General features: G+C 69.4%; 42 protein-coding genes, 2 tRNA genes and 1 pseudogene. 16 read left to right on the top strand and 29 right to left on the bottom strand.

Going from position 1 to position 52,468, the window contains the following annotated elements:
- The 3 genes and pseudogenes from ACFXI3_RS34980 to ACFXI3_RS34970 all read left to right on the top strand — a co-directional run.
- Positions 1-612, top strand: a pseudogene (locus ACFXI3_RS34980) (hypothetical protein); the annotation flags it as partial.
- 382 nt (positions 613-994) lie between these two features.
- Positions 995-1,264, top strand: coding sequence for an excisionase family DNA-binding protein (locus ACFXI3_RS34975; protein ID WP_378405403.1), 270 nt, complete (start codon positions 995-997; stop codon positions 1,262-1,264).
- A complete protein-coding gene (locus tag ACFXI3_RS34970) occupies positions 1,264-2,457 on the top strand; it encodes a tyrosine-type recombinase/integrase (RefSeq protein WP_378405402.1) in 1,194 nt (397 codons plus the stop codon). Before ACFXI3_RS34975 ends, ACFXI3_RS34970 begins: the two co-directional genes overlap by 1 nt.
- A 52-nt stretch (positions 2,458-2,509) precedes the next feature.
- Here ACFXI3_RS34970 and ACFXI3_RS34965 read toward each other — a convergent pair.
- The 3 genes from ACFXI3_RS34965 to ACFXI3_RS34955 form a co-directional block, all read right to left on the bottom strand.
- Positions 2,510-2,582: transfer RNA gene (locus ACFXI3_RS34965), tRNA-Ala, on the bottom strand.
- 30 nt (positions 2,583-2,612) lie between these two features.
- Positions 2,613-2,783, bottom strand: a complete 171-nt coding sequence (locus ACFXI3_RS34960) for a DLW-39 family protein (RefSeq protein ID WP_020663676.1) — start codon at positions 2,781-2,783, stop codon at positions 2,613-2,615.
- 157 nt (positions 2,784-2,940) lie between these two features.
- The gene (locus ACFXI3_RS34955; RefSeq protein WP_378405400.1) at positions 2,941-3,711 is read right to left on the bottom strand and encodes a phosphotransferase; all 771 of its coding nucleotides are present in this window, start codon (positions 3,709-3,711) and stop codon (positions 2,941-2,943) included.
- Between the two features lie 46 nt (positions 3,712-3,757).
- Here ACFXI3_RS34955 and ACFXI3_RS34950 point away from each other — a divergent pair, with 46 nt between their 5' ends.
- Positions 3,758-4,372 carry a DinB family protein gene (locus ACFXI3_RS34950; RefSeq protein ID WP_378405398.1) on the top strand — a complete coding sequence of 205 codons (615 nt, stop codon included), beginning with the start codon at positions 3,758-3,760 and terminating at the stop codon, positions 4,370-4,372.
- Here the strand turns inward: ACFXI3_RS34950 and ACFXI3_RS34945 are convergent, their stop codons facing one another.
- From ACFXI3_RS34945 to dnaA, 10 genes are all read right to left on the bottom strand, one after another.
- On the bottom strand, positions 4,373-5,767 hold the full coding sequence (locus tag ACFXI3_RS34945) for a hypothetical protein (RefSeq protein ID WP_378405396.1): 1,395 nt from the start codon (positions 5,765-5,767) through the stop codon (positions 4,373-4,375).
- A 92-nt stretch (positions 5,768-5,859) separates the two neighbouring features.
- A tRNA-Ile gene (locus ACFXI3_RS34940) sits at positions 5,860-5,933 on the bottom strand.
- 50 nt (positions 5,934-5,983) lie between these two features.
- Positions 5,984-6,637: a DUF3566 domain-containing protein gene (locus ACFXI3_RS34935; protein ID WP_378405394.1), complete on the bottom strand. Its 654-nt coding sequence runs from the start codon at positions 6,635-6,637 to the stop codon at positions 5,984-5,986.
- Positions 6,638-6,672: 35 nt separating this feature from the next.
- Positions 6,673-9,276 (bottom strand): DNA gyrase subunit A, encoded by a 2,604-nt coding sequence (gene gyrA, locus ACFXI3_RS34930; protein WP_344282396.1) that lies wholly within the window; start codon positions 9,274-9,276, stop codon positions 6,673-6,675.
- 51 nt (positions 9,277-9,327) lie between these two features.
- Positions 9,328-11,295 carry a DNA topoisomerase (ATP-hydrolyzing) subunit B gene (gene gyrB / locus ACFXI3_RS34925; RefSeq protein ID WP_378405392.1) on the bottom strand — a complete coding sequence of 656 codons (1,968 nt, stop codon included), beginning with the start codon at positions 11,293-11,295 and terminating at the stop codon, positions 9,328-9,330.
- Positions 11,296-11,492: 197 nt separating this feature from the next.
- The gene (locus ACFXI3_RS34920; protein WP_378405390.1) at positions 11,493-12,128 is read right to left on the bottom strand and encodes a DciA family protein; all 636 of its coding nucleotides are present in this window, start codon (positions 12,126-12,128) and stop codon (positions 11,493-11,495) included.
- 109 nt (positions 12,129-12,237) lie between these two features.
- On the bottom strand, positions 12,238-13,392 hold the full coding sequence (gene recF, locus ACFXI3_RS34915) for a DNA replication/repair protein RecF (protein WP_378405388.1): 1,155 nt from the start codon (positions 13,390-13,392) through the stop codon (positions 12,238-12,240).
- Positions 13,393-13,410: 18 nt separating this feature from the next.
- Positions 13,411-14,301: a phosphogluconate dehydrogenase (NAD(+)-dependent, decarboxylating) gene (gnd, locus tag ACFXI3_RS34910; RefSeq protein ID WP_354735896.1), complete on the bottom strand. Its 891-nt coding sequence runs from the start codon at positions 14,299-14,301 to the stop codon at positions 13,411-13,413.
- A 49-nt stretch (positions 14,302-14,350) separates the two neighbouring features.
- Positions 14,351-15,484, bottom strand: a complete 1,134-nt coding sequence (gene dnaN / locus ACFXI3_RS34905) for a DNA polymerase III subunit beta (protein WP_037363523.1) — start codon at positions 15,482-15,484, stop codon at positions 14,351-14,353.
- A gap of 910 nt (positions 15,485-16,394) precedes the next feature.
- Positions 16,395-18,080, bottom strand: a complete 1,686-nt coding sequence (gene dnaA, locus ACFXI3_RS34900) for a chromosomal replication initiator protein DnaA (RefSeq protein ID WP_378405385.1) — start codon at positions 18,078-18,080, stop codon at positions 16,395-16,397.
- A gap of 601 nt (positions 18,081-18,681) precedes the next feature.
- Here dnaA and rpmH point away from each other — a divergent pair.
- The 8 genes from rpmH to ACFXI3_RS34860 all read left to right on the top strand — a co-directional run bounded on the left by rpmH (position 18,682) and on the right by ACFXI3_RS34860 (position 24,698).
- Complete coding sequence (gene rpmH, locus ACFXI3_RS34895) at positions 18,682-18,825, top strand: 50S ribosomal protein L34 (protein WP_116205226.1); 144 nt, start codon at positions 18,682-18,684, stop codon at positions 18,823-18,825.
- A 22-nt stretch (positions 18,826-18,847) separates the two neighbouring features.
- Positions 18,848-19,267: a ribonuclease P protein component gene (gene rnpA / locus ACFXI3_RS34890; RefSeq protein ID WP_344282422.1), complete on the top strand. Its 420-nt coding sequence runs from the start codon at positions 18,848-18,850 to the stop codon at positions 19,265-19,267.
- A gap of 6 nt (positions 19,268-19,273) precedes the next feature.
- Positions 19,274-19,600, top strand: coding sequence for a membrane protein insertion efficiency factor YidD (gene yidD, locus ACFXI3_RS34885; protein ID WP_116205228.1), 327 nt, complete (start codon positions 19,274-19,276; stop codon positions 19,598-19,600).
- Between the two features lie 4 nt (positions 19,601-19,604).
- Entirely contained in the window at positions 19,605-20,765 is a 1,161-nt protein-coding gene (gene yidC / locus ACFXI3_RS34880; protein ID WP_378405382.1) for a membrane protein insertase YidC, read from the top strand.
- 27 nt (positions 20,766-20,792) lie between these two features.
- Positions 20,793-21,332, top strand: coding sequence for a R3H domain-containing nucleic acid-binding protein (locus tag ACFXI3_RS34875; RefSeq protein WP_037809133.1), 540 nt, complete (start codon positions 20,793-20,795; stop codon positions 21,330-21,332).
- A gap of 662 nt (positions 21,333-21,994) precedes the next feature.
- Complete coding sequence (gene rsmG / locus ACFXI3_RS34870) at positions 21,995-22,675, top strand: 16S rRNA (guanine(527)-N(7))-methyltransferase RsmG (protein WP_378405381.1); 681 nt, start codon at positions 21,995-21,997, stop codon at positions 22,673-22,675.
- Positions 22,676-22,761: 86 nt separating this feature from the next.
- Positions 22,762-23,685, top strand: a complete 924-nt coding sequence (locus ACFXI3_RS34865) for a ParA family protein (protein WP_344282434.1) — start codon at positions 22,762-22,764, stop codon at positions 23,683-23,685.
- Complete coding sequence (locus tag ACFXI3_RS34860; protein ID WP_344282437.1) at positions 23,682-24,698, top strand: ParB/RepB/Spo0J family partition protein; 1,017 nt, start codon at positions 23,682-23,684, stop codon at positions 24,696-24,698. The genes ACFXI3_RS34865 and ACFXI3_RS34860 overlap by 4 nt, the downstream gene beginning before the upstream one ends.
- A gap of 131 nt (positions 24,699-24,829) precedes the next feature.
- On the opposite strand, the gene ACFXI3_RS34855 is transcribed toward ACFXI3_RS34860, so the two are convergent.
- Both ACFXI3_RS34855 and ACFXI3_RS34850 read right to left on the bottom strand, forming a co-directional pair.
- Positions 24,830-25,780, bottom strand: coding sequence for a D-alanine--D-alanine ligase (locus ACFXI3_RS34855; protein ID WP_344282439.1), 951 nt, complete (start codon positions 25,778-25,780; stop codon positions 24,830-24,832).
- Positions 25,781-25,810: 30 nt separating this feature from the next.
- The gene (locus ACFXI3_RS34850; RefSeq protein ID WP_344282443.1) at positions 25,811-27,130 is read right to left on the bottom strand and encodes a PLP-dependent aminotransferase family protein; all 1,320 of its coding nucleotides are present in this window, start codon (positions 27,128-27,130) and stop codon (positions 25,811-25,813) included.
- Positions 27,131-27,312: 182 nt separating this feature from the next.
- Here ACFXI3_RS34850 and ACFXI3_RS34845 point away from each other — a divergent pair, with 182 nt between their 5' ends.
- Positions 27,313-27,957: a GNAT family N-acetyltransferase gene (locus ACFXI3_RS34845; RefSeq protein ID WP_344282446.1), complete on the top strand. Its 645-nt coding sequence runs from the start codon at positions 27,313-27,315 to the stop codon at positions 27,955-27,957.
- Positions 27,958-28,814: 857 nt separating this feature from the next.
- On the opposite strand, the gene ACFXI3_RS34840 is transcribed toward ACFXI3_RS34845, so the two are convergent.
- The 9 genes from ACFXI3_RS34840 to ACFXI3_RS34800 form a co-directional block, all read right to left on the bottom strand.
- Complete coding sequence (locus ACFXI3_RS34840; protein ID WP_344282451.1) at positions 28,815-29,963, bottom strand: N-acetylmuramoyl-L-alanine amidase; 1,149 nt, start codon at positions 29,961-29,963, stop codon at positions 28,815-28,817.
- Between the two features lie 270 nt (positions 29,964-30,233).
- Positions 30,234-30,557, bottom strand: a complete 324-nt coding sequence (gene trxA / locus ACFXI3_RS34835) for a thioredoxin (RefSeq protein WP_009085330.1) — start codon at positions 30,555-30,557, stop codon at positions 30,234-30,236.
- A gap of 28 nt (positions 30,558-30,585) precedes the next feature.
- A complete protein-coding gene (gene trxB / locus ACFXI3_RS34830; protein WP_344282458.1) occupies positions 30,586-31,578 on the bottom strand; it encodes a thioredoxin-disulfide reductase in 993 nt (330 codons plus the stop codon).
- A gap of 95 nt (positions 31,579-31,673) precedes the next feature.
- Entirely contained in the window at positions 31,674-32,471 is a 798-nt protein-coding gene (locus ACFXI3_RS34825) for a hypothetical protein (protein ID WP_378405380.1), read from the bottom strand.
- Entirely contained in the window at positions 32,468-33,133 is a 666-nt protein-coding gene (gene sigM, locus ACFXI3_RS34820) for an RNA polymerase sigma factor SigM (RefSeq protein WP_344282464.1), read from the bottom strand. The genes ACFXI3_RS34825 and sigM overlap by 4 nt, the downstream gene beginning before the upstream one ends.
- Before the next feature lie 43 nt (positions 33,134-33,176).
- Positions 33,177-34,775 (bottom strand): protein kinase family protein, encoded by a 1,599-nt coding sequence (locus ACFXI3_RS34815; protein ID WP_344282467.1) that lies wholly within the window; start codon positions 34,773-34,775, stop codon positions 33,177-33,179.
- 79 nt (positions 34,776-34,854) lie between these two features.
- A complete protein-coding gene (gene murJ / locus ACFXI3_RS34810; protein WP_344282470.1) occupies positions 34,855-36,633 on the bottom strand; it encodes a murein biosynthesis integral membrane protein MurJ in 1,779 nt (592 codons plus the stop codon).
- 696 nt (positions 36,634-37,329) lie between these two features.
- Positions 37,330-39,489, bottom strand: a complete 2,160-nt coding sequence (locus tag ACFXI3_RS34805; protein ID WP_378405378.1) for a DUF6049 family protein — start codon at positions 39,487-39,489, stop codon at positions 37,330-37,332.
- A 14-nt stretch (positions 39,490-39,503) separates the two neighbouring features.
- Entirely contained in the window at positions 39,504-40,010 is a 507-nt protein-coding gene (locus ACFXI3_RS34800) for an NUDIX hydrolase (protein WP_009085315.1), read from the bottom strand.
- Between the two features lie 101 nt (positions 40,011-40,111).
- Between ACFXI3_RS34800 and ACFXI3_RS34795 the strand changes: the two genes are divergently transcribed.
- From ACFXI3_RS34795 to ACFXI3_RS34785, 3 genes are all read left to right on the top strand, one after another.
- Positions 40,112-41,557 carry a CCA tRNA nucleotidyltransferase gene (locus ACFXI3_RS34795; protein WP_344282476.1) on the top strand — a complete coding sequence of 482 codons (1,446 nt, stop codon included), beginning with the start codon at positions 40,112-40,114 and terminating at the stop codon, positions 41,555-41,557.
- Positions 41,558-41,667: 110 nt separating this feature from the next.
- The gene (locus ACFXI3_RS34790; RefSeq protein WP_378405375.1) at positions 41,668-42,993 is read left to right on the top strand and encodes a sensor histidine kinase; all 1,326 of its coding nucleotides are present in this window, start codon (positions 41,668-41,670) and stop codon (positions 42,991-42,993) included.
- The gene (locus tag ACFXI3_RS34785) at positions 42,978-43,811 is read left to right on the top strand and encodes a class I SAM-dependent methyltransferase (RefSeq protein WP_378405373.1); all 834 of its coding nucleotides are present in this window, start codon (positions 42,978-42,980) and stop codon (positions 43,809-43,811) included. Before ACFXI3_RS34790 ends, ACFXI3_RS34785 begins: the two co-directional genes overlap by 16 nt.
- Here the strand turns inward: ACFXI3_RS34785 and ACFXI3_RS34780 are convergent.
- The 5 genes from ACFXI3_RS34780 to ACFXI3_RS34760 form a co-directional block, all read right to left on the bottom strand.
- Positions 43,797-45,689: a TNT domain-containing protein gene (locus tag ACFXI3_RS34780; RefSeq protein ID WP_344282484.1), complete on the bottom strand. Its 1,893-nt coding sequence runs from the start codon at positions 45,687-45,689 to the stop codon at positions 43,797-43,799. The genes ACFXI3_RS34785 and ACFXI3_RS34780 overlap by 15 nt on opposite strands.
- Before the next feature lie 124 nt (positions 45,690-45,813).
- Positions 45,814-48,042: an ADP-ribosylglycohydrolase family protein gene (locus ACFXI3_RS34775; protein WP_378405371.1), complete on the bottom strand. Its 2,229-nt coding sequence runs from the start codon at positions 48,040-48,042 to the stop codon at positions 45,814-45,816.
- The gene (locus ACFXI3_RS34770) at positions 48,043-49,413 is read right to left on the bottom strand and encodes a glycohydrolase toxin TNT-related protein (RefSeq protein ID WP_378405369.1); all 1,371 of its coding nucleotides are present in this window, start codon (positions 49,411-49,413) and stop codon (positions 48,043-48,045) included.
- A gap of 20 nt (positions 49,414-49,433) precedes the next feature.
- On the bottom strand, positions 49,434-49,736 hold the full coding sequence (locus ACFXI3_RS34765; RefSeq protein ID WP_344282493.1) for a hypothetical protein: 303 nt from the start codon (positions 49,734-49,736) through the stop codon (positions 49,434-49,436).
- An 80-nt stretch (positions 49,737-49,816) separates the two neighbouring features.
- Entirely contained in the window at positions 49,817-51,127 is a 1,311-nt protein-coding gene (locus ACFXI3_RS34760; RefSeq protein ID WP_344282496.1) for an MFS transporter, read from the bottom strand.
- Positions 51,128-52,468 lie beyond the last annotated feature (1,341 nt).

The raw sequence follows: 52,468 nt of genomic DNA, 5'->3' as shown, positions 1-52,468 counted from the left end.
CTGCGCACCGGCGGCGACATGGCCTCGCGGACGGTGTGGGTGCGGCTCAATCCCGACTGCCCACGCCCGGAAGCCCGGACCGGGTTCACCATCCCACACCTGGACAGCTGGATCCTCGACCCGCGCAACCGGGCCACCGTGCTGCGGCACGTGCTCACGCTGGTGCTGGACTGGACCGCGAAAGGAGCGCCGATCGCCACCGACGTCCCGCAGATGCGGCAGTTCACCCGCTGGGCGCAGTACCTCGGCGGGTTCCTCGCCCACCACGGCATCGACGGGTTTCTCGGCAACGCAGACGCCGGCCGCGACCTGGACGACGACCACGCCGAGTGGTACGCGTTCCTGTCCACCTGGCACCACCTGCACGGCGAGGAACTCCTGACCGCGCAACAACTCCGTGCCGGAGCCGAACCCGAGTACGGCGCACCGGACCAGTGGAAGGGAACGTTCCCGACCACGATCACCGGCAAGCCCCTCTCGGCCAAGGCACTGGGAAAGAGGCTGGCAGGGCAGGTGGACCGGTGGCGCGGCGACAAAGTGTTACACAGCGAATTCGACAGCCACACCAAAATCAGGCTCTACCGCGTCGAACACCGGACCGATTCGAGCTGATTCCCAAAACAAACCCCGCAAACCCCGCAAACCCCGCAGAGCCCCAGAGAAACAACCTCTGAACTGGGAAAACATCGCTGCGGAGTCTGCGGGGTTTGCTCAACCCACCCCCTTCACCAAACCCCGCAAACCCCGCAACCTGCGGGGTTTGCGGGGTTTCGACCCCAGTCCCACCACAGCAAACCCCGCAGACAGATCCCCAGCTCCAGACCGATTTTGCGGGGTTTGCGGGGTTGCGGGGTTTGGTTTCGCCCTCCCGCACTCACCAACCACCCCCCTCCTGCCAGCCCTGCGCGCAGCGCAATACGCACAGTGAGCATGAAGCCCTGGCTGTCCGGAGTCCACCGCGTTCCTGTTACCGCCCAGGAAGGAGAAAGCAGCCATGGCTAAGCGCGCTGTCAGTCGATCACCGCGACGTCTGGAGACCACCGTGGATGCCCCCGCGCTACAAGACGAGCGCTTTCTGAAAGTCGAGCAAGTGGCCGAACTGCTCGGCACTTCCGTCCGGTTCCCCCGCCGCCTCATTGAGGAACGGCGCATCGAGTTCGTCAAGGTCGGTCACCACGTTCGCATCGCCGAAAGCGTCGTGGCCGCCTACATCAAGTCGTGCACTGTCGAACCGCGGCAGGCATTCCGGAGGGAGGCTGCTTAATGGCCGATTCTCGACGCGACTGGGGTCGCATTCGCAAGCTGTCGTCGGGCCGTTTCCAGGCTCGCTATCCCGGGCCGGACGGCGTGCTTCGGCCCGCGCCGGACACATTCGACACGAGGCGAGCAGCTTCGGAATGGCTCGCCGCGAAACGAACCGAAATCGCTCAGGACGACTGGGTGAATCCGGACGCCGCGAAGATCGGTTTCATCGAGTACGCCACGACGTGGGTTGCCGAGCGGAAACTGGCCGACACCACCCGCGAACGCTACGAGGGGATCGTTCGGAACCACTTCGAACCGACACGGCTGGGGAAGCTGTCGCTGGCCGCGATCAAGGAGGCCACGGTTCGCAAGTGGCACAGCGAATTGCTGGCGAACGAGGTGGGCGGGCCCACCGTGGTGAAGGCGTATCGACTGCTGCGCGCGATCTACAACACCGCCGTGGAAGAGGACCGGATCGTGAAGCGGAATCCGTGCCGGATCAAGGGAGCTGGCGAGGACGATTCCCCGGAACGTCCGGTGCTCACGATCGCCCAGGCGTACGCACTCGCCGACGCGATGCCCCCGCGATACCGCATGCTCGTTCTGTTGGCCACGTTCGCGTCACCGCGGTTCGGCGAACTGGCGGCGCTGCGCCGTCGTGACGTGGACTTCCCACACGCGGAAATCCGGGTGCTGGCCGCGCAATCCGAGGCGCGCGGGACGCCGCGCAGGAAAGGGCCGAAGAGCGAAGCGGGAAAACGTCGCATCGCGATTCCCCGCGTGATCGTGCCGGACTTTCGCGAGCACATCGAGAAGTACGCCGAGCCCGGCGCGGACGGCCTGGTGTTCGTCGGCCCGCAAGGCGGCCGACTGCGTCGGCACAACTTCCGACGGCTGTGGGTGAAGGCCAAGCGCCAGGCCAAGATCCCGGACGACGTGCACTTCCACGACCTCCGCCACACCGGCAACGAACTGGCGGCCGAGGGCGGCGCGACGACCAAGGAACTGATGGCGCGCATGGGTCACTCGACCACCAAAGCAGCCATCCGGTACCAGCGTGCGCGGCGCGAACGCGACCGGGCCGTGGCCGACGCGATGAGCCGCAACATCGAGAAGGCGCGGCAGCGGCCGGCCGGGAAACGGGCACGGAAACGGGCCCGCCGCCGAGACGAGGGGCACGGAGGGGGCACGGAGGGCGGGACAGCCGCCTGATACGACGAACGCCAGGTCAGAAAAAGCGCTTCTGACCTGGCGTTCGTTGCGGTGGACCTGAGGGGAATCGAACCCCTGACCCCCGCCTTGCAAAGGCGGTGCTCTACCAATTGAGCTACAGGCCCGGTGCGGACCGAGGTCCGCGAAGCATGACGTCAGTTGCGCGAGGCGTCCGCGGCCTTGGCCGGCGCGCTGCCGTTCGCCGACGGGGCGGCAGGCGTGGTGGCCTCACGCCACAGGTCAGCCTCGGCCTTGGCGGCCTTGTTCCGCTTGACGACGAACAGGACGCCGCCCGCGACGACCGCGAGTGCCAACAGCTTCTTCACCTGAAGCCCCCTTCTGAGTGCTTGCGCTACCCCACGATGCTACCGGACCCGCCGCGCGTCCCGTCCAGCGGTTCCGTCTCTCGTTCCACGTGGAACACCGGGAATATCCGGAGTGATCGGTCCGTTGAACCCGACGGTCCTCGTGGCCGCGCATCACTCAGCCCTGCCGGTCCTTCTCTTCCCGGCAGGGCTGACTCGTCTCCACGAGCCGCGCGCGGGTGCCGGCGAGGCCCGATTCGACCAGGTCAGGGCGGTCGTTCTCCAAGCCGTACGTCACCTCGTACCACGGGCCCAGCTGGTTCCACGCCCACGCGCGCCGGCGCAGTTCGGGCGTGACCTCGTACTCCGCGGAGAACGCCGCGACGCACTCCGCCGACGTCCCGAACAGCAGCCACGCCAGGTCCTGCGCGGGGTCGCCGATCGAGACGTCGGACCAGTCGATCACGCCGCTCACCCGGCCGTCCTGCTTGAGCACGTGCTCTGGCCCGACGTCTCCGTGCACCACTGTGTCTGCTGGATAATCCTCGACCTCCGCCAGCAAAGCACGAGCGCGATCAGCCAGCGGACCGAGCAAGGGCGGGACGGCGTCGAGGGCCAGGTCTTCCGGCACAGCACCAAGTTCGCGCGCCTTGGATACGTCCGCGTTGTGCAAAGCACGAAGGAACCGGCCGAGCACGCGGCCGTCGTCAGCGGTCAGTTCGCCTGGCTCGCCTGGCACCAATTCGTGCCGCACGACCAACGGATTTTCCTGCCACACAACGGGAATCGGCACCGGCAAGGGCAGCTGCGGAGCCAGCCACGGCAACACCGTCGTCTCCCGCAGCAGCCACGCACGCACCTCGTCCCGTTTGGGTCGCCGCTCGACCCATCGCCCGTCGACAAGCGTCGCGACGCTGTCCCAACCCTCGCCCAGATCCTCGCCGGTCATGCCACACTGAACCAGTTCTTCCCGGCATCGGCCCAGGGAGTTTTCCGTGCCGCCACCCCGTTTGGCACCGCTGCTCGACCAGTTCGACTTCGCCCGCACCCGCCTCGCGAACCGCCTCACCGGCCCCTTCCTGGACAGCGGCGACGGCTCCGAAATACCGGTCAGCCCGATGACCGACGCCGAATACCACTGGCCGCCGGTCCCCGGGCACTGGTCGGTGCGCCGCCGCGCCGACGGACCCGGGCCGCGCGCGACGCACCTGGCCGGCACCGGCGAATGGGGCCGGGACGCCGCGCCGTACCCGCAACCGGTGCCGCCGCCGTTCACCACCATCGCCTGGCGGCTCAGCCACCTCAGCGAAATGCTCGCCCTCCGCGCCGACCACACCGCGGGCACGCACGCCAAAACCCGCGACGACTACCCGATCGCCGGCGATGTCATGACCGCCGTCGCGGCTTTCGACGCCGGTGCGACAGCCTGGCGCGAAGCCTTGCTGACCGTCGACGACGCCGCGCTGGACACCATCGGCTACTGCACCTACCCGCACGGCAGCGACGCCGAAAACCTGTTCCTCGACATCGTCTGGTGGGTCAACCAGGAACTCCTGCACCACGGCGCGGAAATCGCCCTGCTGCGCGACCTGTACCGGCAGACCCGCTGATCACGCCGGAATCCCCGTGGCGAACGCGATCTCCGAAACCTGGTGCCGGTCAAGGGAAAGCGTGCTGAGCAGGTCCGCGATCCGTTGCCGCTGCACGTCAGTCGGCTGGAAATACATCGGCAGCGCCAGCCTGCCCCGAATCTCCCCGAACTCCAGGTCGGCGATCACCGCCTCCCATCCGCCGCGACCGCGGTGCAGCCACCATCCCCGACGCCGCAGCGCTCTCTCCGGAGAACCCTTCAACACGGCCAAATCCGCCGGCGACCACAGCTGCGGACTGCTGCTAAGCACTTCTCCCGCCAACCGGGCCACGCGCGAGTGCTCGCCGGTCATTTCCCGCAGCAGCCACGGCACTTCCGAAGCGATCGCCTTGCCCCGGAGCAAGGACAACCCGATCTTCTTCAACGGCAAGTCCGCGCTCTGAGCGAGACCGACGATCTCCGTACGGTCCAGCTCAGTCCCGGTCTCCGCGAGCCCGGCGTACGCGCGAGCCCGCACCACCGGCGTGGCAGCGGAACGAGCGACCGCCGCGTAAACCTCGACCGGGTCCCGCCCCATTTCCTGCCAGCGCAGCCGCGCCCACAACCGCACCATCACCGACCGGTCGACCAGAAGTCGTTCCACCTCAACCGGATCGAGCTGCGCCGCGGTCAGCTTCACCAACCCCAGCACCCGGCTCTCCGCGGACCGGCCGCGAAGCAACGAGGCGATGACGTCCGGCGTCGCCAGCTCGGCGACGATCCTGATCAACTGCCGCCGGACGATCTGGTCCCGCTCCCGAGGCAGCAACCGGACCGCGTCCGGCAAGCCGAGCAATCCGGATTCGAAGCTGTGCCGGAACGCCGCCCGCCGGACCTCAAAGACCTCGGAGTTTCGCAAGCACGCCCACACTGTCGCCTCGCCGTGCACGGCGGTCAGCGCACGCAGATAGCGCGCGAAAACTTCCGAACCCCGCCAGCGCTGCGAAATCCGCTGCAGCAGCGGCATGATCCGCTCCGCCTGCGCCAACGTCGTCCGCCGCAGCACCTCTTGTTCGGCCAGTTCCCGGACCGCCTCGGCGTAGTCGGCAACCCGAACCGCCAGCGCCCGGTCGCTCAACGCACTGTCCGAGGAGCACAACAGCCGAACCGCCCGCTCCCGCAGGCGCCCGTTGCGATGCATCGAAGCCAGCACCAGCGCGACCAGCGGAGCGCGCTTCAGCTTCCGCTCCGTCACCCGCCCCATCACCGGTTCCTCGGAGCGGGACTGGCGGGAGTAGCAGTCGATCCGCAGCATCTCGCGCGCGGTCGCCGACTCGAACCACGCCGAGGTTTCGGCCAAGCCTTCGCGGTCGTCCCACTGCGCGGCGACCACGCCGAGGCTCAGCCGATAAAGGATCTCCGCCGGAGTCTGCATACGGCTGATTCTGGCGACCGCACCGCCGGTCAGTCATCCGAAATACCAGAAGGCCGGTCCGCAGGAGCTGCGAACCGGCCTTCTGAGAAATGTGGGCCCACCAGGACTTGAACCTGGGACCTCTTCGTTATCAGCGAAGCGCTCTAACCGCCTGAGCTATGGGCCCGTCGAACGAGGAGTACTTTACCGGACCCCTCATCCGCTCGTGCAACCGGGTTACTCTCGCTCGGACAGGGTGACTTCCAGCCCGCCCGCGAGGTCCGCCGACACGTTGTAGATGAACGCGCTCACCGTGGCCAGCGCGGACACCAGCACGATGTTGATCGCCCCGAGGATCGCCGCGATGCCGAACACGCGACCGGCGCTGATCAGCGGTTCCGGGGACGCGTTCGCGCCCTCGCCGCCGACCAGGGACGAGTACGTGCCGTTCAGCTTGTCCCACACGCCCATGCCGTCGAGCACGGTGTAGAGCACGCCGACCGCGACCAGCCACACGAAGAACATCGCGACGCCGAGCACCAGCGCCAGCTTCAGCACCGACCACGGGTCGAACCGCTTGATCTGCAGGCTCGCCCGCCGCGGGCCCCGGCCGGGACGGCGCAGCGCGCTCGGCGTCGGCCGGGTGCGGCCCGCGGGCGGCACGTCGTCCGCCGGCGGCGGTGCCTCGCCTCCGAAGAGCCGAGGCGCCGCCGAGCCGGTCACCGGGTAGTCGTTCTCGGCCGCGGCGGCCGGTTCCGGAGCCGCGGTGGGCACGTCCTCGGTCGCGATCCGCGCCGTGGCCATGGCCTCGGAGTCGCCGCCGCCGTCCTTGGCGGTGCGCTGCCAGGGCGGGTTGGCCGACGCGTCGTCGGCCTTGTCGGATGGTGCCACGTTGAGTCAGTCCTTACCCGTGCGTGGGGCGCCGATCACTGCTCCGGCGCCGTGCCGTCTTCTGCTGTGGGCTCCTCTGGCGTAGCCTCGGCCGCTTCCTCCGAAACCGTCTCGGAAGCGATAACTTCCGAAACCTCGGAACCGTCCTCGGCGGAGTCCTCGCCACCATTGGCGACGTCCGAACCCTCGTCCGCGTTGCGTGCGACCGCGAGAAGAGTGGTTCCGTCACCCAGGTTCATCAGCCGAACGCCCTTGGTCTGCCTGCCCGCCTTGCGCACGTCCCGCGCCGGCGTGCGGATGACCCCGCCGCTGGACGTGATGGCGAACAGCTCGTCGTCCTCGTCGACGATGAGTGCCCCCACCAGCCTGCCACGTTTGCTGTCGTGCTGAATGGTGAGCACGCCCTTGCCGCCGCGGCCCTGTACCGGATAGTCCTCGATCGGCGTCCGCTTCGCATACGCGCCGTCCGTGGCGACCAGCAGGAACTTGTCCGGTTTGACCACGCTGATGCCGAGCAGTTCGTCACCCTCGTTGAACCGCATGCCCAGCACGCCCGAGGTCGGCCGCCCCATCGGGCGCAGCGCCTCGTCGGTCGCGTGGAAGCGGATCGACTGGCCGCCCGCGGACACCAGCAGCAGGTCGTCCTCGGCCGCGGCGAGCACCGCGCCCATCAGCTCGTCGCCCTCGCGCAGGTTGATCGCGATGAGCCCGCCCGCGCGGTTGGAGTCGAAGTCGGTGAGCTTCGTCTTCTTCACCAGACCGCGCTGCGTGGCGAGCACCAGGTACGGCGCGACCTCGTAGTTCGGGATCTCGATGACCTGGGCGATCTGCTCGTCCGGCTGGAACGCGAGCAGGTTCGCCACGTGCTGGCCGCGCGCGTTGCGGTTGGCCTCGGGCAGGTCGTAGGCCTTCGCCCGGTACACCCGGCCCTTGTTCGTGAAGAACAGGATCCAGTCGTGCGTGGAGCACACGAAGAAGTGCTGGACGATGTCGTCCTGCTTCAGCGTCGCGCCCTGCACGCCCTTGCCGCCGCGCTTCTGCGAGCGGTACAGATCGGTTTTCGTCCGCTTGGCGTAGCCCGTGCGGGTGATGGTGACGACGACGTCTTCCTGCGCGATCAAGTCCTCGACCGACACGTCGCCGTCGAACGGGATGATCTGCGTGCGCCGCTCGTCGCCGTACTTGTCGACGATCTCCATCAGCTCGTCGCGGATGATCGACCGCTGCCGCTCGGGCTTCGCGAGGATGTCCTTGAGATCGGCGATCTCCAGCTCGATCTCGGCCAGGGTGTCGATGATCCGCTGCCGTTCCAGCGCGGCCAGCCGGCGCAGCTGCATGTCCAGGATCGCGGTCGCCTGGATCTCGTCGATCTCGAGCAGCGACATCAGGCCCGGCCGGGCCTCGTCGGCCGACGGCGAGCGCCGGATCAGGGCGATCACCTCGTCCAGCATGTCGAGCGCCTTGACCAGGCCGCGCAGGATGTGGGCCCGTTCCTCGGCCTTGCGCAGCCGGTACCGGGTGCGCCGCACGATCACGTCGACCTGGTGCTTCACGTAGTGCCGGATGATCTGGTCGAGCCGCAGCGTGCGCGGCACGTCGTCGACCAGCGCCAGCATGTTGACACCGAAGTTCTGCTGCAGCTGGGTGTGCTTGAACAGGTTGTTCAGCACCACCTTCGCCACCGCGTCGCGCTTGATCGTGACGACGATCCGCATGCCGGAGCGGCTGTTGGACTCGTCCGCGATGTCCGAGATCCCGGTGATCTTGCCGTCGCGCACCAGGTGCGCGATGTTCTCCACCAGGTTGTCCGGGTTGACCTGGTACGGCAGCTCGGACACGACCAGGATCGTGCGGCCCTTGGCGTCTTCCTCGACCTCGACGACCGCGCGCATCCGGATCGAACCGCGGCCGGTGCGGTAGGCGTCCTCGATGCCCGAGGTGCCGAGGATCATCGCCTTGGTCGGGAAGTCCGGGCCCTTGACCCGCACGAGCAGCGCGGCGAGCAGCTCGTCGTCGGTCGCCTCGGGGTTCTCCAGCGCCCACACGACGCCTTCGGACACCTCGCGCAGGTTGTGCGGCGGGATGTTCGTCGCCATCCCGACCGCGATCCCGGAACCGCCGTTGACCAGCAAGTTCGGGAACCGCGACGGCAGCACGTCGGGCTCTTGCGTGCGCCCGTCGTAGTTGTCGCGGAAATCGACGGTGTCCTCTTCGATGTCCGCGAGCATCTGCATCGCGAGCGGCGCGAGACGGGATTCGGTGTACCGCATCGCGGCGGCGGGGTCGTTGCCCGACGAGCCGAAGTTGCCCTGGCCGTCGATCAGCGGGTAGCGCAGCGACCACGGCTGGGCGAGCCGCACGAGCGCGTCGTAGATCGCCGAGTCGCCGTGCGGGTGGTAGTTGCCCATGACGTCGCCGACGACGCGGGAGCACTTGTTGTACCCGCGGTCCGGGCGGAACCCGGAGTCGAACATCGAGTACAGGATCCGGCGCGCCACCGGCTTGAGGCCGTCGCGCACGTCCGGCAGCGCCCGCGACACGATGACGCTCATCGCGTAGTCGATGTAGGAGCGCTGCATCTCCTGCTGGATGTCGACCGGTTCGATCCGGTCGTGTTCCGGCGGCAAGGTTTCCGTCATGGGGTCCTTCTCGGGTGAGCAGTCCTGGGGAAGTGAGTGAGGAGGGGACGCCTACACGTCCAGGAAGCGCACGTCCTTGGCGTTGCGCGTGATGAACGAGCGGCGGGCTTCCACGTCCTCGCCCATCAGCACGGAGAACAGTTCGTCGGCCTGCGCCGCGTCGTCGAGCGTGACCTGCCCGAGCAGCCGGTTCGCCGGGTCCATCGTGGTCTCCCACAGCTCCTCGGCGTTCATCTCGCCGAGACCCTTGTAGCGCTGGATCGCGTCGTCCTTCGGGAGCCGGCGGCCGGACTCGACGCCGGCCTGGATGACCGCGTCGCGTTCCTTGTCCGAGTACGCGTACTCCGGCTCCGAGCGCGGCCACTTGATCTTGTACAGCGGCGGCCGCGACAGGAACACGTGGCCGTGCTCGATCAGCGGCGTCATGAAGCGGAACAGCAGGGTGAGCAGCAGCGTGGTGATGTGCTGGCCGTCGACGTCGGCGTCGGCCATCAGCACGATCTTGTGATAGCGCAGCTTCGAGATGTCGAAGTCGTCGTGGATGCCGGTGCCGAGCGCGGTGATCAGCGACTGGACCTCGGTATTCTTGAGGACGCGGTCGATGCGGGCCTTCTCGACGTTGATGATCTTGCCCCGGATCGGCAGGATCGCCTGGTACATCGAGTCGCGGCCTTCCTTGGCCGAACCGCCCGCCGAGTCGCCCTCCACGATGTAGAGCTCGCACTCGCCGGGGTCGTTGGAACGGCAGTCCTTGAGCTTGCCCGGAAGACCGCCGATCTCCAGCGCGCCCTTGCGCCGCACCAGGTCGCGCGCCTTGCGGGCGGCGAGCCGGGCCTGCGCCGACGAGATCGACTTGTTGATGATCGTCTTGGCTTCGCTCGGGTTGCGCTCGAACCAGTCGCCGAGCCATTCGTTCGACTGCTGCTGCACGAACGTCTTGGCCTCGCTGTTGCCCAGCTTGGTCTTCGTCTGGCCCTCGAACTGCGGTTCGGACAGCTTGATCGACACGATCGCGGCGAGGCCCTCGCGCACGTCGTCGCCGGTCAGGTTCGCGTCCTTCTCCTTGAGCAGCTTCTTCTCGCGCGCGTACGCGTTGACCACGCGGGTGAGCGCGGCGCGGAAGCCCTCTTCGTGCGTGCCGCCCTCGTGCGTGTTGATCGTGTTGGCGAAGGTGTACACCGACGGCGTGAACCCGGTGTTCCACTGCATCGCGACCTCGACCTCGAGGCCGGCGCCCTTGGCGTCGAAGGAGATGACGCTCTCGTGGATCGGGTCCTTGCTGCCGTTGATGTGCTTGACGAAGTCCTCGAGCCCGCCCGGGTAGCAGTAGACGGCTTCCTTGACCCGCGCCTGCTTGCCCGCGGCGTCCTCTTCGGTCTCCTCGTCGGCGACGCGCTCGTCGCGCAGCGACAGGGTGAGGCCCTTGTTGAGGAACGCCATCTCCTGCAGCCGGCGCGAGATGGTCTCGAAGTTGTAGGTGGTGGTCTCGAAGATGCCGCCGTCGGCCCAGAACGTGATGGTGGTGCCGGTGTCGGTGGCCGGGCCGAGGTCCTGGAGCGGACCGGGGACCTGGTTGGTGTACTCCTGGCGCCAGCTGCGGCCGCCGACCTTGATCTCCGCGAGCAGCTTCGTCGACAGCGCGTTCACCACGGACACGCCGACGCCGTGCAGACCGCCGGACACCGCGTACGAGTCGCTGTCGAACTTGCCGCCCGCGTGCAGGATGGTGAGCACGACCTCGAGAGTCGGCTTCTTCTCCTTGGGGTGCATGTCGACCGGGATGCCGCGGCCGTCGTCGACTACCCGCACCCCGCCGTCGGCGAGCAGGGTAACCTCGACCTTGGTGGCGTACCCCGCCATCGCCTCGTCCACGGAGTTGTCCACCACCTCCTGGACCAGGTGGTGCAGGCCGCGCTCACCGGTGGAACCGATGTACATGCCGGGGCGCTTGCGAACTGCTTCGAGGCCTTCGAGCACGGTGATGGACGACGCGTTGTACTCGCTCTTGTTCTCGGTCACCGGCGTTGTTTCTCCTCGTCTCGCCCGAGCGGACGTCCGCTACTACAACAGTGTACTTGGCCGCACGCGCTCACATGCGGCTAGGACACCGCTGAGCCGGTCGCAGAGGGACGAAATCACCCTCAGTTGAGTCATCTCGTATCCGAACCTGCGCGGCCCGGTTCTCGGGGAACTCATCCGGCGAAGCGCAACCCCCGTCAGCCGTACGTGTCACGCGGCCCGCGGCCAGGCACGTGCCGGGGGCCTTTCCGCCAGCTCGGAGCGGTCGGACCCTGGATCCGCATCCGCTTGACCACGCCGTATCCGACGCCCGCGGCGATCTTCGCCAGCAGCTTGCCCTGCAGCAACCGCAACTGCGTCGCCCACGCGGTGGAACTCGCTCGAACGGTCAGCTCGCCGTCTTTCAGCGCAACCGGCTGGGCGTGTTCGGCCACGTCCTCGCCCACGAGCCGGGCCCACTGCCCGAACACGCGCGCGTTGGTCATCGTGTCCTGCCAGCCGCTGTCGGAGATCAGCCTCGACACGAGCCTGCCGAGCGGCTGCGGGTCGCGCGGGTCCGAGCCGGGACCGGACCAGCGCCGGCGCGCGCGGTTCTGCCCGCCGCCGCCGGTGATCCGGCCGCGCCGGAGATTCGGCGGGGCTCCTCGCTCGCGGGCTTTCGCCTTCGCCGCTTCGAGCGCGGCGTGCGCGAGGTCGCGGCCGCTCGGAGCGTCCCCAGCGGGCGTCTCGTTCGGCCCAGTGGAACTGTCACGCTCAGTCGCGCCACGCGCGGGATTTCGGGGGGTGTCTTCCGCTTTCGAGGTGTCAAGACGGCCATCCGGCCGGTTCGTCACGCGCGGCGATAACGCGGCTCCGGGTTTATCCACACTGTCCACAGGTTTGTCCCCAGATCGGTGGGCAACTCGCGTGACCCCGGTCACCCCGCGTGGTCGTCGTGGCTGTTCAGGCACGGTTCACCTCCCCGTCGGCCACCGTGAACCTCGCGCCGGCGAGCTCGGTGGGCACGTCCTCGGCCACCGCCGCGGTGATGAGCACCTGCTCGGCGCCCGCGGAGACCTCGGCCAGCCGGGCCCGGCGCTTGCGGTCGAGTTCGGCAAAGACATCGTCCAGCAACAACACCGGTTCGCCCGCTTCGGCACGCAGAAGCTCGTAACTTCCGAGCCGCAAAGCGAGCGCGAACGACCACGACTCGCCGTGGCTCGCGTAGCCCTTCGCCGGGAGCTCGCCGAGGATCAGCTCCAGTTCGTCCCGATGCGGGCCGACGAGGCTGATCCCTCGCTCCAGTTCCTGCCGCCGCGAGTCGGCCAACGCCTTCAGCAACAGCTCGCGCAGTACCTCTGTGTCCGCACGCTCTCCGTCAGGCACGCCGTACGACGGCGGAAGCGCTTCGCCGAGCGAAGACTTGTACGCGATCTTCGCCGGGCGAGAGTCCGGTGCGACGCCCATATAAGCGTCAGCCGTGTACGGCGCGAGGTCCGCGATGAGGTTCAACCGTGCCGCCAGCAGCTGCGCGCCAGCCACCGAGAGATGGTCGTCCCACACATCGAGCGTCGACAGTGCGTACGGATCTTCGCGACCAGTACGGCGTTTGCCCGCAGTCTTAAGAAGCGCGTTGCGCTGCTTAAGCACCTTCTCGTAGTCCGCGCGCACGCCTGCGTACCGAGGCGCGCGAAGCACGAGTAACTCGTCCATGAACCGACGGCGTTCGCTCGGATCGCCGCGCACGAGTGAGAGGTCCTCGGGAGAGAACAGCACCGTACGCAGAATGCCGAGCACGTCGCGCGGCTTGCCGACCGCGCCCCGGTTCACGCGGGCACGGTTGGCGCGACCGGGCGTGATCTCGAGTTCGACCGTCAGCTCGCGGTCTTCGTTGACGACCGCGACCCGGACGAGCGCGCGTTCACAGCCATGGCGGACGAGCGGGGCGTCCGTGGCGACCCGGTGCGAACCGAGGGTCGCCACGTAGCCGATCGCTTCGAGCAGGTTCGTCTTCCCCCGGCCGTTCTGGCCGACGAGCACGACCGGCCCCGGTTCGAGGGCGAGGTCGGCCAGCGGCCAGGACCGGAAGTCGGTGACCTGGAGATGTCGCAGATACACGGGCGGGGACCGCGGGAGCTAGCTCCCGGCCTTCTTCACCGCGTGGCCGCCGAACTGGTTGCGCAGCGCGGCGACGGCGCGCATCGCGGCGGAGTCCTTCTGCCGCGAGGAGAACCGGGCGAACAGCGCGGCCGAGAGCACCGGGGCGGGCACCGCGTTGTTGACCGCTTCCTCCAGCGTCCAGCGGCCTTCGCCGGAGTCCTCGACGTAACCCTCGAGGTCGTCCAGCTCCGGGTCCTCGTCCAGCGCGCGCACCAGCAGGTCGAGCAGCCAGGAGCGGACCACGGTGCCGCGCTGCCAGCCCTTGATCACGGCGGGCACGTCGTCGACGGTCTTCGCCGCTTCGAGCAGTTCGAAGCCCTCGGCGTAGGCCTGCATGATGCCGTACTCGATGCCGTTGTGGATCATCTTCGCGTAGTGCCCGGCGCCGACCGAGCCGGCGTGCGAGAAGCCTTCCTCGCGCGGACCCTCCGGACGCAGCGCGTCGAAGATCGGCATCGCGCGCTGGACGTCGGACGCCGCGCCGCCGACCATCAGGCCGTAGCCGTTGTCCTTGCCCCACACACCGCCGGAGACGCCGCAGTCGAGGTAGCCGACCCCGTGCGACGCGAGCAGATCAGCGTTCAGCTTGTCGTCGGTGAACTTCGAGTTCCCGCCGTCGATCACCAGATCGCCCTCGGACAGCAGCTGCCCGAGCTCGGTGACGGTCTGCCGGGTCGGCTCCCCGGCCGGGACCATGATCCACACGATCCGGGGACCGGACAGCTTGGACACCAGGTCTTCGAGCGAGGTCGAGTCGCTGACGTCCTGGTTGCGGTCGTAGCCGACCACCTCGTGCCCGGCGGCGCGCAGCCGCTCGCGCATGTTGAAGCCCATCTTGCCCAGGCCGACGAGACCCAGCTGAACCATGAGATCCCCTTTGGATTGGATCGGTTTTCCTCGGTTGGACGCGCGCCGCTCAGCCCGGCAGCCGGACCGGCATGAGCAGGTAGAGATATCCGGGGACGACGTTGCCCTCGGCGTCGGCGGGCTTGATCAGCGCCGGCCGGTTGGGCGTGGTGAAGGTCAGCTCGGCCCGGTCGCTGTGCAGCGCGCCGAGCCCGTCGACGAGGTAGCCGGGGTTGAACGCGATGGTGACCGGCTCGCCCTCGTAGTCGACCTGCAGTTCCTCTTCGGCGCTGCCCTCGTCGTCGCCGCCGGCCGACAGCCGCAGCGAACCGTCGCCGAACTCGAGCCGCACCTGGGTGCCGCGCTCGGCGACCAGCGACACGCGCTTGATCGACTCGGTGAGCGCGCCGACCTCGATGACCGCGCGCGAGGTGTGGTTCGCGGGCAGCAGCTGGCGGTACGGCGGGAATTCGGCGTCGAGCAGCCGGGTGGTCGTGTAGCGGCCCGCGCCGGACAGGCCGAGCAGGCCGTCGCCGGAAGCGAGCGCGAGCTGCACGGTGGTGCCCGCGCCGCCGAGCGTCTTGGCGGCCTCGGCGAGCGTGCGCGCCGGGACGAGCACCGCGGCGTCGGACAGGCCCTCGGCCGGCTTCCAGGTGAACTCGCGCATGGCGAGCCGGAACCGGTCGGTGGCGACGAGGGTGAGCGTCTCGCCGGAGATCTCCAGCCGCATGCCGGTGAGCATGGGGAGCGTGTCGTCCTTGCCTGCCGCGGTGGCGACCTGGGTGACCGCCTGGCCGAAGACGTCGCCGGTGAGCTCGCCCGCGTGCGCGGGCTGGGACGGCAGCTGCGGGTAGTCCTCGACCGGCATGGTCGGGAGGCTGAACCGGGCGCTGCCGCACGTGATGGTGGCGCGGGCGCCGTCGACGGAGATCTCCACCGGCTGCGCGGGAAGCGCCTTGGTGATGTCGGCCAGCAGCCTGCCGGAGACGAGCAGCCGTCCGCCGTCGGCGATGGTCGCGGGAACGCCGACCGTGGCCGAGACCTCGTAGTCGAAGCCGGAGACCGTGAGCGCGTCGGACTCCCCGTCCGCGCCCGCGTCGAGGAGGACGCCGCCCAGGACCGGCACCGGAGGCCGGGAGGGGAGGCTTCTGGCCACCCACGCGACGGCGTCGGCGAGCCCGTCGCGCTCGACGCGGATCTTCATGCGCGCTTCCTTTCGACAGCCGAGCCCCTCGGCTCGTGAAGGGGTCGCCGGGTACCGGTCGTGAGCACCGCGTGCGACCGGGTCCCCGCCGGTCCGGTCCGCCCCGCGCGGGAACGGACCAGCTGCAGACATCCACGTTAGGCCGTCGCCGGGGGTGCCGTCACCTCGGCCTCCCCTTCACTTTGTCGACAAGACGACACGAATCTCGGCTTGTCCCCAGTTTCGTCCTCCGCCTGTTTTTGTTCTGTTCTTTCTTAGAAGAGATGAAAAACCAGTAGCAGTAATAGGGGCTGTGGATTGTGTGGACAGGGCTCGTTCGCGCTGGTCGTGGCGGGCGCGGGCCTGTGGGCAGCCCTGGTGGCGGATCGGTGGATGGTTCGGCCGATCCGTGGATGGTTTCGGGCCGTCCCCGATTCATCCACAATCCGGCCCAGTTGTCCCCAGGGTTGTCCCCAGGTTGGGGCCGAGTTGTACCCAGGCTCTGGGGGCAGTCCGAGCGGCCGGGATCGCCCTGGTGAGTGACGAACCACAGCTGTGGATGACCTGTGGGCAACCTGGGGAATCAGCGTGGACAACCCTGGGGACAACCTGTGGATTCGGTGTGAGTGGGATGTGGATCAAATCCGGGTCGTCGCAGCTCCGGGATCCGTTGGCACTGTGGGCAAACTGCCCACACCCTGGGGAAAACCCCTTGTGTATCAATAAGTTTGAGAAATTCTGTGTACACAGGCTGTGGACGTCTGTGGATACGTACGCGTGCTTCGCTCCTGCGCCGTTGCGTACGCACGCTTCGGCTGCGTACGCGCGAGAAGCCAGTCAGAGCACCAAAAAGGCCACCACGGGAGGTCCGTGGTGGCCTTGGGGTCGAAACAGGACTGTCTACAAGCGAGTGTCCAAACGCATCAGTCGGCTACTGCCGCGCGCGCTGCTTGATCCGCGACGTCAGCTCTTGCACCTGGTCGTAAATCCGCCGGCGCTCGGCCATCTCCTTGCGGATCTTCTTGTCCGCGTGCATGACGGTCGTGTGGTCGCGGCCGCCGAACGTCTGCCCGATCTTCGGCAGCGACATCTCGGTCAGCTCGCGGCAGAGGTACATCGCGATCTGGCGGGCCGTGGCGAGCGCCTTCGTCTTGCCGGGCCCGCACAGCTCGTCGAGCGTCACGTCGAAGAACTCGGCGGTGACGCCCATGATGGTCGGTGCGGTGATCTCCGGCGTGTGCGAATCCGGGATCAGGTCGCGCAGCACGATCTCGGCGAGCCCGGCTTCCACCGGCTGCTGGTTCAGCGACGCGAACGCGGTGACGCGGATCAGCGCGCCCTCCAGTTCGCGGATGTTCGCCTCGACCCGCGACGCGATGAACTCCAGCACGTCGCCGGGCACCGCGAGCCGGTCCTGCGCCGCCTTCTTGCGGAGGATCGCGATCCGGGTCTCCAGCTCAGGCGGCTGGATGTCGGTGATCAGGCCCCATTCGAACCGCGTCCGCAGCCGGTCCTCCAAGGTTTCCAGCCGCTTGGGCGGCCGGTCGGAGCTGACCACGATCTGCTTGTTCTGGTTGTGCAGCGTGTTGAAGGTGTGGAAGAACTCCTCCTGGGTGCCTTCCTTGCCCTCCAGGAACTGGATGTCGTCCACCAGCAGGATGTCGACGTCGCGGTAGCGCCGCTGAAAGGCGACCTTGCGGTCGTCGCGCAGCGAGTTGATGAAGTCGTTCGTGAACTCTTCGGTGGAGACGTACCGCACGCGCATGCCGGGGAACAGCCGCTGCGCGTAGTGCCCGACCGCGTGCAGCAGGTGCGTCTTGCCGAGCCCGGACTCGCCCCAGATGAACAGCGGGTTGTACGCGCGGGCGGGCGCCTCGGCCACAGCGACCGCGGCGGCGTGCGCGAAGCGGTTGGACGCGCCGATGACGAAGGTGTCGAAGTTGTACTTCTCGTTCAGCTTCGTCTTCGACGTCTGCGGCTGCGCGGGCGCGGTGTAGGGCTGGCCCGCGATCGGCTGCCCGGCGAACCGGGGCCAGATCTCGTTGGCGGTCGCCAGCGCTTCGCCCTCTTCGTCGACTTCTTCGTCCGGGTCCTCGATGTCGTCCAGGCCGGGGTGGGCCGGGTGCAGCGGCTGCTGCTGAGGTGGCGGCGGGTCGACCCGCGCCGGCGGAAGACCGGCCGCTTCGACCTGCGGCCGCCGCGGCGGCGGTTTCGGCTTCGGGCGCTCCGGGCGCACGTGATCGGCCTGGCCGTTTTCCGTGTGCGGGCTCGCGGGCGGCATCGGCTCCGGATGCGGGACATCGTTTTCCACCCGGGCGGGTGACGCCGCATAACGGGGAACCGGCGCGACCGGTTCGGTGCTGTCGACCTTCACCGCGAGCGACACCGGACGGCCGAGCCGCCGGGACAGCGCTTCGGTGATCGAGGTGCGCAGCGCGCGTTCGATGGCTTCCTTCGCGAAGTCGCTCGGCGCGGCGAGCAGCGCGGTGCCGTCGAGGAGACCGATCGGGCGGGTCACCCGCATCCAGGCTCGTTGCTGCGGGGAGAGGGTGCCGTCGGACAGCTCCCGCACCACCTGCTCCCAGATGACGCCCAGATTGTGCTGGTGCTCCGACACCGGTCTGACTCCCCTCCCCTCGTCGGCGCGCACGCCTCGGACCCACCCCGAGCACGTCCTGGAAGCTCGCCTCGAAGCACGCGGTCCGGACTCACCCGCGCGACGGCACAGCGATATCCACAAAGTTGTCCACAGCTGTGCACTAATGTACGGCCGTCCGCAGCCACGCCACCTGCGGGCTCGGCGTACTCCCCGGGCGCCTCCACACCCCCCGGCGCCGGCGAAGCGGCATCAGTCCTGCCCGGAGGCCGAGAGAGGCACGCTAACAAGCCCTGCCCGATGCCACAAGGCGTGGTGCTGCGCAAGCATTTCACGGTGTACGGCGTGTTGCCATTCGGTGCCGCGCCGTGCCGGGAGGCAGTCTCGCGGGTCGGTCGCCGAGGGTGGCGGAGGGGCGCCTGCGGCGTTCACGACCGGGGTGCGTACCCTCGTAAGGTCTCCCGTATGCGACGGGTGCGTTTCGCGTGCCTACGTATGTCGTCGCTCGTCGTGACGAGACCACCCGGTGGTAGGAGACAGCACGAACTTCCGTGCGACCCGCACGACACGCCGGGCGCCGGGGAATCCGCCGTCGCCCGACGGCCGAGACACAGGAGAAGCAGTGAGCAAGGGCAAGCGCACCTTCCAGCCGAACAACCGTCGTCGCGCGAAGACCCACGGTTTCCGCCTGCGCATGCGGACCCGCGCGGGTCGCGGCATCCTCGCGGCGCGCCGTCGCAAGGGCCGCGCCGAGCTGTCCGCCTGACTCGGCTCCGCCGAACCGCGTCGTGCTGCCCGCTGGCGCACGTCTGCGGCGGAGCGAGGACTTCCGGGTCGTCCTCCGCCGGGGGTCCCGAGCCGGCAGGCGCCGCCTCGTCGTTCATGCGTTGACCACGGACCCGTCCGTGGCCGCCTCGTTCGCGGCCAGGGCGGGTTTTGTGGTGAGCAAGGCCGTCGGCAACTCGGTGGTCCGCCACCGGGTCACCCGCCGGTTGCGCCACCTCGTTTCCGCGCGTCTCGGAACACTGCCCGCGGGCACTTCGTTGGTGGTACGGGCATTGCCTCCGGCGGCGTCCGCTTCGAGCGCGGAGCTCGGCTCCGATCTCGACGCCGCGCTGCGCCGGCTCGGCCTCGCGCCGTCCGGGGCCGATGCTCCCCGGCAGCCGCGTCAGCAGGGCGCGGCACCCGACCACGGATCAGCGGTGTAAACGGCCATGGACGCCACCTCCGAGCACAGCACCACCGAAGCACCCGAGGAAGGCAAGCCGCCCCGGCCCGGACCGGTCGCGTGGGTGCTGCTCCTTCCCGTGCGGTTCTACCGCAAGGCGATCTCGCCCTTTCTTCCCCCGGCCTGCCGGTTCTACCCGAGCTGCAGCGCGTACGCAGTCGAAGCATTGACCCGCCACGGCGCGGCCAAGGGCTCCTACCTCGCGCTGCGCCGGCTGCTTCGCTGCGGCCCGTGGACCCCGCCCGGCCGCGACCCGGTGCCCGAGAAGTTCTCGTGGCGACACCGCACGCCTGAAACACCGATCGAGGAGTAGCTCAGTGCTCGATTTCATCTACTACCCCGTGTCCTTCATCTTGTGGTGTTGGCACAAGGTCTTCGGGTTCGTCTTCGGGGAAGCGACCGCGATCTCGTGGATCCTCGGCATCATCTTCCTGACGTTCACCGTCCGCGGCATCATGTTCAAGCCGTTCGTGAACCAGGTCCGGTCGATGAAGAAGATGCAAGACTTCGCGCCGGAAATGAAGAAGATCCAGAAGAAGTACGCGAACGACCGGCAGCGCCAGGCGCAGGAGATGCAGAAGCTCCAGCGCGAGCACGGCGTCAACCCGCTCGGCAGCTGCCTTCCGATGATCCTTCAGATCCCGGTCTTCATCGGCCTGAACCACGTGCTGCGCGCGTTCACCATGCCGCCCGCAGGCGGCGGCGCGAAGACCGAGAACTACTTCTTCAACGCCCAGGACGTGTTGTCGTACACGAGCGCCAAGCTCTTCGGCGTCAACATGGGCGAGGCGGTCAACAACGGCGTCGGCGCTGTCGCGGGCCACGTCGCGAACGGCGGGTGGCACTGGGAGGTCCTCCCGGTCGCGCTGCCGCTGATGATCATCGCCTCGATCGCCACGCACCTCACCGCGCGCCACTCGGTCTCCCGGCAGAACGCGTCGGCCGCGGGCACCGCGCAGACCGCGATCATGAACAAGCTCACCATGTACGTCTTCCCGCTCGGTGTGCTCGTGTTCGGTGCGTTCTTCCCGCTCGGCCTTCTCTTCTACTGGCTGGCGAACAACGGCTGGACGCTCATGCAGCAGCGCCTCGTCTACACGAAGATCGACAAGGAAGAGGCGGCCCGCAAGGAAGAGGCGGCCGAGAAGCGCGCGTCGCTCGGCCCGAAGCCGGGCCAGAAGCCGACCGCGCCGAAGGTCGGGCAGAAGCCGGTGCAGCAGAAGAAGAACCAGCAGCAGGGTCAGCAGGGCAAGGTGACCAAGGCGGGTTCGGCGCACGGTTTCGCGCAGACGTCGACCGGTGGCAAGTCCGGCAACACGAAGTCCGACGGCGCCGCGTCGTCCGAGACGAAGGCAGCCGAACCGGCGGAGAGCGCGCCGGAGCAGACGTCGAACCAGAACGGATCGAAGGAGAACGGCACCGGAGTGCCCGGACTCCTCAAGGACTCGAACAGGAAGTCGGGCCGCAAGCGTCGCTGACGCTTCGGTTCGGAGAGGAGACTAAAGATGTCGGAGACGGTCGACACGATCGACGCCGATCAGGAAGAGACGAGCGCCGCGGCCGAGCCGAAGGCGGGCGGTGACGACGCTCTCGTGCAAGAGGGCGACATCGCCGGCGACTACCTCGAGCGTCTGCTGGACCTGCTCGACTACGACGGCGACATCGACCTGGACGTCGAAGCGGGCCGCGCGATCGTCAGCATCGACGGCGGCGACGACCTGGAGAAGCTGGTCGGCCCCCGCGGCACGGTGCTCGAAGCGCTGCAGGAGCTGACCCGCCTCGCGGTCCAGCAGGAGACCGGCTCGCGCAGCCGGCTGATGCTGGACATCGCCGGCTGGCGCGCGGACCGCCGGGAGGAGCTCCGCGAACTCGGCCGGTCCACCGCCGAGTCGGTGCTGTCGAGCGGCGAGCGGGTGCGTCTGCAGCCGATGAGCCCGTTCGAGCGCAAGGTCGTCCACGACGCGGTCGCGACGGTCAAGGGCGTCACGAGCGAGAGCGAGGGCGAGGACCCCAAGCGCCGCGTGGTGATCTTCCCCGAGGACTGAGCCCCTCGGACGCGCAGAGCCGCGTAGAGCACTGAGCCGAAGCGGCCCACCGGAGTTCCGGTGGGCCGCTTCTTTTATGCCTGCTTCGTGCTCCGGAACCGGAGGCGAGTCATACCGAGTTTCTCGACTGCCGCGATCGGTCTCTCGAAGCGCATCGGCACGGTTCCTTCGCTGAGGAGAGTCTTCCCCGCCGCCGGAGGACGATCGACATCGGTTCGGCAGCCAACCGTCGCCAGTTGCTTGGCTGGCATTGCCGCAGCCTCGATGTCTTGAGATGCGAAGGCGAAGTACTCATCCGGACGGCTGTCGGGACGTCGTTGCACCGGTGTCCCCCATCCCGACTCGCGCGCTTCGGCCCCGCCGGTGAGATCCGGATCGTCGGCACGGTGGAGCGTCAGTGATCACCGTGTCTCTGACGAGATGCGCGGGGCGGTCGGCGCGCCGGTCCCGCAGAGCGAATTACAAGCGTGGCGTTTCACGTGAAACTCGCCGAGCGCGCTCACCCGGGTCACCGCGTTTCACGTGAAACGACCTGTGGATCGCTCGGCGACTCGAGTGGAGTTGTCCACAGTTGCGGTCTGTCGGCTCGATTTGGCGTCGGCATCAGGGACAATCAACCGAGCGCGTTTCACGTGAAACGCGCGGAGCGAGGAGTGGGAGTAGTGAGCTTGGACGGCGCCACCGGGACGGTCCGGACCGCAGCGGTGGAGGTGTTCGGGGAGCGCGTCGAGCAAGCCGCCGGGTACGTGGAGCTGCTGGCGACTCATGGGGTCGAGCGAGGGTTGATCGGTCCGCGTGAGGTGGAGCGGCTGTGGGAGCGGCACGTGCTGAACTCCGCGGTGATCGGCGAGCAGATCCAGTCCGGGTCGCGCGTGGTCGACGTGGGGTCGGGCGCCGGCCTTCCGGGAGTACCGCTGGCGATCGCTCGACCGGACCTCGATATCGTGCTCTTGGAACCCATGGCTCGCCGGGTTGACTGGTTGGCCGAGGTCGCCGAGAAGCTGGAACTCCCGATCACCATCGTCCGTGGACGCGCCGAGGAGCGGTCCGTACGCGAGCAGTTGAGTGGCGCAGACGTCGTCACCGCTCGCGCGGTCGCCCCTCTTGCTCGGCTCGCGGGCTGGTGCCTTCCCCTGGTTCGTCCCGAAGGTCGACTGGTCGCCCTCAAAGGCGCCAGCGCCGCTGAAGAGATCTCCCGCGACCGCGACGCGGTGCGCAAGGCCGGTGGTGCCGAACCACAGGTCGCTGAATGCGGGAAGGCAGTACTCGAAGTCCCCAGCACGGTGGTCCTGATCCGTCGCCTGCTGCCGAAGCCGAACCGGCCACGCGGCAGACGGAGCTAGCGAACGACAAGAGCCGCGCCGTTCCACGTGAAACATCGCGGTGTGAACGCCCCCGAATCGTCTACCAGGAGGAGGTGTCGAGACCGGTGAATCCCCCGCCGTCCGACTCCGCGGAGGCCAGCCAGGAGATGGGCTGGACGCCGATCGCTGAAGAAGCCGTTCGCGCCGCGAGCGTGCTCCACCCCAAGGAAGGGGTACTCCCCCGACCGGCTCGCCGCCGCGTGCTGACCGTCGCCAACCAGAAGGGCGGGGTCGGCAAGACGACCAGCACCGTCAACCTGGCCGCGGCGCTCGCCGTGCACGGGCTGAAAACGTTGGTGATCGACCTCGACCCCCAGGGCAACGCCAGCACCGCGCTCGACATCGACCACCGCTCCGGGACGCCCTCGATCTACGAGGTGCTCATCGGCGAGGTCTCGATCGCCGAGGCCGCGCAGCAGAGCGAGCAGTCCCCCAACCTCTTCTGCGTGCCTGCGACGATCGACCTCGCCGGCGCCGAGATCGAACTCGTCTCCATGGCGAACCGCGAGACGCGGCTCAAGGAGGCGCTGTCGGCCGAGGTGCTCGACCAGATCGGCGTCGACTACGTCTTCATCGACTGCCCGCCGTCGCTCGGTCTCCTCACCGTCAACGCGATGGTGGCGGCGCAGGAAGTGCTCATCCCGATCCAGTGCGAGTACTACGCACTCGAAGGTCTCGGGCAGCTCCTCAGCAACATCGAACTCGTGCAGCAGCACCTGAACCGCGAACTCAGCGTGTCGACGATTCTGCTCACCATGTACGACGGTCGCACCAAACTGGCCGACCAGGTGACCAACGAGGTCCGCAATCACTTCGGCGACACGGTGCTGAAGACCGTCATCCCGCGCAGCGTGAAGGTGTCCGAGGCACCCGGCTACGGCCAGACCGTCCTCGCCTACGACCCCGGTTCACGTGGTGCCATGAGCTATCTCGACGCGGCGAAGGAGATCGCCGAGCGGGGTGTGAACGAGAGGAGCAGCACCACATGACTGAGCGCAGAGGAGGGCTCGGCCGCGGACTGGCGGCCTTGATCCCGACCGGACCGGCGACGCCTCCTCCGGCCGCGACCGAGGCCGCCACGCCCGCGGAGAAAGCGGTGCGCGAGGACAAGGGCTGGTTCGCGGCGAACGGTGCCGCGGGCCAGCCGGTCGCGGGCGGCGAGGTCGCCGGCGCGGTGTACCGCGAGATCCCGGTCAGCTCGGTCAAGCCGAACCCGAAGCAGCCTCGCCAGGTTTTCGACGAGGAAGCGCTCGCCGAACTCGAGCATTCGATCCGCGAGTTCGGGCTCATGCAGCCGATCGTGGTCCGCGAACTCGGCAACGACGAGTACGAACTCGTCATGGGCGAGCGCCGGCTGCGCGCCTCGCAGCAGGCGGAGCTCGAGGCGATCCCTGCGATCGTGCGGCAGACCGCCGACGAGTCGATGCTGCGGGACGCGTTGCTGGAGAACATCCACCGCGTGCAGCTGAACCCGCTCGAAGAGGCGGCGGCTTACCAGCAGCTGCTCGACGAGTTCGCGGTGACGCACGAGGAGCTGGCGAGCCGCATCGGCCGCAGCCGTCCGGTCATCACGAACACCATCCGGTTGCTCAAACTCCCCCTCGCCGTGCAGCGGCGGGTGGCGGCAGGCGTCCTGTCCGCCGGGCACGCGCGGGCGTTGCTGTCGCTGGAGGATCCGGAAAGCCAGGAGGAACTGGCGGCGCGGATCGTCGCGGAGGGCATGTCGGTGCGTGCCACCGAGGAAGCCGTCACGCTGAAGAAGAGCGAGAAGCCGGCCAAGCCGAAGGCCGCTCCCCGCAAGCCGATTCAGGCGCCCGGATTGCAGGAACTCGCGAACCGGCTGTCCGATCGGTTCGACACCCGGGTGAAGGTCGACCTCGGCCGGCGCAAGGGGCGCATCGTTCTCGAGTTCGGCTCGGTGGACGACCTCGAGCGGATCGTCGGGATCATCGACGCGAATTCCGGGGAAAAATCGGCGAATCAGGCCGACGAAACCGATTAGGGATCACCCAGGGTCGTTTCGTCACGGTGATGATTGCGGATCGAGGCGGCCATGGTCACCCGGAGTGGCCGCCGGAATCGACCGGCGCGGGGAGGGGCGGCAGACCGCCGCCCGCCCCCGTCCGCCTGGTTTTAGTTCGCGCGGGCGACGGCGCGCGCGACGAGGTCCGCGAAAACTGAACCGAGGGTGGTGCCGGCGGCTTCGACGGCCATCGGCACCGTCGAGGTTTCGGTGAGACCCGGCGAGAGGTTCACTTCGAGGAAGTGGACTCCCCCGTCCGGTGTGATCACCGCGTCGGTGCGTGAGATGTCGCGCAGCCCGAGCCACCGATGCGCGCCGACGGCGAGTTCGCCGACCGCCTTCGCGGCTTCGTCGGAAATCCGGGCCGGGGTGAAGAAGTCGGTAAGACCCGCGGTGTAGCGCGCGGTGTAGTCGTAGACGCCGCTCTCCGGCACGATCTCCACCGCAGGCAGGGCCTCGGCCCCGTTCTCCCCTTCGATGACCGTGACGGCCACTTCAACGCCGTCTACGAACCGTTCCGCGAGCACGGTGTCGCCATAGGCGAAGCAGCCGACCATCGCCGCGGGCAGCTCGGCCGCCTCCCGCACCACCTGCGTGCCGAGCGCGGACCCGCCCTGATCCGGCTTGAGGATCAGCGGCAGGCCGAGCCGCTCGACCATCGCGTCGAGCACCGACTGGGCGCCCAGCTCCCGGAAAGTGCTGTGCGGCAACACAACCCAGTCCGGTGTGGAGAACCCGGCCTGCTGCACGAAGGCCTTCGCGGTCGGCTTGTCCCAGGCGCGGCGGCAGCCCTGCGAATGGGTGCCGACGAACGGCACGTCGAGCATTTCCAGCACGGTCTGCACCGAGCCGTTCTCGCCCTCGCCGCCGTGCAGGGCGACGACAACCGCGTCCGGACGCTGCGTGCGCAGCCGCTCCAGCAGCCCGGCGTCGGTGTCCCACTCCTCCACCGTGAGGCCCTCGGCCCGCAGCGCGGCGGACAGCCTGCGCCCGGAGCGGAGCGAAACGTCGCGTTCGTGGGAAAGCCCGCCGGCGAGCACGGCAACGGTACGGTCGACCACCGTGGGAACTCCTTAGTGTTGCAGGGCCGGTCAGACCGTGTCCGGAGACGGGGTCTCGGGCCCCGGGATGGTGCGCGCCTTCACGCTACCGAAGGTGCGGCTGAGGTCCATTTCGGACTCGAGCACCGCGGCGAGGCGGCGCACGCCTTCCCGGATGCGCTCCGGCGTCGGGTAGCAGTACGACAACCGCATCTGGCGGGAGCCGAAACCGTCGGCGTAGAAACCGGTACCGGACGCGTACGCCACCCGAGCGGTGACCGCGCGCGGCAACATCGCTTTGGTGTCAACGCCTTCCGGCACGGTGACCCACACGTAGAAGCCGCCGTCGGGGTTGGTCCAGGAGCAGCCGGGCGGCAGATACTGTTGCAGCGCCGACAACATCGCGTCGCGGCGTTCCCGGTAGTTCTCCCGGAACTTCTTGATCTGGCCCTTCCAGTCGTGCGTCGCGAGATAGCGCGAGACGATCATCTGGTTGAAGGTCGGCGGGCACAGCGTCGCGGATTCCGCTGCCAGCACCAGCTTTTCGCGCACCGCGTGCGGCGCGAGCACCCAGCCGACGCGCAGCCCGGAGGCGAACGTCTTCGAGAACGAGCCGAGGTACACGACGTTGTCCGGGTCGAGCGAGCGCAGCGCCGGGTAGGCCTGGCCGTCGAAACCGAGCAGGCCGTACGGGTTGTCCTCGATGATCAGCACGCCGTGCTCGCGGCAGATCTCCACGATCTCCGGACGTCGTTCGACGGAAAGGGTAACGCCGGCCGGGTTGTGGAAATTCGGGATCGTGTAAAGGAATTTGACCCGCTGCCCGGCTTTTTCGGCCTGGCGCAAGGCTTCCCGCAACCCTTCGGGCACGAGACCGTGCTCGTCCATCGCGACGTGCACGACGTTCGCCTGGTACGCGGAAAACGATCCGAGCGCGCCGACGTACGACGGGCCTTCGGCGATCACGACGTCGCCGGGGTCGCAGAAGAGCCGGGTCACCATGTCGAGGCCCATCTGGGAACCGACGGTGACCACGACGTCGTCGGGGTGCGCCTTGATGCCCTCGAGAGCCATGATTTCGCAGATCTGGTCCCGCAGCGCCGGAACGCCGTGCGCGGACCCGTACTGCAGGGCGACGAGCCCCTCCTCGGCGATGATCTCGCCGACCTGGGCCGAGAGCGTGTCGAGCGGCAGCGCGGCGAGGTTCGGCATGCCGCCTGCCAGCGAGACGACCTCCGGCCGGCTTGCCACTGCGAAAAGCGCGCGGATCTCGGATGCGGTCATCCCCGCGGTACGTGCCGCGTACCGGTCGAGATGAGGGTCGAGATTGTGGCGGCCGGTCTGCGGCTTGGCTGGGCGGTTCTCGGTCATCGGACACCTGAGGGCTCGGTGGGTACCTGCTGGTAGATCCATCGAGTGTAACCGCGGCCTCTTCCGGCTCCCCGCTCTTCCGGCGCTTGTCACATCGGCCTATCCTCGGGGAGGTTCTTCCGGTGCCGCCTGCGCTTTTGCGGGCGTCGAGGCCGGAGTTGCGGGGTCCAGGGAGGTTTCAGGTGTCACGTCGCGTGGTGGGCGTCACCCTGGACAACCTCGAGCACCTGCCCAAAAGCTGCCGGCAGTGCGTGTACTGGGAGCTCGCGCCGCACCTGAAGGCGCAGGCCGAGGAGTACGGCTCCACCGAGGTCGAGAAGGAAGCCTGGGTGTCCAGCGTGCTGCTGGAATGGGGTTCCTGCGGCCGCATCGTCTACAGCGACACGCTGCCGGTCGGGTTCGTGCTCTACGCCCCGCCGAACGCGGTGCCCCGCTCGCTCGCTTTCCCGACGTCGCCGCCCAGCGCCGACGCCGTCCTGCTCACCGCGTTCCAGATCCTGCCGGAATTCCGCGGCGGCGGCCTCGGCCGGATGCTGGTGCAGGCCGTGGCGAAGGACCTGACCAAACGCGGCGTCCGCGCGATCGAATCCTTCGGCGACGCCATGCCCGACGACGAGGACCCGCTTGGCCAGCACTCGTGCGTGCTGCCCGCGGCGTTCCTGCAGAGCGTGGGCTTCAAAACGGTGCGCCCGCACCCGAAGTACCCGCGGCTGCGCCTGGAACTGCGCTCGGCGATCACCTGGAAGGAAGACGTCGAAGCGGCCCTGGAGCGGCTGCTCGGCCAGGTGACGATCACGACCGCGGAACCGAGCCTCGGCCGAGCCTGACTGTTCCTTATCGCTGCTGTTTCGGATCAGCCAGAATGACCTTGCTGGCACCCACCATGAACAACCCGCCCGGCTTGCTCTCTGCGATCCGTACTGCCCGGCTCCGCCGTTACTCTCAGTGCTGATCGAGCTGAGCGCCTGACTTCCCGCCGGACTTCCACCCTTGCTTGGGCAGCCTCAGCTGGCCCCTATCCGGAGCCGCCTGAACAGCATCGACCGAGGTCAGCCTGCGGCCAGTTCCCCGCCGGTCCGCTCGGGCCTTAGAGGTCGTCCGCCTCTGCCTGACGCGCCCCATACCACCTCAGGATCGCCCGGGAAACACCCACTCCCGGTACCTGTGCACAACTGTGGAAGAACCCCCGAGTTATCCACAGATTGCAGATAGAGGCCGTGGAAAAGCTGTGGATGGATAGAATGGATCTGGGGACGCCCCCCGGTGAGGGTGGGGGTTGCCCCCAGGTGTGGTGGCGGCTGGAGCGGCGCGGCGCAAGTTCTTGTGGCGCCGGTTAAGCGGTGGGGTGGCTCCGGTTGCGGGGCGCCGGAGGGCGCGGTTGGCGGTGTGTGGGGTGGTGGCTTGCCTCGTGGTGGGGCTTGGGGGTGCTGGGCCGCGGGCGGGGCGGGCTGTGGTGACTGTGGGTAGTTGTCGGCTGGGGTGCGGTCGGGTCAGCACGGGTAAACGGGGAGCGGTGGCTGGGCGCGCGGAGGGCTGAGAGGGGCGGCAGCCGGTTGGGGCGTGCTGGAGGTGGCCCTGGCGGGATTCGGCGATGAAAGTCCGGTGAAGGGCGTCTCAGGGGTCAAGAGGGTGTGGAAGGAAGGCCTAGGTCGACCGGAAGGAAGGCGGCCGGAGAGGGAGGGGGTTATTCGGCCTTCGCGAGTTCGTGGGCCAGGACGTCGGCGAAGGTGAAGGTGCCGGTGGGCTGGTCGCCCTCGCCCAGGAGGTAGAGGCGCTTCACCGCGATGAGGATGCCTTCGGCCACGACGTCCCGGAAGGCGGGGTCGCCAAGGCGGGCGGCGTCGTCCGGGTTGGTCAGGTAGCCGATTTCCACGCGGACGGCTGGGCAGCGCGTGCGGGTGAAGATTTCCCACGTCTTGTAGTGCGTGCGGCAGTCCAGCAACCCAGTGCGGGCGGCGACCTCGCGCTGGATGAAGCCGGCCAGCAGTTCGCCCACGGTGGACGTCGTGCCGTTGCCGGTGCCGAAGTGGAAGCTCGCGACGCCCTGCGCGCGCGGCGACGGGTTGCTGTCGCTGTGCAGCGACAGGAACAGGTCCGCGCCGGCGTCGTTGGCGAAACGGGCGCGTTCGAAGTCCGTCGGGCTGTGGTTCGGGCCTCGGCTGATCAAGGCTTCCATGCCAGTGGCCTGCATGCGGCCTTCGAGCCGGCGCGCCAGGTCCCAGGCGATGTCTGCTTCGCGCAGGCCCCCGGCGACGACACCGAGGTCCTCGCCGCCGTGGCCCGGGTCGATCACGATGCGCTTGCCGCGCAGGCGCGGGCCTGCCTGGCGCACCTGCTCCTGCTCGCGCAGGAAGACCGGGCGGCCGCCGCGGGCGCGCGGGGACGAGAGGCGGTGCAGTTCGCGGATGGTGGCCGGGCCGCAGATGCCGTCCGACGTCAGCCGCATGTCGCGTTGGAACGTGCGCAGGGCGCGCTCGGTCTGGGGGCCGAAGTAGCCGTCCGGGCGGCCCGCGTCGAAGCCCAGCTCGGTGAGCCGTTCCTGAAGAGTGAAAACGTCGTCGCCGTTCACCGGCGACGACAAAAGGTACTGGAGCGGGCGGCTCCCGAGGTGATAGCTGGCGCCCTTGAGCGCCTGGTACGTCGCCTGGCCCACTACGCCGTCGGTGATGAGCCCGCGGCGCTGCTGGAACGCGCGCACGGCCTGCTCCACCGCGACGTCGAACGTGTTGTACCGCTCGGTCCCCGCCACCGGCGGGAGCAGATCCATCCCGGCAAGGATCGACCTGATCTCGGCGACGTCGGGACCGGCGTCACCGCGGCGGAGTACCCGCATGCACTCCTCGCTCTTCCTCAGGCACCGAAACCGGCTCGATGCGAAACAGAAACCCGGGTAGGGGTGTACCCAGGCACCTATTGTGCCCTGTGAACTCTCGGTGAGTACGCAGGCCCGGTCGGTGCGCCGCCGGACGGGTGCGTCTTCCCCAGGCAGACACGCCAAGTGCACCTGCGGACACCCCTCCGCGCGGGTGTCCCCCGAACGTGCGAGAACCCGGGTCGGCGGGTCGAATCGCCGCAGGCCCGGGTTCTCAGCAGGTGGACCGGCTCAGAGCACGTCGGCGAGATCGGACAGCAGCGCGGCCTTCGGCTTCGCGCCCACGATCTGCTTCACCGGCTTGCCGCCCTGGAACAGGATCAGCGTCGGAATCGACATCACCTGGTAGTCACGCGCCGTGTTCGGGTTCTCGTCGATGTCGAGCTTCGCGACGGTGATCTTGTCGCCGTTTTCCTTCGCGATCTCCTCGAGCACCGGGGCGACCATCTTGCACGGGCCGCACCAGGTCGCCCAGAAGTCGACGAGAACGGGCTTCTCGCTGGTGAGGACGTCGTCCACGAACGACTTGTCGGTCACCTTCACGGGTTCGGACATCGCTTGCTCCTTCAACTCGGTGGGAAAGTCAGTGCTCGCCGGCGCCGTAGCCGCCGCCGACCAGTTCCGGTGCCTCGTGCGCCTCGGACTCGCCGTGCTCCGCGAGCCATCGTTCCGCGTCGATCGCCGCGCTGCAGCCGGAGCCGGCCGCGGTGATCGCCTGCCGGTAGGTGCGGTCCACCAAGTCGCCCGCGGCGAACACGCCGGGCACGTTCGTGTAGGACGTGCGGCCCTGGGTCAGCACGTAGCCGTCCTCGTCCACGTCCACCTGGCCGCGCACCAGTTCGCTGCGCGGGTCGTGGCCGATCGCGACGAAGAACCCGGTCACGTCGAGCGTCTTCTCGTCGCCGGACTGCGTGTCGCGCACCTTCAGGCCGGACACCGTCCCGTCGCCCTCGACGCCGGTGATCTGCGAGTTCAGCTGCCACTTGATCTTCTCGTTCGCGCGAGCGCGCTCGAGCATGATCTTCGACGCCCGGAACTCGTCGCGGCGGTGCACGATCGTCACGGACTTGGCGAACTTCGTCAGGAAGGTCGCCTCCTCCATCGCCGAGTCGCCGCCGCCCGCGACCGCGATGTCGTGGTCGCGGAAGAAGAAACCGTCGCAAGTCGCACAGGCGGACACGCCGCGGCCGAGCAGCTCCTGCTCGCCCGGCACCTTCAGGTACCGCGCGGCGGCGCCCATGGCCAGCACCACAGCGCGGGCGGCGTAGCGCTTGCCGTTCGCGACGACGTACTTCACGTCGCCGGTCAGCTCGAGCGACTCGACGTCCTCCGCGCGCAGTTCGGCGCCGAAACGCTCGGCCTGCTTGCGCATCTCCTCCATCAGGTCCGGACCCTGGATCCCGTCGCGGAAGCCCGGGAAGTTCTCGACCTCGGTGGTCGTCATCAGCGCGCCGCCGAACTGGGTGCCCTCGAACACCAGCGGTTCGAGCTGTGCGCGCGCCGCGTAGACCGCTGCGGTGTAACCGGCAGGACCCGACCCGACGACGATCAGGTTCCTGATTTCCTCGGCAGCCACCCGTCAACCCTCCGCTCGTCATGACCTGTGCTCCAGGCTCAACACGATCGTAGGTGGAGGTGTTCCCGGCGGTGACGCCCGCTACGTCCGGGCCGCTACTTCTTGCCGACCACCTTGTCGAACAGCTTGTCCGCGTTGCCCGGACCGCAGTCCGCGCCGAACGCGACCAGCCGGAACTGCGCGAGCTTGCCGGTGGTGTAAATCGCCACCACGCCCGGCTTGCCCCCGACGGTCACCGGCCGTACGCCTTCCGGCCGCACGTTCGGATCCATGCCGGCCGCGGTGACGCATGCGTCGAACCGCTTCGAGTCCTGCAGCGGGCCGTAGTTCCGCACGCCGAGACCGCCGCCCAGCAGCGATTCCGCCCCGCTGCCGTCGCTGCCGACGGACGGGCCGCCCACCGCGGACGGTGCGGGCGCGGCGACGCCGGACGTGTCCGTCTTGGTCGTACCGGGAACGGTCAGCGTGATGGCCACCGCGGCGGCCGCGGCGGCGGTCAGGATCCCGGCACCCCAGCCGAGCTGCCGGTTCCGCCGTTTCCGCGCGGCCGACAGGTCCACCACCGGCGCGACCGGCTGCTCAGCGGGCTCCGGTGCGGCCGCCGGAAACGTGGCCTCCTGCCGGGCCGCCGACTCCGCGGCGAGCGCGGCGTCGAGCCTTGCCGCGAACTCGGCGGGCATCGGCGGGGCCGGTTCCGCGGCGAGCGCGGACAGGTCGGCGGTGGTCGCTTCGAGGGCCTCGAGAATCGCGCGCGCCTCCGGATCCGCGTTCACCCGCGGCCAGAGCTGTGCTGCCTCCTGGTCGTCGAGGACCCCGGCGTGGAGGTCGGCGAGCAGGTCGACAGACCAGGGCGGCCCGATGGTTCCGCCTGCCCCCCGGCTCTCGTCCGTCATCGTCCCTCCCCGTTCCCCGGCGAGCGCTGGGCTCGCCCGGCACTCCGGGACCCCTCCGAAGTGGCGTGCTTGCGTTTGCTTTCGTTAGTTGGGACGTCGCCACCCCCGTCCGGGTTCCGCAGATGCCCGAGAACCTTCGCGAGTTTTCCCCGCCCGCGCGCGCAGCGGCTCTTGACCGTGCCCTCGGCGATGCCGAGCATTTTCGCCGTCTCCGCCACGGAATAGCCCTCGACGTCGACGAGCAGGATCGGCGCGCGCTGGTCCTCGGGCAGCTCGTCGAGCGCCTTGCGGACCAGCAGGCTGGTTTCCTTCTCCGCCATCGAATCGCCGGGCGCGGCCGGTTCGTTGAACTCCCCGGTCTCCGGAAGCGGAACGGTCGGGCGGGCCTGCCTTCGCCGGATCCGGTCGAGGCACGCGTTCACCACGATCCGGTGCAGCCAGGTCGTGACCTGCGATTCCGCGCGGAACTTGCCCGCCGCGCGGAAGGCCGAGATGAACGCCTCCTGCAGCGCGTCCGACGCCTCTTCCGGATCGCGCAGCGTGCGCAGCGCCACCGCCCACATGCGGTCTCGATGCCGCCGGACCAGTTCACTGAACGCATGCGGATCGCCCGCGGCGTGCGCCGCGATCAGATCCGCATCCGTGGGAGCTGCAGCCGTCACCCGGCAGAGCCTACTGAGTCGCCCGCTGAGTCGTGCTCGCAGCTCACGCCGCAGGCAGGAAGCTCAGTTCTCCGATCTGGCTCACGAAGCCGTCGCCGCCGTTGTCGCCCAGCTGGGTGATCCAGACGATGAAGTACTGGCTTTGCGTCGGCTGCTGCAGCGTGATCGTGGTGTCCGGCCCGTTCAGGTCGCCGCCTCCGACCACCTTGGTGTCGTCGAGCTGCGGGTTCTTGCTGTCCGCCGACCGGATCTCGACCTTCGTGCCCGGACTGTTCGCGCTGATCTTCACCTGCGCGAGGTTCACCGGGTTGTCGAACTGGACCGCGATCCCGACGCCGGGCTTCAGCGCGGGCAGCTGCTGCTGGTACTGGTCGGTCTTCCAGACCGTTCCCGGATCGCCGTCGATCGTGTTCTTCGCCCGGCCCGGGTTGTCGCCGGAGCCCTGCGGGTTGTAGAGCGACGCCGACTTCGGGGCCACCGGGTCGCCGATCTTCGGCGCCGCGGGCGGCTGGTTCGCCGGCGGCGGGGCCTGGTTGCCCGGTTTCGCCGGAGCGCTGCTCGGCGGCGCCGCGACGTTGATCGCCGGACCGGTGGGCTTGCCGTCGCCCTGGAACAGGTTGATCAGCATCAGCCCGCCCCACGCGAGGATCACCACGGTGGCGACCACCAGCACGGTGACGCCGAAGGCCAGCTTCCGCCGCCGCGCGACGTCCTTCACCGGCTTCTTCGTGGTCCAGATCGTGCCGTCGGTCTCGGCGGCCGCCTCGTTCTTGCCGACCGCGTTGATCAGCTGGGTGCGTTCCTCCTGCTCGGCGACCTGGCCGAGCACGCGCAGGATGGCCGAGCTGGTGCGGATCCCGCCGCTGCCGCCGTCCTCGATCGTGCGCACGGCCAGCGAAGACAGCTCCGGCGGCACCGCGGGCACCAGCGACCGCGGCGGCACCACGTGCCCCTGCGGCGTGAGCGGGGCCGCGGGGATCGCGGGCGGCCCGCCCGGCAGCGCCCAGCGTCCGGTGAGCAGCAGATACAACACCGCGCCGAGCGCCTTGACGTCGTCGCGGAGAGTGGCTTCCGGCAGCGGGCCGGGGAAGGCGAGCTTGAGCGCGCCGCCCGGCGTGAGCCGCAGCCGCTGCGGGTGGTCGAGGCCGAGGACGAGGCCGTTCTGGTGGGCGTGGTCGACCGCTTCGGCGAGCGCCTGCACCATCCGCGCGGCCGCGGCGGGGGCCACCGGGCGCTGCGCGACCAGGTCCACCAGGTCGCTGCCCTTGGTCCACTCCGCCACCACGACGCCGAGCAAGCCCTCGCTCGAGGTGACGCCGCTGCCGAGGCTGAGCACGTCCAGCACGCGTGCGACGCCGCCGTGCCCGAACTTCGACGCGTGCGCGGCCCGTTCCAGCGTGCGCCGGGCCTGCCGGGCCGCCTCCGGATCCGCCGGATCGCCGACCAGCAAGGTCAGCGCGACGTCCCGCTTGAGCTGTCCGTCGCGTGCCCGCCACAGGTGCGCGGCGGCTCGTTCGTCCACCCCGAACTGGGCAAGCAGGCGATACCGGCCGTCCCCTACGACGCGTCCGGGCGCGAGCGATCCGCCCCGGGCGCGAATGCCCGCGGCGTCCCCCGCCTGCTCGCTTCGTCTCGTGTCCACGCTCTCTCCCGCTTCGCTCCCGGCACCGAGGGTACCCGGATCATCGGTCAGGGAAGCGTCGTGAGTCGTGAATCAATCGTTACCCGCGCTTGATCAATCGGGTGAACCTCGATGTTACGGGCTTCAGCTCCTCGACCTTCAGCGCCATGAGCACCCCGAACGAGACCGCGATCCCGACGATTCCCTGCAGGATGAGCTTGATCCAGGCGTGCGGAACCGGGCTGAGCGACGAGGGCACTATCAGCCCCACGACCCACGCGGCGCCGACCCCGAGGACACTCGCCACAACGGTGAACAGGATCACCCCGATCACCCGCTTGCTGCGCAGGTTGCCGAGCGTCACCCACAGCCACACCTGGCCGAGCATCGCGCCGATCACATAGGTCAGCGCGTTGACCATCATCACGCCGAGCACGATGTTCTCCGCGTTCAGCAGCACCGGGCACAGGAACAGCAGCGGCACCTTGACCACGGTCATCACGATCATGATCAACGTCGGCGTGCGGGCGTCCTTCATCGCGTAGAACACCCGCATCTGGAGCATCACCAGCGCGTACGGCAGCAGCGCGAACGCCGTGATCGCCAGCGCCTGGCCCATCCGCTCGGCGTTCGCGATCGGCCCCTTGCCCATCGCGAACAGCGCGACGCCCATCGAGGTGCCGACGATCGTCATCACCGCGGAGATCGGCACGAGCGTGACGGTGGAGATCCGCGACGCGTAGGACAGGTCGCTGACCAGCTTCTTCGTGTCGCCGTCGGCGGCCGCGCGGCTCATCCGCGGCATGATCGCGGTCAGCAGCGAGACGCCGAGCACGCCGTAGGGCAATTGGAACAGCAGCCACGCGTAGTTGTAGGCGGTGACGCCGCCGGAGGTGCCCTTGGTGAGCACCCGGGTGGTGATCGTGAGGCCGACCTGGCTCACCGCCACGTAGCCGACGACCCACAGGGCCAGCCCGCCGAACTCCTTCATCCGGCTGTCCAGGCCCCAGCGCCAGCGCGGGCGGAAGCCCGACCGCAGCAGCGGCGGGATCAGCATGAGCGCCTGCGCGGCGATGCCGCCGGTGACGCCGAGGCCGAGGGTGAGCACCTTCGGATCGGTGATCGACGGGTGGTCGGTGTCGATCGAACCGGGCATCAGCCACACCACGAGGATGGTGAAGATGACCACCAGGTTGTTGATCACCGGGGCCCACGCGGTCGGCCCGAACACGTGCTTGGCGTTCAGCATCGCCGAGACCAGCGCGAACACGCCGTAGAAGAAGATCTCCGGCAGCAGCAGATAGGCGAACGCGGTGGTCAGGCCCGCGCTCGCCTCGCCGGACGAATCGATGTACAGCGAGGTGAACGCCGGCGCCGCGACCACCGCGATCACGGTGCCGATGAACAGCACAGTGACGCCGGTGGTCAGCAGCCGCTGCGCATAGGCCTGGCCGTGGTCCGGATCGTCCTGCGAACGCACCAGCAGCGGCACCACCACACTGGTGAGCACGCCGCCGAGCAGCAGTTCGAAGATGATGTTCGGCATCGTGTTCGCGACGTTGAACGAGTCGGTCGCGATGCCCGAGCCGATCGCCGCGACCAGCAGCACCTTCCACAGGAAGCCGGTGATGCGGCTGATCAGCGACGCGATCGCCATCCGGCCGGACGCCTTGGCGACCGAAGGGCCCTCGTCCTTCGGCTGCTGCGGAGCCTCGGTCGGACGCGCGAGCGGCGCGTCCTTGATCCGCGGCATGACCTGGGTGGCCAGCGCGTCGTACGGGCGCAGCACGTCCGGGTCGGCGGTCGGCCACCGCGAGGGAGCCGCCAGCGGGACGCCCGCGGTGCGCGGGATGAACCGGGTGGCGTCCGGGTCCCGCATCGCTTCTTCCTGCCACGGCCGGACCGGCGCGCCGGGACGCGGGCTGCGGCCCCGGTGCACCGGCGGCGGTGGCGGACCCGGCGCGTTCGCGGGCGGCGGCGTCGGCTGCGGAAGCTGGCCGCGGGCGGGCGGCTGGTTCGACGGCGGGAGCGGCTGCGGACCCGACGGCGGGAGTTGCTGGGGTCCGGACGGCGGCCCGGACGGCCGCGGCGGGGGCGGCCTGCGCACCGGCGGCATCGCGGCCCTGGTCGGGGCCGGGCGCTGGCCGTTCGGAGGAGGCGGCGGCGGGACACGGCGCGGCGCGCGGTCCCGGGGCTCACGGGGGTCGCGCGGTTCGCCGCCGCGCGGGTCGATCCGGCGCGGCTGAGCCCGGTCGGACGGCGCCCGGTCAGCGGGCGGACGCTCGTCGGGCAGGGGCATCCGGCGGGTGCCGTTGGGCGGCGGCTGCCTGCGGTCGGCGGGCGGCGGCGGAGGGGGCGGCTGGCGACGGGCGTCCCGGACCGCGCGGCGAGGAGGCTGGTCGTCCCGCCTCGGCGGCGCGCCGTCCCGCCGAGGACGACCCGCACGCTCGGGTGGTTGACCCGGCTCTTTGTCCAACGCGTGCCCAATCCTCGGCGGTCCCCTGGCCCCTGCCATTGTGGCAGCGCCGACCCAGGGTAATCGGGAACGGGCGCGAGCACCCGGCCCCTTCGGCTGTCAGGGCGTGCCGCCTCGGCTTTCCTTGATCCGCCGGTAGATCCGCCGGGACGCCAGCAGCAACAGCGCGCAACCAGCGGCGACGGTGACGATGATGGTGATCGGGCCGTATTCGGTCGAGGTCAGCTCGAACCGGGCGGTCGCGCCGAGATCCGTGCCCGATGGGGTGGTCAACGACACATCGACCGACAGGTGCCCGGCCCGCAGCGCCTCGATCTGCACGTATCGGGTCTGCCCGCCCTTCGCCGGGAAGAGCAGGTCCTTGGCCTTCTCGGGCCGGATGCCCATGCTGTTCTTGAGCGCGATCTGCGCGGTGACGCCGACCGGCAGGTCGTTGTGCACGTACACCGGCAGCGGCGAGGATCCGGACGCGAGCGCAAACGTTTGCTTCGGCTGTTCCACGGTCACCTGATCGCGGATCGCGGCGAGTTCGGCGGTCGCGTTCGCCGAGGCGGACGAGGACGACGACGAGCCGAACGCGGTCGAACTGCCGCGGACCAGCGCGTCGCGCACCGGCCCGACGATCGCCCCCGGCTCGATCCGGTTCCTGGGGTCCACCTGCATCGCCGACAGCAGGCCCGCGCTGTCCTGGTCGAGACTGGACAGCTGGTCGGCGACCGCGGCGCCGCCGTCCGAACGGGTGCCGGAGACCAGCGAAGCGCTGCCTTCGGGGGTGCTGCTCAGGAGGTCGGTGAGCGTCGACCCGGCCGTCACGCCCGCGTTGGTGAGCTTGCCGAGCCCGGACAGGAAGGCGTTCAGCTCGTCGGTGGTGGCGTCCCAGCGCCGGGGCGGGGCGATGAGCATCGGCCCGCCGGTCGAGCCATCGGTACGGCCGAGCCCGGCCTCGAACGCGATCGCGGCGAGCCCGTTCTGCGTGGAGACCGCGCGCTGCGACGCTCCGCTGAAGGTGGTCGGCGTCTGCGGGCTCGGCGCGAATCCGGTGAGGCCGGCGGTGGCCATCGAGTTGGTCGGCTGCGCGCGCAGGCCGTCGGAAAGCGTCGCCGCGCCGGTGACGGTTTCGTCGTCACCGCCGGCCTTCAGCTTCGCGCTGTCGGTGAGGACGGTCTGGAAGCCGCCGGCCGAAATCGCCGCCAGCGCCTTGTCGTCCGGCGTTCCGCCTGGCCACAGCACGCCGGTTTGCGATTCGACGCCGAGCACCTGGCGGATCGTCGCGGTGCCGTTCAGCGCCGTGGTCATCAGACCGGCGTCGGGATTGCCGTCGGCGCCGCGGATCTTGCCCAGGGTGGCGAGGTCGGCGTCGGCGAACGGCAGCGGGATCACGCAGCGGCCGGTGACCAGCGCCCGTAGTGACGCCAGCCAGTTCGACGCGGCGTCCGCGCCTTTGCCCGTCACCCCGCCGTTGACCCGGTAGCCGCCACGCATCGCGTCGACGGTGCGCAGCAGGTCGGGATCGAGGGCGAAGCAGAGCGAACCGCCGATCTTCTGGTTGTTCTCCTGCGCCGCCCGTGCCGCCGAGACCAGCGAATACAGCCGTCCGCCCGGGCTCAGCTCGTCGGCGAGCGAATCGTCGGTGAGCGTCATCGGCACGCCGAACGGCGCGGACTGGATGTGCGGGGTGCTGTCGGTGATCGGCCACAGCACGGCCAGCTTCGAATGCCGCTGCGCCGCCTGGTTGTTCGCGTGACCCGGCGTCGAGAGCACCGGCATGAGCAAGCTCACCGCGGCGAGCCGGGCCGGGCCGCCGTACTCCGGCGTGCCGTTCACGTTCACCAGCAGCGGGTACACCCCCGGCCGCAGCGCGGCGCCGCGCGGGCCGGTGAGCGGCACCGTGATGTTCAGCTGGGCGCTCTGCCCCGGCTCCAGGTCCTCGGCGAGCAGCGAGAAGTCGGTCAGCGGGGTGTCCTGCACCGGGTTCCCGGCGAGCACCGAGTCCATCGCGCGCGGGCTGGCCAGCCGTTCGCCGATCTGCAGCCGGGCCATCGGCTTGACGATCCGCCGGGATCCGGTGTTGGTCACCGTCCCGGTCACCGTGATCGCCTGGTCCGAGCTGGTGATCAGGCGCGGGGCCAGCTGCCCCAGGTCGAGCCGCAGCCGGGCGGGTTCCGGCGACGGACTCTCCTGCGCGCCCGCCGGCGCACCGAACAACGCGGTGGCGGCGACGATCAGCAAGGACAGCAAGAAGGCGGCGGGCCGCTTCACTCGGGTGCTCCCTCTCAGCCGCGCTCGTCGGGCGCGAAAAGTTCTGCTGCCCCGCGAACCAGCTTGCGCTCGTCCGCGTAGGCGAGGGTGGTCTCCAGCTCGGCCAGCGGAACCCAGGCGACCTCGGTCACCTCGACGTCCTCGTCCGACAGTTCGCCGCCGGTGGCCTCGAGCAGGAAATGGTGCACGGTCTTGTGCACCCGGCGCTGCTGCGCGACGAACCAGTAGTCGATGGTGCCCAGCGGGTGCAGCACGCGCGCGGAGATGCCGGTTTCCTCCTTCACCTCGCGCACCGCGGTCTGCTCCACCGTCTCCCCGTCCTCGATGTGGCCCTTCGGCAACGACCACAGCAGTCTGCCGTGTCGGTCGAGCCGCCCGATCAGCACCGCGCGTTCCCGCTCCGGGTCGACGACCAGTCCGCCGGCCGAGGTCTCGTCGACCGTGGTCAGCCGCCTGCCGCGGTGGCGCCGTCGCCGCCGGCGCGGCGTCGGCGGTCCGGCGCGACCGGCAGATCCAGACATGCTGCGATGCTAGAGCAAACGGCCGCCCGGGTACTCTGGCTCTCCGTGTCCGTGTCCGGCGGCGTCCGCGGTGGTGGCGCCATTTTCGTGGTGGGATTCGAGTGAACAACCTGGTCGCCCAGCAGAACGCGGTGACGGAACTGATGCGAGTGTCCCCGCTTGCCGACGAGCTGGCCGAGCGCTTCGCGCGCGCCGGCCACAGCTTGTACCTGGTCGGCGGCAGCGTGCGCGACGCGCTGCTCGGCAGGCTGTCGAGCGATCTCGACTTCACCACCGACGCGCGCCCGGACCGGGTGCTGCAGATCGTGAGCGAATGGGGCGACGCGGTCTGGGACGTCGGCATCGCGTTCGGCACCGTCGGCGTCACCAAAAACGGCACGACGTTGGAGATCACCACGTTCCGCGCGGACAGCTACGACCGCGTCGGCCGCAACCCCGAGGTCACCTTCGGCGACACCATCGAGGGCGATCTGCTGCGCCGCGACTTCACGGTCAACGCGATGGCGATCGACCTGGTCGGGAAGACGTTCATCGACCCGCACGACGGGATGGACGCGCTGCGGCTGAAGGTGCTCGACACCCCGGCGCTGCCGCAGGAGTCGTTCGCCGACGACCCGCTGCGGATGATGCGCGCCGCCCGCTTCTCCTCGCAGCTCGGCTTCACCGCCGCGCCGCGCGTGGTCGAGGCGATGACGTCGATGGCCGAGGAGATCGACCGGATCACCGCCGAGCGGGTGCAGACCGAGCTGTCGAAGCTGATGCTCGCCGCGGATCCGCGGCCGGGTCTTGAGCTGCTGGTGGACACCGGGCTGGCCGAGCGCGTGCTGCCCGAACTGCCCGGCATGCGGCTGGCGATCGACGAGCACCACCAGCACAAGGACGTCTACCAGCATTCGCTCACCGTGCTCGCGCAGGCGATCGCGCTGGAGAAATCGCACGAGCCGACGAGCGAGCCGGACCTCGTGCTGCGGCTGGCCGCGCTGCTGCACGACATCGGCAAGCCGGCCACCCGCGAGTTCGCCCCCGGCGGCGGCGTGAGCTTCCACCACCACGAGGTGGTCGGCGCGCGGATGGCCCGCAAACGTTTGCGGGCGCTGAAGTACTCGAAGGAAATCGTCGAGCAGGTCTCCCAGCTCGTGTTCCTCCACCTGCGGTTTCACGGGTACGGCGGCGGCGAGTGGACCGATTCGGCGGTCCGCCGCTACGTCACCGACGCCGGCGACCTGCTGACCCGGCTGCACAAGCTCGTCCGCGCCGATTCGACCACGCGCAACAAGCGCAAGGCGGCCGCGCTGCAGGCGACGTACGACGACCTCGAGGCCCGCATCGAGCGGATCAAGGAGCAGGAGGACCTCGACCGTGTCCGCCCCGATCTCGACGGCAACGAGATCATGCGCCTGCTCGGCCTCCCGCCAGGCCCGCAGGTCGGGCAGGCCTGGAAGTTCCTCAAGGAGCTGCGGCTGGACCGCGGTCCGCTGGAGCACGACGAGGCGGTCGCCGAGCTCAAGAAATGGGCCAAGGCGGAGGGGCTCGGTTCGGGCGAATAGTCCCAAGAAGTGAATTCGGGATCGCGGGTTCGCCACGATCCCCCATTGGCCTCTGGATCATCGACCGGGCAGCCGAGATACTCCCTTTTTCGAATCGAACAGGGGGATCGATGACGCGGCAGCACGACGGGGATCGGCGCGGTGCCAGCTTTCTCGTCATGTTGCTGCGTCGCGGCACGCCCGCGCTGGCCACGGCGACGACCGGGCTGACCGACGAGATCGCCGATCCGACCCCGGTGCGCGCGCTGCAGCGGATCTCGCGGATGGCCGGTCCGGTCGACGAACGCAACCGCGACGGTTTGCTGTTGCGGGCGGCCCGGTACGTCGTGCTGGTCCCGCTCGTCTACCGGTTGCTGGTGGTGCCAGCGACGTTCATCTCGTACGCGGTCAAGCACGGATCGCCCGGGCTGGCGTCGGTCGCGATCGTCACCGTCTGCTCGGTCGCGCTGAGTGCGTTCGGCCTGTTCTGGATGATGCGCCGGGCCCCGTTCCGCAGCGATTTCGCGGGGCGGCTGCTGCTGGTCGACCTCGTGGCCACGCTCACCTTCGAGCTGTTCATGGGCGCGACGGTGTCGCCCGCGGTGTTCCACGACGCAGTCGGTGTCGCGGACAAACACCTGCTCGGCAGCGTCGCCCTGCTCACGCTCGCCGTCGGCATCCCGTCCGGGATCGGGCTGGCGGTGCTCAGCCTGCCGGTGCGGCTGCTGTCGGACCTGCTCAACCACGGCACGTTCGATTTCGAGCAGGCCGCGTCGCTGTACCCGACGATGTTCGGCGTCCTGTTCACCGCGGTCGGCGCGCTGATCCTGCTCGGGCTCGGGATCCGGCTCGCGCTGGCGTACGGGATCCGCAACGGGCGGCTCGCCGAACGCGCGCGGCAGCACCGGATGCTGCACGACACGGTGCTGCAGACCCTGGAGGCGATCGCGCTCGGCGGTCCCGGCGATTCGGATCAACGGCTGGTCGAGGTGCAGCGGCTGGCCCGCGCGCAGGCGATCGAGCTGCGGCAGACGATCGAGACCGCCGCCGCGCAGCGGGCCGAGGAGGGCGCACGGCCGCTCGGCGAGAAGCTCGCGGCGCTCGCGGCGGAGATGGCACGCGACGGGCTGCGCGCGCAGCTGGTGATCGCTGAGCTGGACAACGACACGCTGTCGGAGGTCCGGCAGATCGCGATCCGCGACGCGGTGCGGGAAGCCATGCGCAACACGATGAAGCACGCGGAGACGGACAAGGTCGTGGTGCGCGTGGAGGAACGCAACGGCGGGATCGCCGTGATCACGCGGGATCACGGCACCGGGTTCAGTCCGCAGGACCGGCCGGCCGGGTTCGGGATCAGCGAGTCGATCACCGCGCGGTTGTCCGAGGTCGGCGGGACTTCGCTGGTCGAATCGAGTCCGGGCAGCGGAACGAGGGTGACGTTGTGGGTGCCGCTGTGAGCGGAGTGGCCGGTGCGCTGGCGGCGTATCGGGACGGCGATGTCGAGCGAGCGGGTGCGCTTGCTGCTGCGGCTAAAACTCCGTTGGGCGCAGAGCTGGCGACGTATCTCGCGGCGGGGCCGAGTGGTCCGGTGTACGACCAGCCCGCTGCGTTCACGGCGTTCATTCGCGGAGGCGGGAACGTCGAGTTGTACCGGCGGTTGAGCGAAGAGCTGGCCGCGCGGTACGACTCCTGGCGTCCAGCGGCGTTGCTGGATCTGGGGTGCGGCGACGGGTTGGCGATCGAGCCGGCGCTGGCGCGGGCCTCGTTCCGGCCGGAGCGGATCGACCTCGTGGAGCCGTCGGAGGCGCTGCTCGCGGACGTCGAAGTCCCTGGTGCACGCCGATTTTCGTTGACCGCACAGGACTTTCTCGCCGCGGATGGTTCCACGTGGAACCTCACGCAGTCGACGTTTGCGCTGCAGTCGATCGAGCCTGCCGCCCGCGCTGAGGTGCTGAGCGCGTTGCGGCCGCGGACGGAACGGTTGGTGCTGGCCGAATTCGACGTGCCAGACACCGCTGACCTGGAGTCGCTCGCGCAGCGGTACGAACGCGGCGTCGCCGAGTACGGCGAGCAGGCTTCCCTGGTGGCACAAGGATTTCTGCTGCCCGTCCTGCTCGGCGTCGCCGCCGGGAAGGCGCGGACGAACTGGGAACATCCGGCCGCGCAGTGGACCCGGCAGCTCGAAGCCGCCGGGTTCGCCGACGTGACCGTGGAACCGCTCGCGGACTACTGGTGGTCGCCCGCCGTGCTGATCACGGCTTCAGAGCCGGGATAGCGTTCCCTGCTCCAAGTGCTGCGCGATCGGCCGCGGCAGCAGGTACGCCGTAGCTCCGCCGGGCTGCTGGCCCCACGGTGTGGTGACGCCGGTCAGCACCCGGATCGTGCGCTGCACGCGGTACTCGTGCCGGTCGCGTTCGCGGTCCGGCGTCAGCGAGGTTTCGAGGAACCGCACCGAATTCGCGTGCACCAGGTTCCCGGCCTCGGGACCGAACCGGACGATCGTCGTACCGGCGGGCAGCGCGACGATCCGCTTGCCGCGGAAGAACGACAGCGGCGGCTCGCCGCGCATCGGCAGGATCGGCCAGTCCGCGGGCTGATCGGATTCCTCCGGGGCCTGCGGCGGCAACATCAGCAGCGTGCCGAGGAGGAACCGGGACGCGTCGGCGAGGTTGGCGAACGCCACCGGCTCCACCGCCGGCGGACGCGACACCTCCCAGCCGTTTTCCGCGCGGCGCAACGTCCACACGCCCTCGGCGGGCACCTCGTCCGCGCCGATCCGGTACGCCGACGCCGGCACGCCGTGCTCGACGAGCCGTTGCTGCAACAGCGCCAAAGTCTCGGCCCCGCGCAGTGCATGGGTCTGCTCGCCGCGGACCGCGCGGGCGAGCGAGCTGTCGTCCGGAAGATCGGCCTCGGTACGTCCCGGGCGCGGTTTGCCGAGCACGTCGGCCTCGGCGGTCGCGCGGACCAGATCGCGCACGATCGGCGGCCGGAACCCGGCGGCGCGGATGTGCTCGACCAGCTCCGGCTCCGGCGGAACGCCGTATTTGCGCAGGTAGTGCGGCACGGCGGCGGGCCAGATCCAGGTGCCGTCGGTGTGGAACGCCTGCGGCACGTCCGGGGGCGCGCCGGGCGCGAAGATGTCCGGCTGCGGCACCGGGCGGTGCAGCACGACCGGCGAGCGGAAGAGGTAGTCGAGCACGCCGCGGACCTGGTCCGGCGGCACCGGCGGACGGTTCACCACGGGCCGTTCGCCCTCGTTGTGCGCGTCGACCGGCCGCGCCTGGCGGAATCCGACGGTCAGCGGCAGCCCGGCCTTCGCGCCGAGCCAGTCCGGAAGGTGCTTGTCCGGCCTCGGGAAACGGGTCAGCTCGACGAGGTAGGACTCGCGGGCGGGCTCGCCGCCGTCGTTGGGCGGCAGCCGCCAGTCCGGCTCCTGGTCGGCGTCGAAGTCGAAATCGAACTGCGAATCGGCGTCGAGCGTGAAGGTGCCTTGGAACCAGGTGCCGCTTTCCGGCTGGTACATCGCCGCGCGCAGCTGGGTGAACAGCGTGCTCAGCTGCGGCGTGCCGGGCAGCGACACCGAAACCGGGCCGTTCTCGTCGCCGACCGCGCGGACCTCCAGCTCGGAGTAGTCGCCGACCTGCCGGAACTGCGCCGCGACCCGCGACCATCCGCCGGGCACCTGGCGCAGCGTGCGGCCGATCCCGCGCAGGATCCGCGTCTGGTCGCCGCCTTCGGTCTCGGCCTTCGGCTCGCCGTAGTCGTGCCGGGTCAGCCACAGCCCGGTGAGCTGCTTGCCCGGGACGGTCACCGAGAAATCGGTGAGCCCGAGCTGCGCGGCGCGCGCCGGATCGTTCCGCGTCCAGCGCAGGGTCAGATTCGCCTGATCGCCCGGCGCGACCTCGAACAGCTCGTCGTCGTATTCGACGTAGGTGCGCAGGTCGAACGTCGCGGGCACCTCGTTCGCGAGTACGACTCTGGCCGGCTTGCCCTCGTGCTCGCGGTCGAAGCCTTCGGGCGCTTCCTCGTCACCGATGACGGTCAGCAGCAGCGTGCCGTCGGTGGTGGAGCGTTGTGCCGCGAAAGTGCGATCGTCGAGCGTCGCGTACAGGCCGTCTGGGCGTTCTCCCGATTCCACCCGGTACCGCACGTCTGGTTCCTCCCCGAAGTCCCCCGTGTAGCCGCAACGAACCTATCTGACCGTGTCACGACCCGACCATCGGTCACCGGAGACGGGAGAATATGCGCCCACAAATACCTGCTCGGGTGACCGATCAGTGCCGTGGGTAGCGCTGAACCCAAGCGTCGCCGAGTGCGTTCCGCGCCGAATGGCGGTCGAAATGCCACAGCGCGTCGGTGGCCACCTGTTCGATCAGGTGGTGCAGTTCGAGCTGCTCGACCCACTTTCGGGGCAGCCCGGGAACGCCCACCCGCGCGCCGAGCAGCGCACCGGTCAACGCGCCGGTGAGCGCGCTGCGGCCGGAGTGGTTCACCGCGCGCAGCATCGCCTGCTCCGGGTAGTTCTCGAAGCCGGACAGCGCGGCGAACGAACGGCCGAGGACGGACAGCGTGCTGTGTCCGTCGCCGATCAGCTCCGGCATTCGCAGGTCAGGCAGGCCGTGCTCGCCGAAGAACGGCACCGCCTCGGCGACCAGGTCGCGCACTGGTCCCCACTCCGGGCCGTCGTGCTCCTCGAGGACCTCGCGGGACAGGTTCCACACCGGATAGCTGAACGAATCTTTCGTGAGCGCCTTTTCGAACACCCACGCCAGGTACGTAGAGGCAGCCACGTCGTCCGGCTGGTGCGTCACGCCGGCCAGATCGCGCACGACCTGGCCGATGCCGCCGCTGAACCCGGTGCCCGGACCGGCCGCGGTCAGCACCGCGGGCAGCGAACCGACCAGCGCGGCCGGGCCGGACAGCGGCGCGGCTTGCGGATCGCCGGTGACCAGCGCGTGGTACGCGTTGAGCTCGGCGTCGTCGATGGCGCGGCGGGCGTGCAGTTCGGGCACCTTGACGAGGAAACCGTCGGCGTTCTGGATCGCCGCGCCCTGCGTGTGCAGCCAGCGGCCCAGCGCTCCGCGCACCACGCCGGGGAACAGCTTCTCGACGTCGCGCGATTCCGGCTGTTCGCGATGCGGGCTGCGGATCACCGCCTCGGTGAGGAACAGCAGCCGCTGCGTCATCGAGCCGATCCGGCCCGGCTGATCGAACGCGAGCGGCAGTTCGCGGACGCCGTCCGGACCGTAGGTCGAGACGATCTCGTCCAGCCGCATCCGGTCGACGGCCGATCCGAGCGCCTCGCCGAGCGCGAACCCGACCCACGCGCCGACCACCCGCTGCCAGCCGTAGCGGAAGTTCTCCAGGCTCGTCTCGGGGTACTTGCCGAACGTGTCGAGCTTCGGGACCATCCGGCCCTCGTTGTCCCAGGACGGCACGAGACCGTTGGCGCGCAAGTCGTTCGGCCGCGAGCGGCTCGGCTCCGGCTGTTCGAACCGGCGCAGCCACGACCGGCCGAGGACGGTCTTGCGGCATTCGTCGGCGGTCAGCTCGAACCCGTGCCGCCGCGCGCGTTCCGCGGCCGCCTTCGGCACGTCGACCGGCTTCTCCAGCCCGATCCGGGCAGCGGTTTCGACGGCGAACTTCTCCAGGTTTTCTTCGATCTCCGGGCAGCGGCCGTTCTCGTCGACCCGCGGCTCGTGCCTGGGGAACCGCTTCGCGATCGCGGTCAGCTCGGCGCCCGCGACGTCCTCGAACGTCGCCGGACCGCCGTTGATCACCAGGTTCGGCGGGTGCTCGAACTCGGCGAGCGTCGCCAGGTCGACGCGCCACCAGGCGTGCTCGCGGGCGGGCAGATGCCGGGTCGAGCTGAAAACGCGCAGCTCGTTGCGTTCCTCGGAGAAGTAGAAGCGGTCGGTCGCGCCGGTCTTGAGATCGAAGGGCACGAAGACTTCGCAGCGCAACAGGCCGATCAGCAGCTGTTCGCGCGAGAGCCAGCCGACGCTCGCGAAAGCGAGGAGGGTTTCCAGCGGATTTTCCGGCTTCGGGTAGCCGCGGCGGATCGGACCGGCCTTGTACTCGGGGTTCTCGCGCTCGTCACCGGTCTGGTGGCCGTCGTTGTCGACCTTCACCCAGCCCGCGACCGCGGGGAGCGGCACACCGAGCTCGCCCAGCCCGGCCTTCGCGTACTCCGGGTCGACGACCTCGCGCCAGCTCTCCTGGCCCGGGTACGCGACCGGGGTGCTGAGCCCGCCCGGATGCGGATGCGCCTGGCGCAGTTCGCCGTCCGGCTCGCGCACGAGCACCGACGGAGCGGGGAAGAGTTCCTTGTCCGGACGGCCGTCGTCGAGGAAGGCGACGGTGTTGTAGGGGATCGACCAGCCTTCGGGGACCCGCAGCACGCGGTCGTGGTCGACCCGGAGGCCGCCCGGCCCGGAGACCTCGGGGCCGTGCACGGCGCGCAACCACTTCCCGACCTTGTCCACCGCTTCCGCCGCTTCCACCTACTCGATCCTCTCCAGGCTTCCGTCGGACTCGTGCTCCGCGATCGGCTTGGGCAAGACGTACGCCACCGCGCCGCCGGGAAGGTTCGCCCAGGGCACCGTCACCCCGGTGATCACGCGGAGTGATCTTCGGAGGCGAAAAGTGCTGGTCATGCGCTCCCGTTCGAGTGGCAGGGACGTCGTCGCGAACCGTACCGCCTGGTGGTGGACCAGGTTGCCGGGTTCTTCACCGAATCGCAGGACGACGGTACCTTCCGCCAACCGAGTGAGTCTCTTGTTCCGCAGCAGCGTGAGGGGAGGGTCACCCGGCACGGGCTGGACCGGCCAGTCGGCGACCTCTCTCGCGGTTTCCAGCGGGGTTTCGCGGCCGCCGGTCGCGCGGGCGGGATGCAGCAGCAGTGCGCCGAGCAGCTGCTGAGCGGCGTCTTCGAGGCGGGCGAAGGTCTGTTCGCGGCCGTCCGGCGCGACGACCGCCCACCCGGCTTTGACCTGGTAGAGGCTCCATTTTCCGGCCTCTCGGCCACCGAGACAGCGGACGTCGCGCCACACGCCGAAGGACTCGAGCCGGTGGCCGAGGTGGGTCAGCAGTTCGGCGTCGGAAAGGACCGGGTCCGGGTTGGTTTCCCGCTCGGCCGCGATGTCTCCCGCGGTCCGCTGGAGGTCGTCCGGAGTCGGTCGCGGACGAGGCTTCCCGGCAAGATCGGCTTCGGCGGTGCGGCGCACCAGATGCTCGACGTACGGCGGGTGAAAGCCCAGGTCGCGGATGTGCTGGAGGAGCTCCGGCTCGGGCGCTGTGCCGTGTTCTCTCAGCTGCTCGGCCACCTCGACCGGCCAAATCCAGGTGCCGTCGGTGCGGTGTCTTTCGCCGACCTCGGCCTCGCGTTCGAGGTAGCGAAGGACGAGCGGCAGTTCTTCCTCTGCCAGCGGTTCGCCGGTTCCGGCGGTGGCGTGCCGGAATTCGACGCCGAGCGGGAGTCCGACGTGCAGCCGCCACCAGTCGGGCAGGTGCTCGTCGTCGCGGGGGAAGGTGGCGAGTTCGGCGAGGTAGGCGGCCGAATCGGGCGGCGTCGTCCACGGGGGCTCGCCGTCGGTGAAATAGTCGAAGTCGAACGCGCCGTCCGGGGTGAGCACGTAACGCGCCTGTACCCAGGTGCCCCGGCCCTCCTGATACATCTCAGCCCGCAACGCGGTAAGCCGCTGGACGACCTCCGTGCCGGCGACGGTATTGCGCGCCTGCACCTCGAAATGGTCGCCGAGCTGGGCGAACCCGATCCCGGCCGCCGCGTCCGGATCGGCCCGGTTCGCCTTGATCAGCCGACCGATCTCGACGAGCGCCTGCTGACCGGTACTCGTTGGTTCCACGTGAATCATTTCGTCCGGAGCGGACGACATCAGGACCCGCGACGGCGGTTCTGCGGAACGGTTCCGCGCGGGCGGACGCGGCGCGGAGTCGGCCGCGGAGCAGGCATCGAGGAGGCGTGCTGCGGTTCGGGTGCGTCGGCCAGGTGCTGGACGAGCGCCTGGACGGTCAACGCGAGCTGCGCGGGCGTCGTCCGCTCGAAGGCATCCGGGGCGAACTCGAGCCGGCCGAGCGTGCCAGCCGGCCCGGCGGTCGCCCGGACCAGTCCGTCAGGCGAGGTCAGGACAGCTGGAGCGGCGTCGAGACGGGCACGGTCGTCGCCGATGGTGCTCACGGTGGCCCCTCGTGTCGGTTGCGCGTGCCGAGATTAACTCGACCGGGTCACAAGTCACCCTAATGCCAGACGGTGAGTTACTACCCCCGTTTGGCTTCAACGGTTTGCGGCAGCGAATCGCCGCGCCGTCGGCGGGCCAGCAGATATCCGGCCCCGCCCAGCAGGTAGAGCGCGGTCGCGACGACCATCAACTCCGGCGAGTACCCGTTGTCCTTGACGAAGGCCGCCGCGATCGAGACGGCGACTACCTGGGTGATGTTGAACAGGGTGTCGTAGAGCGCGAAGACGCGTCCGCGAGCCTCGTCCGCGACATCGAGCTGTACCGAGGAATCGACGGACAGCCGCAGCACCTGCCCGGTGCCCATGATCAGGAACGACGCGACCACCGCCAACGGCAGCAGCATCGGCAACCCGAGCGCGGCCTGGGTGACCGCTGAGATGAGCAGCGACCCCAGAACCGTCCGAACCCGCCCCAGCGACCGGATCAGCCTCGCCGTCACCAGTCCCGCGACGAGAATGCCCGCCCCCGCGCACGCGACCAGCTGTCCAAGCCCAGGCAGCCCTGCTCGGAAGATCCCGTCGTCAGTGAAGTAGTTGCGCATCAGCAGCACGCTGACCAGCAACGAAATCCCGTACGCGGCGCGATGCGCGAACAACGCCACGAACCCGGCCATGACGCTGGGCGCCCGCCACGCGTGCCGGGCCCCGTCCGCGAGCCCCCGCGCCACCGCCACCACGGGGTTGGTCGGCTCGTCCACGACCGTCGGCCCCAGGACGCCCTTCGCGAACCGATGCGCGAGGAAGGCCGACACCAACGCCCCGACCGCCGCGAACGCCGTGGTCTCCGCCGAGCCGATGTCGCCAGACCCGAACACCGCCCGCAACCCGATCGCGCACCCGCCCCCGACGACCGCGATCGCCGACCCGAGCGTCGCCGCCACCGCGTTCGCGGAAACGACTGCCTTGGGCTCCACGATGTGCGGCAGCGCGGCCGACAACCCAGACCCGATGAACCGGCTGATCCCCTCAGCCAGCAACGCGAGCGAAAACAACCCGATCCCGCCGACCCCGGCCCCCACCGCGAAAACCGACGCCACGATCGCCACGGCCCGCAGGAGATTCGCGAACACCAGCACCCGCCGCCGGTCCCACCGATCGAGCAACGCCCCCGCGAACGGCCCCACCAGCGAATACGGCAGCAGCAGCGCCGCAAACCCCTCCGCGATGGCCAACGGATCAGTCGCCCGCTCCGGATTGAACAAAACGGCCCCAGCCAACCCGGCCCGGAAAACGCCGTCCCCCCACTGCGCCGCGAACCGCGTGAACAGCAACCGCCGAAACAACGGATCCCGAACCAGCTGCCAACCCAGCCGCCGCTCCCCCACCTTCACCCCGCAACCCTACCGAGCCCCCCGACAAAACCCCCAAAAATGAGACCCCCCAACCCCGAAGCTGCCACCCACAAACGAAGCCCCAACACGCCCGCCCAAGAAACCCCGCGACCACGCCGAACAGCCCCGCAGCCCCAACGCCACCGCACCTGACCAAAGCAAGAACACCTCGCAAACTGGGGCCAAACAGAGACCGGTCTCCACGAGAGCGAAGCCCCCGCAACTCAGCGCATCTGAACGCAATCGAACAGACCACGCCCCCCCCAACGCCGAAAGAACGACGCCGAAAGAACGACGCAGGGAGCACGAGGCGGGGAGAACGAGGCGGGGACCCACCGACGCGCCGGGAAGGCCCTACGGACCAAGCACCGCAGACCTGACGGACGCCCGCGAACGATGCGCAGGAAGCCCGCCCCGCAGACAAAGGACGCGGGGTGACGTGGTGAGTGGAGCGCAGGAACTGCGCCCCGCAGGGAGGATGCGCGGGGCGAGTGGAGTGCCGGAAGTGCGCCCCGCAGGGAGGATGCGCGGGGCGAGTGGAGCGCCGGAAGTGCGCCCCGCGGGAAGGATGCGCGGGGCGAGTGGAGCGCCGGAAGTGCGCCCCGCGGGAAGGATGCGCGCGGTGAGTGGAGCGCAGAAGTGCGCTCTGCAGGAAGGACGAGCGGGGCGAGTGGAGTGCCGGAAGTGCGCCCCGCAGGAAGGACGTACGCCGCAAACCCAGAGGCACGCGGGCGACTGAAGCTCACGAGGCCCGCAGCGCAGGAAACAGAGCATCGGGCACCGGCAGGCGAAGAGTTGCACAGCAGGAAACAAAACAACGCTCCCGCACGCTCCGCCTGCAAGTCACAACCAGAACAAACCCCTGACCGCAGAAGGCAAAGAGCAAGAAACGAAACACAGCCCGTCTGCCCCGAACGGGCCACCGCCCTTTGCGCCGTCGAACGGTTGGCGGCCTGTGGCACCGGAGCGAGGGCGGCTTTGCACCGTCGAACGAGCTGCGACCCGGCGCCACCGAGCGAGCTGCGACCCGGTGTCACTGAGCGAGCTACGACCCCACCGCACCAACCGCGCCACTCCCACCAGAAAAACAACACAAAAGCCAACAAACCCTCAGCAACCCACCCCACCCCAGCAACCAGCCAACAACAAAACCGCACCCCTCAACGAAACCCAGCCACCCCAGAAGCCAAAGGGGGCTCCGCCCCCGCCCACCCCGAAAACCGCACCGAAGGCACCGCGGGGGTCCGGGGGGGTCGGCCCCCCCCGGAAAAGCCGCCGCGGGCACGGGGAACGTGCGCAGCACCCAAACCGAAGAGACAACACCCACGCCCACGATTCGCC

Origin of the sequence: Amycolatopsis sp. NPDC059235, from assembly GCF_042754125.1 — a bacterium.
GTDB lineage: Bacteria > Actinomycetota > Actinomycetes > Mycobacteriales > Pseudonocardiaceae > Amycolatopsis > Amycolatopsis albidoflava.
The sequence above is the reverse complement of the archived record's forward strand: the minus strand, read 5'-3'. Positions and strand labels throughout refer to the sequence as shown.

Coding starts and splice junctions, on each gene's coding strand:
- ACFXI3_RS34975 (WP_378405403.1), top strand. CDS start 995: ATGGCTAAGCGCGCTGTCAGTCGATCACCGCGACGTCTGGAGACCACC.
- ACFXI3_RS34970 (WP_378405402.1), top strand. CDS start 1,264: ATGGCCGATTCTCGACGCGACTGGGGTCGCATTCGCAAGCTGTCGTCG.
- ACFXI3_RS34955 (WP_378405400.1), bottom strand. CDS start 3,711: ATGACCGGCGAGGATCTGGGCGAGGGTTGGGACAGCGTCGCGACGCTT.
- ACFXI3_RS34945 (WP_378405396.1), bottom strand. CDS start 5,767: ATGCAGACTCCGGCGGAGATCCTTTATCGGCTGAGCCTCGGCGTGGTC.
- gyrA (WP_344282396.1), bottom strand. CDS start 9,276: ATGACGGAAACCTTGCCGCCGGAACACGACCGGATCGAACCGGTCGAC.
- gnd (WP_354735896.1), bottom strand. CDS start 14,301: ATGGTTCAGCTGGGTCTCGTCGGCCTGGGCAAGATGGGCTTCAACATG.
- dnaN (WP_037363523.1), bottom strand. CDS start 15,484: ATGAAGATCCGCGTCGAGCGCGACGGGCTCGCCGACGCCGTCGCGTGG.
- yidD (WP_116205228.1), top strand. CDS start 19,274: ATGGACGCCACCTCCGAGCACAGCACCACCGAAGCACCCGAGGAAGGC.
- ACFXI3_RS34875 (WP_037809133.1), top strand. CDS start 20,793: ATGTCGGAGACGGTCGACACGATCGACGCCGATCAGGAAGAGACGAGC.
- ACFXI3_RS34860 (WP_344282437.1), top strand. CDS start 23,682: ATGACTGAGCGCAGAGGAGGGCTCGGCCGCGGACTGGCGGCCTTGATC.
- ACFXI3_RS34850 (WP_344282443.1), bottom strand. CDS start 27,130: ATGACCGAGAACCGCCCAGCCAAGCCGCAGACCGGCCGCCACAATCTC.
- ACFXI3_RS34840 (WP_344282451.1), bottom strand. CDS start 29,963: ATGCGGGTACTCCGCCGCGGTGACGCCGGTCCCGACGTCGCCGAGATC.
- trxA (WP_009085330.1), bottom strand. CDS start 30,557: ATGTCCGAACCCGTGAAGGTGACCGACAAGTCGTTCGTGGACGACGTC.
- ACFXI3_RS34825 (WP_378405380.1), bottom strand. CDS start 32,471: ATGACGGACGAGAGCCGGGGGGCAGGCGGAACCATCGGGCCGCCCTGG.
- murJ (WP_344282470.1), bottom strand. CDS start 36,633: ATGCGGGACCCGGACGCCACCCGGTTCATCCCGCGCACCGCGGGCGTC.
- ACFXI3_RS34800 (WP_009085315.1), bottom strand. CDS start 40,010: ATGTCTGGATCTGCCGGTCGCGCCGGACCGCCGACGCCGCGCCGGCGG.
- ACFXI3_RS34790 (WP_378405375.1), top strand. CDS start 41,668: ATGACGCGGCAGCACGACGGGGATCGGCGCGGTGCCAGCTTTCTCGTC.
- ACFXI3_RS34770 (WP_378405369.1), bottom strand. CDS start 49,413: ATGATTCACGTGGAACCAACGAGTACCGGTCAGCAGGCGCTCGTCGAG.